General features: G+C 70.4%; 55 protein-coding genes and 3 pseudogenes (2 of these 58 cut by a window edge). 31 read left to right on the forward strand and 27 right to left on the reverse strand.

Annotation, left to right across the window (positions count from 1 at the left end; translation table 11 throughout):
* Window positions 1-240: the final stretch of a MerR family transcriptional regulator gene (locus AB0I79_RS39980; protein ID WP_357884935.1), read on the forward strand. The gene continues 543 nt to the left of window position 1, outside the view; the window shows 240 of its 783 coding nt (coding positions 544-783); its start codon lies beyond the left edge, outside the window; the stop codon is at window positions 238-240.
* A 169-nt stretch (window positions 241-409) separates the two neighbouring features.
* On the opposite strand, the pseudogene AB0I79_RS39985 reads toward AB0I79_RS39980, so the two are convergent.
* Both AB0I79_RS39985 and AB0I79_RS39990 read right to left on the reverse strand, forming a co-directional pair.
* A pseudogene (locus AB0I79_RS39985) lies at window positions 410-1,520 on the reverse strand (transposase); the annotation flags it as partial.
* A 351-nt stretch (window positions 1,521-1,871) separates the two neighbouring features.
* The gene (locus tag AB0I79_RS39990) at window positions 1,872-2,732 is read right to left on the reverse strand and encodes an NAD(P)H-binding protein (RefSeq protein WP_357884937.1); all 861 of its coding nucleotides are present in this window, start codon (window positions 2,730-2,732) and stop codon (window positions 1,872-1,874) included.
* Here AB0I79_RS39990 and AB0I79_RS39995 point away from each other — a divergent pair.
* Window positions 2,731-2,868 (forward strand): hypothetical protein, encoded by a 138-nt coding sequence (locus AB0I79_RS39995; protein WP_357884939.1) that lies wholly within the window; start codon window positions 2,731-2,733, stop codon window positions 2,866-2,868. The two genes, AB0I79_RS39990 and AB0I79_RS39995, sit on opposite strands and share 2 nt — an antisense overlap.
* Here AB0I79_RS39995 and AB0I79_RS40000 read toward each other — a convergent pair.
* From AB0I79_RS40000 to AB0I79_RS40015, 4 genes are all read right to left on the reverse strand, one after another.
* Window positions 2,850-3,332, reverse strand: coding sequence for a DUF1801 domain-containing protein (locus AB0I79_RS40000; protein ID WP_357884941.1), 483 nt, complete (start codon window positions 3,330-3,332; stop codon window positions 2,850-2,852). The genes AB0I79_RS39995 and AB0I79_RS40000 overlap by 19 nt on opposite strands.
* Before the next feature lie 538 nt (window positions 3,333-3,870).
* Window positions 3,871-5,094 carry a hypothetical protein gene (locus tag AB0I79_RS40005; protein WP_357884943.1) on the reverse strand — a complete coding sequence of 408 codons (1,224 nt, stop codon included), beginning with the start codon at window positions 5,092-5,094 and terminating at the stop codon, window positions 3,871-3,873.
* Between the two features lie 733 nt (window positions 5,095-5,827).
* Window positions 5,828-6,742: a MurR/RpiR family transcriptional regulator gene (locus tag AB0I79_RS40010; RefSeq protein WP_357884945.1), complete on the reverse strand. Its 915-nt coding sequence runs from the start codon at window positions 6,740-6,742 to the stop codon at window positions 5,828-5,830.
* The gene (locus AB0I79_RS40015) at window positions 6,729-7,844 is read right to left on the reverse strand and encodes a mandelate racemase/muconate lactonizing enzyme family protein (protein WP_357884947.1); all 1,116 of its coding nucleotides are present in this window, start codon (window positions 7,842-7,844) and stop codon (window positions 6,729-6,731) included. The genes AB0I79_RS40010 and AB0I79_RS40015 overlap by 14 nt, the downstream gene beginning before the upstream one ends.
* Window positions 7,845-8,010: 166 nt before the next feature.
* Between AB0I79_RS40015 and AB0I79_RS40020 the strand changes: the two genes are divergently transcribed.
* Window positions 8,011-8,523, forward strand: coding sequence for a hypothetical protein (locus AB0I79_RS40020; protein WP_357884949.1), 513 nt, complete (start codon window positions 8,011-8,013; stop codon window positions 8,521-8,523).
* A gap of 255 nt (window positions 8,524-8,778) precedes the next feature.
* On the opposite strand, the gene AB0I79_RS40025 is transcribed toward AB0I79_RS40020, so the two are convergent.
* Window positions 8,779-9,711, reverse strand: a complete 933-nt coding sequence (locus AB0I79_RS40025; protein ID WP_357884951.1) for a LysR family transcriptional regulator — start codon at window positions 9,709-9,711, stop codon at window positions 8,779-8,781.
* Between the two features lie 73 nt (window positions 9,712-9,784).
* Between AB0I79_RS40025 and AB0I79_RS40030 the strand changes: the two genes are divergently transcribed.
* The 5 genes from AB0I79_RS40030 to AB0I79_RS40050 all read left to right on the forward strand — a co-directional run bounded on the left by AB0I79_RS40030 (window position 9,785) and on the right by AB0I79_RS40050 (window position 16,682).
* A complete protein-coding gene (locus AB0I79_RS40030; RefSeq protein ID WP_357884953.1) occupies window positions 9,785-10,702 on the forward strand; it encodes a DMT family transporter in 918 nt (305 codons plus the stop codon).
* 250 nt (window positions 10,703-10,952) lie between these two features.
* Complete coding sequence (locus AB0I79_RS40035; RefSeq protein ID WP_357884955.1) at window positions 10,953-13,343, forward strand: pentapeptide repeat-containing protein; 2,391 nt, start codon at window positions 10,953-10,955, stop codon at window positions 13,341-13,343.
* Window positions 13,344-13,924: 581 nt separating this feature from the next.
* A complete protein-coding gene (locus AB0I79_RS40040; protein ID WP_357884957.1) occupies window positions 13,925-14,410 on the forward strand; it encodes a MarR family transcriptional regulator in 486 nt (161 codons plus the stop codon).
* A 306-nt stretch (window positions 14,411-14,716) separates the two neighbouring features.
* Entirely contained in the window at window positions 14,717-15,697 is a 981-nt protein-coding gene (locus AB0I79_RS40045; RefSeq protein ID WP_357884959.1) for a zinc-binding dehydrogenase, read from the forward strand.
* An 85-nt stretch (window positions 15,698-15,782) separates the two neighbouring features.
* Entirely contained in the window at window positions 15,783-16,682 is a 900-nt protein-coding gene (locus AB0I79_RS40050; RefSeq protein WP_357884961.1) for an NmrA family NAD(P)-binding protein, read from the forward strand.
* 114 nt (window positions 16,683-16,796) lie between these two features.
* Here the strand turns inward: AB0I79_RS40050 and AB0I79_RS40055 are convergent, their stop codons facing one another.
* Window positions 16,797-17,594 (reverse strand): endonuclease/exonuclease/phosphatase family protein, encoded by a 798-nt coding sequence (locus AB0I79_RS40055; protein ID WP_357884963.1) that lies wholly within the window; start codon window positions 17,592-17,594, stop codon window positions 16,797-16,799.
* Window positions 17,595-17,709: 115 nt separating this feature from the next.
* Complete coding sequence (locus tag AB0I79_RS40060; RefSeq protein ID WP_357884964.1) at window positions 17,710-18,063, reverse strand: helix-turn-helix domain-containing protein; 354 nt, start codon at window positions 18,061-18,063, stop codon at window positions 17,710-17,712.
* Window positions 18,064-18,197: 134 nt separating this feature from the next.
* Here AB0I79_RS40060 and AB0I79_RS40065 point away from each other — a divergent pair, with 134 nt between their 5' ends.
* Window positions 18,198-19,661, forward strand: coding sequence for an MFS transporter (locus tag AB0I79_RS40065; RefSeq protein ID WP_357884966.1), 1,464 nt, complete (start codon window positions 18,198-18,200; stop codon window positions 19,659-19,661).
* Between the two features lie 188 nt (window positions 19,662-19,849).
* Here AB0I79_RS40065 and AB0I79_RS40070 read toward each other — a convergent pair whose 3' ends face one another.
* Window positions 19,850-21,058 carry an ROK family transcriptional regulator gene (locus tag AB0I79_RS40070; RefSeq protein WP_357884968.1) on the reverse strand — a complete coding sequence of 403 codons (1,209 nt, stop codon included), beginning with the start codon at window positions 21,056-21,058 and terminating at the stop codon, window positions 19,850-19,852.
* A gap of 56 nt (window positions 21,059-21,114) precedes the next feature.
* On the opposite strand from AB0I79_RS40070, the gene AB0I79_RS40075 reads away from it, so the two are divergent.
* A complete protein-coding gene (locus AB0I79_RS40075) occupies window positions 21,115-23,325 on the forward strand; it encodes an HAD-IA family hydrolase (protein WP_357884970.1) in 2,211 nt (736 codons plus the stop codon).
* 67 nt (window positions 23,326-23,392) lie between these two features.
* Window positions 23,393-24,553 (forward strand): epoxide hydrolase family protein, encoded by a 1,161-nt coding sequence (locus AB0I79_RS40080; RefSeq protein WP_357884972.1) that lies wholly within the window; start codon window positions 23,393-23,395, stop codon window positions 24,551-24,553.
* A 157-nt stretch (window positions 24,554-24,710) separates the two neighbouring features.
* On the opposite strand, the gene AB0I79_RS40085 is transcribed toward AB0I79_RS40080, so the two are convergent.
* A complete protein-coding gene (locus AB0I79_RS40085) occupies window positions 24,711-24,905 on the reverse strand; it encodes a hypothetical protein (RefSeq protein WP_357884974.1) in 195 nt (64 codons plus the stop codon).
* 87 nt (window positions 24,906-24,992) lie between these two features.
* Here AB0I79_RS40085 and AB0I79_RS40090 point away from each other — a divergent pair, with 87 nt between their 5' ends.
* Together AB0I79_RS40090 and AB0I79_RS40095 are read left to right on the forward strand one after the other, a co-directional pair.
* A complete protein-coding gene (locus AB0I79_RS40090) occupies window positions 24,993-25,361 on the forward strand; it encodes a helix-turn-helix domain-containing protein (protein WP_357884976.1) in 369 nt (122 codons plus the stop codon).
* A gap of 196 nt (window positions 25,362-25,557) precedes the next feature.
* On the forward strand, window positions 25,558-25,914 hold the full coding sequence (locus AB0I79_RS40095; RefSeq protein ID WP_357885192.1) for a nuclear transport factor 2 family protein: 357 nt from the start codon (window positions 25,558-25,560) through the stop codon (window positions 25,912-25,914).
* Between the two features lie 61 nt (window positions 25,915-25,975).
* Here the strand turns inward: AB0I79_RS40095 and AB0I79_RS40100 are convergent, their stop codons facing one another.
* Window positions 25,976-26,410: a DUF6196 family protein gene (locus AB0I79_RS40100; RefSeq protein WP_357884978.1), complete on the reverse strand. Its 435-nt coding sequence runs from the start codon at window positions 26,408-26,410 to the stop codon at window positions 25,976-25,978.
* A 465-nt stretch (window positions 26,411-26,875) separates the two neighbouring features.
* Between AB0I79_RS40100 and AB0I79_RS40105 the strand changes: the two genes are divergently transcribed.
* The 6 genes from AB0I79_RS40105 to AB0I79_RS40130 all read left to right on the forward strand — a co-directional run bounded on the left by AB0I79_RS40105 (window position 26,876) and on the right by AB0I79_RS40130 (window position 31,498).
* Window positions 26,876-27,196, forward strand: coding sequence for a hypothetical protein (locus AB0I79_RS40105; RefSeq protein WP_357884980.1), 321 nt, complete (start codon window positions 26,876-26,878; stop codon window positions 27,194-27,196).
* Between the two features lie 324 nt (window positions 27,197-27,520).
* A complete protein-coding gene (locus AB0I79_RS40110) occupies window positions 27,521-28,009 on the forward strand; it encodes a MarR family transcriptional regulator (protein ID WP_357884982.1) in 489 nt (162 codons plus the stop codon).
* Window positions 28,006-28,386 (forward strand): hypothetical protein, encoded by a 381-nt coding sequence (locus tag AB0I79_RS40115; protein ID WP_127933246.1) that lies wholly within the window; start codon window positions 28,006-28,008, stop codon window positions 28,384-28,386. Before AB0I79_RS40110 ends, AB0I79_RS40115 begins: the two co-directional genes overlap by 4 nt.
* A gap of 195 nt (window positions 28,387-28,581) precedes the next feature.
* Window positions 28,582-28,995: an SRPBCC family protein gene (locus AB0I79_RS40120; RefSeq protein ID WP_357884985.1), complete on the forward strand. Its 414-nt coding sequence runs from the start codon at window positions 28,582-28,584 to the stop codon at window positions 28,993-28,995.
* A 762-nt stretch (window positions 28,996-29,757) separates the two neighbouring features.
* Entirely contained in the window at window positions 29,758-30,402 is a 645-nt protein-coding gene (locus AB0I79_RS40125) for a carbonic anhydrase (protein WP_357884987.1), read from the forward strand.
* A gap of 103 nt (window positions 30,403-30,505) precedes the next feature.
* Complete coding sequence (locus tag AB0I79_RS40130; RefSeq protein ID WP_357884989.1) at window positions 30,506-31,498, forward strand: L-threonylcarbamoyladenylate synthase; 993 nt, start codon at window positions 30,506-30,508, stop codon at window positions 31,496-31,498.
* Here AB0I79_RS40130 and AB0I79_RS40135 read toward each other — a convergent pair.
* Window positions 31,407-31,946, reverse strand: a complete 540-nt coding sequence (locus AB0I79_RS40135) for a zinc-binding dehydrogenase (protein WP_357884991.1) — start codon at window positions 31,944-31,946, stop codon at window positions 31,407-31,409. The two genes, AB0I79_RS40130 and AB0I79_RS40135, sit on opposite strands and share 92 nt — an antisense overlap.
* Here AB0I79_RS40135 and AB0I79_RS40140 point away from each other — a divergent pair.
* Window positions 31,912-32,085, forward strand: a pseudogene (locus tag AB0I79_RS40140) (IS5/IS1182 family transposase); the annotation flags it as partial. The gene AB0I79_RS40135 and the pseudogene AB0I79_RS40140 overlap by 35 nt on opposite strands.
* Window positions 32,086-32,120: 35 nt before the next feature.
* Here the strand turns inward: AB0I79_RS40140 and AB0I79_RS40145 are convergent.
* From AB0I79_RS40145 to AB0I79_RS40170, 6 genes are all read right to left on the reverse strand, one after another.
* Window positions 32,121-33,116, reverse strand: a complete 996-nt coding sequence (locus AB0I79_RS40145; RefSeq protein ID WP_357884993.1) for a WD40 repeat domain-containing protein — start codon at window positions 33,114-33,116, stop codon at window positions 32,121-32,123.
* A 462-nt stretch (window positions 33,117-33,578) separates the two neighbouring features.
* Window positions 33,579-34,685, reverse strand: coding sequence for an MATE family efflux transporter (locus AB0I79_RS40150; RefSeq protein ID WP_357884995.1), 1,107 nt, complete (start codon window positions 34,683-34,685; stop codon window positions 33,579-33,581).
* Between the two features lie 126 nt (window positions 34,686-34,811).
* Window positions 34,812-34,940, reverse strand: a complete 129-nt coding sequence (locus AB0I79_RS40155; protein ID WP_357884997.1) for a hypothetical protein — start codon at window positions 34,938-34,940, stop codon at window positions 34,812-34,814.
* A gap of 356 nt (window positions 34,941-35,296) precedes the next feature.
* Entirely contained in the window at window positions 35,297-35,968 is a 672-nt protein-coding gene (locus AB0I79_RS40160) for a response regulator transcription factor (protein ID WP_357884999.1), read from the reverse strand.
* Entirely contained in the window at window positions 35,965-37,206 is a 1,242-nt protein-coding gene (locus AB0I79_RS40165) for a histidine kinase (RefSeq protein WP_357885001.1), read from the reverse strand. Before AB0I79_RS40165 ends, AB0I79_RS40160 begins: the two co-directional genes overlap by 4 nt.
* A 2-nt stretch (window positions 37,207-37,208) precedes the next feature.
* On the reverse strand, window positions 37,209-38,822 hold the full coding sequence (locus tag AB0I79_RS40170) for a carboxylesterase family protein (protein ID WP_357885003.1): 1,614 nt from the start codon (window positions 38,820-38,822) through the stop codon (window positions 37,209-37,211).
* A gap of 438 nt (window positions 38,823-39,260) precedes the next feature.
* Between AB0I79_RS40170 and AB0I79_RS40175 the strand changes: the two genes are divergently transcribed.
* Both AB0I79_RS40175 and AB0I79_RS40180 read left to right on the forward strand, forming a co-directional pair.
* A complete protein-coding gene (locus AB0I79_RS40175; protein WP_357885005.1) occupies window positions 39,261-39,428 on the forward strand; it encodes a hypothetical protein in 168 nt (55 codons plus the stop codon).
* A 209-nt stretch (window positions 39,429-39,637) separates the two neighbouring features.
* Entirely contained in the window at window positions 39,638-40,645 is a 1,008-nt protein-coding gene (locus AB0I79_RS40180; protein ID WP_357885007.1) for an RNA polymerase subunit sigma-70, read from the forward strand.
* Between the two features lie 169 nt (window positions 40,646-40,814).
* Here AB0I79_RS40180 and AB0I79_RS40185 read toward each other — a convergent pair whose 3' ends face one another.
* Both AB0I79_RS40185 and AB0I79_RS40190 read right to left on the reverse strand, forming a co-directional pair.
* Window positions 40,815-41,399, reverse strand: a complete 585-nt coding sequence (locus AB0I79_RS40185) for a dihydrofolate reductase family protein (RefSeq protein WP_357885009.1) — start codon at window positions 41,397-41,399, stop codon at window positions 40,815-40,817.
* A 56-nt stretch (window positions 41,400-41,455) separates the two neighbouring features.
* Window positions 41,456-41,626: a hypothetical protein gene (locus tag AB0I79_RS40190; protein ID WP_357885011.1), complete on the reverse strand. Its 171-nt coding sequence runs from the start codon at window positions 41,624-41,626 to the stop codon at window positions 41,456-41,458.
* 91 nt (window positions 41,627-41,717) lie between these two features.
* Between AB0I79_RS40190 and AB0I79_RS40195 the strand changes: the two genes are divergently transcribed.
* On the forward strand, window positions 41,718-41,894 hold the full coding sequence (locus AB0I79_RS40195; RefSeq protein WP_357885013.1) for a hypothetical protein: 177 nt from the start codon (window positions 41,718-41,720) through the stop codon (window positions 41,892-41,894).
* 45 nt (window positions 41,895-41,939) lie between these two features.
* Here the strand turns inward: AB0I79_RS40195 and AB0I79_RS40200 are convergent, their stop codons facing one another.
* Window positions 41,940-42,416, reverse strand: a complete 477-nt coding sequence (locus AB0I79_RS40200; protein ID WP_357885015.1) for a hypothetical protein — start codon at window positions 42,414-42,416, stop codon at window positions 41,940-41,942.
* Window positions 42,417-42,849: 433 nt separating this feature from the next.
* Here AB0I79_RS40200 and kdpF point away from each other — a divergent pair, with 433 nt between their 5' ends.
* Genes kdpF through AB0I79_RS40225 form a run of 5 tightly spaced genes read left to right on the forward strand, consistent with a single transcriptional unit; the run spans window position 42,850 to window position 50,096 of the window.
* On the forward strand, window positions 42,850-42,939 hold the full coding sequence (gene kdpF / locus AB0I79_RS40205) for a K(+)-transporting ATPase subunit F (RefSeq protein ID WP_148433700.1): 90 nt from the start codon (window positions 42,850-42,852) through the stop codon (window positions 42,937-42,939).
* On the forward strand, window positions 42,939-44,600 hold the full coding sequence (gene kdpA / locus AB0I79_RS40210) for a potassium-transporting ATPase subunit KdpA (RefSeq protein WP_357885017.1): 1,662 nt from the start codon (window positions 42,939-42,941) through the stop codon (window positions 44,598-44,600). Before kdpF ends, kdpA begins: the two co-directional genes overlap by 1 nt.
* A gap of 2 nt (window positions 44,601-44,602) precedes the next feature.
* Complete coding sequence (gene kdpB, locus AB0I79_RS40215; RefSeq protein WP_357885020.1) at window positions 44,603-46,705, forward strand: potassium-transporting ATPase subunit KdpB; 2,103 nt, start codon at window positions 44,603-44,605, stop codon at window positions 46,703-46,705.
* Window positions 46,706-47,566, forward strand: coding sequence for a potassium-transporting ATPase subunit C (locus AB0I79_RS40220; protein WP_357885022.1), 861 nt, complete (start codon window positions 46,706-46,708; stop codon window positions 47,564-47,566).
* A 1-nt stretch (window position 47,567) separates the two neighbouring features.
* The gene (locus AB0I79_RS40225; protein WP_357885024.1) at window positions 47,568-50,096 is read left to right on the forward strand and encodes a DUF4118 domain-containing protein; all 2,529 of its coding nucleotides are present in this window, start codon (window positions 47,568-47,570) and stop codon (window positions 50,094-50,096) included.
* 590 nt (window positions 50,097-50,686) lie between these two features.
* On the opposite strand, the gene AB0I79_RS40230 is transcribed toward AB0I79_RS40225, so the two are convergent.
* Window positions 50,687-51,847, reverse strand: a complete 1,161-nt coding sequence (locus AB0I79_RS40230; protein ID WP_357885026.1) for a cytochrome P450 — start codon at window positions 51,845-51,847, stop codon at window positions 50,687-50,689.
* 76 nt (window positions 51,848-51,923) lie between these two features.
* Window positions 51,924-52,460 (reverse strand): hypothetical protein, encoded by a 537-nt coding sequence (locus tag AB0I79_RS40235; RefSeq protein ID WP_357885206.1) that lies wholly within the window; start codon window positions 52,458-52,460, stop codon window positions 51,924-51,926.
* Between the two features lie 4 nt (window positions 52,461-52,464).
* Between AB0I79_RS40235 and AB0I79_RS40240 the strand changes: the two genes are divergently transcribed.
* Window positions 52,465-52,638 (forward strand): hypothetical protein, encoded by a 174-nt coding sequence (locus tag AB0I79_RS40240; RefSeq protein WP_357885208.1) that lies wholly within the window; start codon window positions 52,465-52,467, stop codon window positions 52,636-52,638.
* A 69-nt stretch (window positions 52,639-52,707) separates the two neighbouring features.
* Here the strand turns inward: AB0I79_RS40240 and AB0I79_RS40245 are convergent.
* Both AB0I79_RS40245 and AB0I79_RS40250 read right to left on the reverse strand, forming a co-directional pair.
* Window positions 52,708-52,866: pseudogene (locus AB0I79_RS40245) on the reverse strand (glycosyltransferase); the annotation flags it as partial.
* Complete coding sequence (locus AB0I79_RS40250) at window positions 52,863-53,495, reverse strand: TetR family transcriptional regulator (RefSeq protein ID WP_357885028.1); 633 nt, start codon at window positions 53,493-53,495, stop codon at window positions 52,863-52,865. The gene AB0I79_RS40250 and the pseudogene AB0I79_RS40245, both read right to left, overlap by 4 nt.
* Here AB0I79_RS40250 and AB0I79_RS40255 point away from each other — a divergent pair.
* Both AB0I79_RS40255 and AB0I79_RS40260 read left to right on the forward strand, forming a co-directional pair.
* A complete protein-coding gene (locus AB0I79_RS40255; RefSeq protein WP_357885030.1) occupies window positions 53,494-54,285 on the forward strand; it encodes an ABC transporter permease in 792 nt (263 codons plus the stop codon). The genes AB0I79_RS40250 and AB0I79_RS40255 overlap by 2 nt on opposite strands.
* Complete coding sequence (locus tag AB0I79_RS40260) at window positions 54,282-55,364, forward strand: MFS transporter (RefSeq protein ID WP_357885032.1); 1,083 nt, start codon at window positions 54,282-54,284, stop codon at window positions 55,362-55,364. The genes AB0I79_RS40255 and AB0I79_RS40260 overlap by 4 nt, the downstream gene beginning before the upstream one ends.
* A 190-nt stretch (window positions 55,365-55,554) precedes the next feature.
* Here the strand turns inward: AB0I79_RS40260 and AB0I79_RS40265 are convergent, their stop codons facing one another.
* Window positions 55,555-55,565 carry the end of a hypothetical protein gene (locus tag AB0I79_RS40265; protein WP_357885034.1) on the reverse strand. It continues 160 nt past the right edge of the window, so the window shows 11 of its 171 coding nt (coding positions 161-171); its start codon lies beyond the right edge, outside the window — the gene reads right to left on this strand; it ends in the stop codon at window positions 55,555-55,557.

Here is a 55,565-nt window from a genome sequence, read left to right on the forward strand (position 1 = left end):
GAGCCGGACGACCCGCGCCTGGCCGAGCTCGCCGCTGCCATTGCCGAGCACTTCCTCGCCAACCCCGCACACCTGAAGATCGTGACCGGCCTGCAAGCCCGCACCGACGCCGCGGCCCGGTACCACCTGATCGCCCACCACGGCGAAGAACAGGGATCGGCCGCGGCCCGGGGGGTCGCGCTCGTCGAGGCCAAGCTCCGCGCCGCGGGCATCCATATCCCCAGACCAGACACCCACTGATCGCGCCGCTGGAGCGGCTCGTCGCACGCTGGGTGCATCTCCTCAGGCATCCACGCGTCCTCCGACGGAGCGGCCAAAGGACAGGATCGCGCTGCCAGGTCGGGCACGACGGGGCGATTCGCCGTCCAGCTCAAGGAAAGCCTCAGGACAAGAACGCCGGTCGTGGCCGCTACACCCCCTCCTCGTCCACGCCGCTGTCGCCGTCGGGCACGTCGGGTATCTCGCCGAGCTGCCGCAGCCCTTCGGCCGGGGCGGAGGAGGCGATGACGTAGCGGCCCAGGACGTTGAGGTGGGCGTGACCAAGCGGGCTGAGCCGGGCGGCGTCCTCGTCTTTGACCGGGATGCCGTGGGCGCGCAGCTGGCCGACGGTGGCCGACAGGTACTTCGAGTTCCACAGCGCGACCGCGTTGACGACAAGACCAAGAGCCGCCAGTTGGTCTTCTTGTCCTTCGCGGTAGGCCTGACGGATCTTCCCGCCGTTGCCGTGGCAGATCTTGCGGGCCGGCCGGTGCCAGGATTCCTGGGTGGTGAGCTGCTTGTTCAGTCTGCGCCGGTAGGTGTCGTCGATCGGGTCCAGGATGGACAGCAGGTGCAGGGTCTTGTCGATGCGGCCGTACTCGGCGAACGCTTGCCCCAGCGGGGTCGGGCGCCCGCCTCGGGCGAACATGCGCAGCAGGTCGTAGGCGCGCACCTGGTTGGTCACCAGCGATCCGGCGACCCGGGTCAGGTCCGACCCCTGGGGTGGATCTTCTGCCGGTTGATCTTGTTGCGGGCGATCGCTCCAGCGGCCCGTGTTTGGGTGTCGTGCCGTCGGGCAGGTCGGCGCGCCAGAACCTTTGGTCGCCCAGGCCGGCGAAGCGGGGCGCGAACCGGTAGCCGAGCATGGAGAAGATGCCGAACACCATGTCGCTTTCGCTGGCCTGATCCGTCGTGACCAGCTCGGGTTTCGGCCCGGCGTCGATGTTGATCAGGCAGTCCAGGATGTACAGCGAGTCGCGCGGGGTGCCTGGCACGACCACCTGCCCGATCCCCATCACTTGCTCGTTTACGGCGTTGAGGAGTGTGAGGCCGCGTTTGTAGCCGAAGTACTTCGGTGAGGGGGCGGCGTTGTTCGTTTGGACCGGGACGACGAAGCGCAGCCCATCGACCCGAGACCAGCAGCCCGCCGCCCCACAACTTCACGATCGGCACGCCGCGCTGGGCCTTGATGAGGATCGCGTTGGCCGCGGCGTGGTCTCGGCGCGCACGTAGTTCTGGTCAACGTGGGACAGGCGGTCGCGCCGCTGTAGGCACCGGACGAGGTCCTGGACGTCGTCGCCGCCCAGCTGGGGGTCGATGATCCGTCCTGTGTGAAGCGTTGCACCGAGCGGGACAAGACGCGGCAGAACATACCTGGGAGATCGCCAAGGCGTTCGGGCTGAAGGACTTTGCCTCGGCCGAGTCCGAGCTGGCGGCAAGGTGCGGGCGCACGCCTGGAACACCGGCGACGGCAACACCGCGATGGGCGACATGAGGAGCTCTGACCTGCTTCCAGGTCGCCGGCGGTGACCGGCTTGCGCGGCGGTGGAGATCGGCGGGTGCCGTGGCCGGGACCACCGGAAGCGACCACGCAAGGCGTCCCGGTCCGGCCGCTAGGAGTCCTGGGTGAGGTCGGCGCGGTGGTCGGTGGCCCACTGGGCGAGGGTGCGGCCGGGCTTGCCGAGGACGCGTTCGACGTCGGGCAGGACCGTGGGCGGCTCCTCGGCGTACTCGGCCTGGTAGCCGAGCAGGTATTCGGCGATGTCGTAGGGCATCCCGGCGGTGATGTAGGAGGCGCGTGCCTGGCCGTAGGTGAGCGCTTCGAAGCGCAGGCTTCTGCCCAGTCCCTCGCCGATGGCGGCGGCCTGCTCGCGGTGGCTGAGCGCCTGCGGACCGCTCAGCGAGTAGGCCTTCCCGGCGTGCCCGTCCTGGACGAGGGCGGCGGCGACGACCTCGGCGATGTCGGCCTCGTGGATGGGTACGCCGAGCGCGTCGGGGAAGGCGCTGCGCACCACGCCTTCGGTGCGGATGGACTCACCCCACATGTCCAGCTTGTTGATGGCGAACTCGCCCGGCCGGACATGGGTCCATTGCAGGCCGGAGGCTTCGATGGCCTGTTCGACCTGGTGCAGCATCTCGTAGCTGCCCGGCCGCCGGATGGTGACGGCCACGCTGGTGAGGGTGACGATGCGGGTGAGCCCCGATTTGGCGGCCTGTCCGGCGAAGGCGCGGGCCTGCTCGGCGGCGCGGCCGGGGTCGGGGTCGAGCAGGCCAGCCAGGTAGTAGGCGCGGTCCACGCCGTCGAGCGCGGCGGGCGCGCCACTGATGTCGCCGGCCACCAGTTCTACGCCGTCGGGCAGGGCGGCGGTGGCCGGGTTCCTCGTCAGGGCGCGCACGTGCTGTCCGGCTCGCAGCAGGCGGTCGACCACGATGCGCCCGATCGTGCCGGTCGCGCCGGTCACCAGGATGGTCATGGAGGTTCTCCGTTCATGGATGGCCGACGGCCGCGGGCCGTCGATCGAGCCCGCGTGGCGGCCGGTGACCGACGTGGACATGATGATCGAACCGGACGGGGCGGTGTCGCGTTCGCGTCAGCGCACGGCCTTCTGAACGAGCTTCCTGATCGCCGCCTCGCTGGCCTCGGTCAACTCTGTCAGGGCGTAAGCGGTCGGCCACATGCCATCGTCCTCGTCGAGATTCGCCTCCACGCTGAACCCCAACGAGGAGTAGCGTTCCTTGTCCGCCTGCCCGCTGCGGAAGAAGCACACCACCTTCCCGGCCTTGGCGTAGGCGGGCTGGCCGTACCACAGCCTCGGCGCCAGCTCAGGGGCCGCGGCGGTGACGACGGCGTGTACGCGCTCGGCCAGCGCACGGTCCGGCTCTGCCATCGCGGCGATCGCCGACAGCACCGCCGCCTCATCAGCGGCCGCCTTCTTCGCGCCTCGGCCGCCGCGTGCCGCCGCCCTCAGCTCGGTGGCGCGCGCCTTCATCGCGGCGCGCTCCTGCTCGGAGAATCCCTCCGCCGAGGAATCGTGTCGCCTCTTCTCGCTGCCGGCCTTCGATGTGCCGCTCATGACGTGTTGCTCCTTGTCAGTCGCCGGGAGGGGGATGTCCTCACGCTATCCGCACCGGCACAGGTCAGGGCTTCTCGATTCCTGACCGATCCAACGCCCCGCGACGCCGTACGTGACTGCTGATCCCAGGTCTCTTTTGGTGAACTAGCGGTGCGCCGCAGGCACGCTGACATGGAAGAAGGCCGGCAGGTGCTGCCAGGCGCAGCCGCTGGTGAGCACATGGACGACTGCGGTCAGCACCGTACGCGCATCGGCGGCGGCCCTGCCGCCCTCTGACGTCGCCTACCACCCGACAATCAAACAAGATCGAGATACACCACACACACCCTTCCGTCCGGATGGCGGCTCCGAGCAGGGCGGCGATGGCCGGCCGGTCAGGGAAGCCTCTGCGCAGGCTCTGGACGATCGGGCTGCCTCTGAGCCTGCGTCCATCGGACGGCAGGCGGGCGGCCGCTGCCGTCCGCCTGCTGTGATCCAGCAACCGGGCGGCCGACGCCGCACCCCTGCACCGCCCCCGAGTCGAACGCCTCGTGCAAGATCAGCGATGGAATCGGCACTTGGTGAACTCCAGGCCGTCGAACCGGAACACCGTGACACGGCCGGGGTGGTCGCCGACCGCCAGCAGCCGGCCATCGGCGGAGAACGCAACCGTGCGGTAATAGAGTGATGGCTCGCCAGGTACGACGAAGCGCGGCTCCAGCGGCTGTCCGGTCGCGACGTCATAGACGACGACCGGGCCTTGGACGCGGGCGCAGGCGAGCCTGGTGCCGTCGGGGGACAGCGCGACGTCAGCCAACCTGTCTTCGATCGTCCAGCACGTGGCACCGGATTCCGCCGAGACGCCGTAGCATCCCAACGTCTCACCGCTCGCGACAAGAAGCTGCTCGGTCCGGTCGAACATCAGCTTGCCGAGCCCACGGGCATGATCGGCACTCGCCGGGAAGGGGCACGGGACGCCGAGCACTCGCCGGCCGGAGCCGACATCCCAGATCTCGAGGTCGTACTCCGCATCGCGGTTGTCCGCGTGCCGGATGAGGCCGACGAGCCGGCCCGACGGAGACAGGGTGGCGGTACCGCTCCGTAAGGGCTCGCCCGCCGGAAGCTCGAGGCACGAATGGCCATCCGGGCCCAGCACGCGCAACGTGTGATCGTCGGCCACCAGCATCCGGCCGCCGACGGCGTGCCGCCCCAAGGGGGTGTGCGACAGGCGCTGAACATGACCGGTGGCGAGTGCCACCGTGTGGCTCGCCTCCTCCCCGCTGCTCGTGTTCCGGACTGTGAAGGTCAGGTGCGATCCGTCCGGCTCGAACGCCATGTCATGGACCGCCGAGTGTCGCGACGCGTCGGCGTACACCACCAGGCGGGCACCGGTCCGTAAGTCGATGGTCTGCACCTCGGAGCCGAGCCGCAGCCTGACCCGGTCAGGAATGCCGCGGGCGACCGCGAGGGTGCTGCCGTCCGGGTGCAGGGCGAACGCGACGATCCCGTTGGTCGCCGGCGTCGCGCACTGGACGACGACGTCGCCCGGCTCGGTCGCGGCAACCTCACGCAGCACGGCATACCCGTCACGCATCTTCTCGGTGACGATCTTCTCCAGGGCCTCGCGTGCCGCGTGTCCGCTGCCGAACGACTTCATACGCTCCTGAGGCTTCCCGGCACCGGCCCACCAGCTCCGGCGCAGCTCGGCCCCGTCGGCCCGGAGTTCCAGATATTGGGGCTTCGAGGTGCCGGGATGGGTCAGGAGAATTCGCTCACGATTCATGCGGGGCAGCGTAGAGATCTTCACCGTCAGAATTCATCAGCGCGTAGCGACCTCACCCACGCCATGCCGGGCCGTGTCATCAGCGGCGAGCGTACGTGCAACACCAGATGGGGCCTGGTGAGGGGCACGATGTTCCAAGCCGCCACCGCTGTCCCCGCGTCGGCGTCGACCACCAGCCGCACCCGGTGCGGGGTGGTGATGACGTGGAGATCGGCGACGAACGTGTTGCCCTGCCAGGCGCCGGCCGCGACGACGGGGCGGCCGAGCGGCGAGCCTTCCCGCCATTCGCCATGGCCGGCCTCGACATCGAGAAACGAGCCGAAGCGCAGCAGCCATCCCGCCGTCCACGGGATCGACGATCACCGTGGTTCCGTCAGGCAGAGTCGAGTCCTCGGCGGAGGAGTCGAGTCTCGCCTTGACGGAACGGTCCCGGTCGGCCGAGCCCCGGCACCGGCGCGAGTGACAGCCTCGGTCAGCCGACGGCGTACGCGCGGCTGACCGTCTGTGTGAGACCGGCGCCGTCGGCATCCTTCACCGTGGCGTGCAGGCTCGCGAATCCCGATGTGACGGGATTCGCGATCACGGGCCGGGGGTCGCTTCCGTCCCGGGCGCCTGGGTCGGATGCCCCGAGCGGGTCGGCGCCGAGCGGGGCATCAGGCATCGAGTCTTCGGCGTCAGGAGTGCCCGCCGAACTGCCAGTTGCCTCAGAGCCGGTCTCCGACGCAGGAGGACATCATCGGACGAAGGTTGAGAACCGGGTGAGAAGCCGGTCTCGATCGTTGACGCGGCGCAGCGCGCTGTCTCCGAGCAGAGCGAGCGTTTCGGCGACCAGAGCCTGTGCGAGCACGAAGCCCGAGGTGATCGAGTTGTACATCCAGGGGCTGGCCACGGCGAACGTCAGCGGGACGGCTCCGGGAAGGTCGGACACCGGGGATTCGGCGTGATCAGTGAGTGCGACAACGGTCGTGCCCTGCGCGGCCGCGTGCCGCGCGGTGCTCACGGTGACCGCTGTGTACGGATGGTAGGAGACCACGATGAGAAGGTCTTGCTGGGTGAAATCGCAGATCTGATCGACCAGCGTCCCATGGGCGTCGTCCAGCGGGATCACATTCTCGCGCAGGAAATCGAGCTGGTAAGCCAGATGGACCGCGATGCAGTGCGCCGCCCGCAGGCCGAGAACGTACACCTTCCGGGCCTGCTTGACGTGTCCTGCGGCAATGCGCAGACGGTCCCGGTTGGCTGCTGTGTTCGTCTGGCTGATGTTGGCCGCATCACGCTGGGCAATGCTGTCCAGCAGCGATCTTCCGGCCGGCGGGCCGTGCGCCGCCGCCTTGGCCGCCGTGCTGAAGTAATCGCGGGTTCCGGTCACCCACTCCTGAAAATCTCCTTTGAACACCTCATACGATCGGTAGCCCAGGTCCCTCAGAAGCTTGGCCACGAGTCCCGTACTCACGCCGGCCACCAGCGCGGTCTTGCGCAGCGAGCCGAAGGCGACCTGTTCGGGATGGGCGAGAAAGTACTCCGCGGCCTGCCTCTTCTTACCGGACAGCGCAGGCAGGGCGCTCTCCAGAGCCCGCACCGCCTGCGGAGACCGGGAACCGTCCGCGGAACGCCGGCGGTGGTGATCGTGAGGTTCAGCGGATTTCATAGCGCCCAGCGACCTCTTCGTTCAGCTCGATGCCGAGTCCGGGACCTTCCGGCACATGCACGATGCCGTCACGGGGACGGATCGGCTCGGTGATCAGCTGGGTACGCAACGGCTGCTCCATGGCGTTGTATTCGAGGTAGGGGCAGTCGCTCAACGTGGTGATCAGGTGCATGGTGGCGGCCACGAGGATGTCGGAGCTCCAGCAGTGCGGAATGACCCGGACCCGGTGCAGCTCGGCCAGGGCCGCGATGCGCAGGCATTCGGTGATGCCGCCGGCCCGGGCGACGTCGGGCTGGACGATCCGCAGCCCGCCCCGCTCCATCAGGTCGCGGAACCCGTAGCGGGTGGTCTCCTTCTCCCCGCACGCCACCGGCGTCGGCGACTGGTCGACCAGCCGCCGCCAGCCGTCCAGATCGTCCGGGGACAGCGGCTCCTCCAGGAAGTAGACGCCGTAGTCGGCAAGCGCGCGGCCGAGCCGGATCGCATCGTCGAGGGCGACCGGCATGCCCAGATCGACCATGAGGTCGATGGACGGGCCGACCGCCTCCCTGAGCCGCCGGACCAGCTCGATGTCGGCGGCGATATCGCTGCCGAGCGCCCCCCAGCCCAGCTTGACCGCGCGGAAGCCGGCATCGACGTGCCGGCGGGCGGTCTGGATCGCCTCGTCATGGCCTGGCGGCGTCAGGTCACTGGCATAGGCGGGCACCGACGTTCGCCGAACCGATCCGAGCACCTGATAGACGGGCTTGCCGAGAGCTTTGCCGAGGATGTCCCACAGGGCGATGTCGATGCCGCTGATGGCATGCACGGCAAGGCCCCGCCGCCCATAGGACTGGGTCAGCGCGTACATCCGGTCCCACAAACGGCCGATCTCCCCTGGATCCTCGCCGACGAGGATCTCTCGCAGCCCGCGTGACGAGGTGTGATACCCCGAGCCGTCGATGATCGCGCGAGCGGCGTCCGGGTTGGTGTGCACCTCACCGAGTCCTATGATCCCCTCGTCGGTCAGCACCTCGATGATCAGCAAATCCTGCAGGTTGTCACCGGACACTGCCGGGGAGGGCAGCCTGAGATACCGCGTCCGGATGTCTGTGATCTTCACTCATCCCACCTGTCGCATGGGCTCGGCCCGCTTCCGTCCGCTCGGAGCGGATGCGCGCAGAACACAACTGTGTCAGATCGCAATATAGAACACGAATGTGTTTCCCCACAGGGGGACGGAGAGCTACGTTGAAGGCAAGTCGCGCGGACACCGAGTAGAGGTCCAAGTGCGATCCTGGCGGTTCCTCCGGGGGCCGCAGGGCCAGGAGGGCAACGCCTTCACCATTGATCCCCGTGTGATCGGTCCCCGGCAGACCGCGGTGATCGAACTCAACGTCTCCGATGACGACCGCATCGCCGGTATCTGGGCCCGCGTCTCCAACGCTCCGGTGCGCGCATGCGAGCTCGTGGACAGCACGGAGGCGCCCATCGGCCGTCCTGACCGGCCGCGCGGTCGGGGACGGACCGTTCGTCCGGCTCAACGGTACCGGCCACAGGGCGCGGAGGGCGATCGCCTGGGCGAGGGCTTCGTAGCCGGCGTCGTTGAGGTGGATGCCGTCGCCCGAGTCGCACTCGGGGCGCAGCGAGTCAGGACCGGCGGGCTGCCGGACAGCGGCCTCGACGTCGGCGACCTGGTCGTAGGCGCCGCTGGTGCGGATCCACTCGTTGACCTCATCGCATACGGCCTCCGCGCCGAGGCTCCAGATATTCAGACCCTGAGGATGAAGCATCGCGTTTGACCTTGACGCCCAGGTCAGCCTTTAGCGTCAGGTTCACTTACTTGCGAACAGAGATGCGCGTATTCCCACAGCTGGTGGTCCAGTGCGTGACCGAGCATGCCGCCCAGGCTGCGGCGTTGCAGATGGATCACGGTGATCGCCGGCCGCGCGTCTCTCCGCTCCGAGGTACAGGCGGTCTGGTAGCCAGCCCATATGGGGCAAGTGATCGATTTGTTCCGCCGTACGTCGTCTTGCGACGATCGCACGGAGTGTCCTCTACTCGTCCGTTGTGTCCGTCACGTCCGCTGCGGCGCTGCGGAGTGCCTCCAGTACGAGCCCGACCCGTGGCAGGCGGGCGTCGCCGGTCCGGGTGTAGGCCGCCACCGTGCGGTCGAGGCGTTCCGCCAGCGGGTGCAGGCTGATCCCCTCGGTGTCGCGGGGCAGTGCCATGCGGGGGATGAGCGCCATCCCGGCCTCGGCGGCCACCAGCGCACTCAGCACGGAGAAGTCGTTGGCGGTCACGATCGGACGGGGCACGAAACCGGCCGCCCCACAGGCCCGGCGGGTCATCTCGTGGCAGGAGGTCTCGGTGCCGGGCATCAGCCAGTGCTCGTGTGCGAAGTCGGCCAGGTGGACCGGCTGCCCGGGGCTCAGCCCGCGGCTGGAGGCGAGGGCGGTGGGCAGGGCCAGCAGCACGGGCTCGTCCATGAGGTGGTGCTGGCGGCATCCGGGCGGTAGCTCACGTGGCAGCAGGCTGTAGGCGTGGACGATGGCGATGTCGACCTCCCGGCGGCGCAGCGCCTCGGCCGCCGGGTCGGGCTCGCACTCGGTGATGCGCAACTCCGGCGCGGGTGCGCCGTCAGCCGGCATCCGTCGCCACAGGCGGGGCATCAGCACCCGGGCGGCCGAGGAGAACACCGCCAGCCGGACCAGGCCCTGGCCTCCCTCCTGAAACGCACGCAGGTCGGCCTCGACGGTGGCGAGCTGCCCGAGGATGACCTCGGCGTGCTCGGCCAGGAGGTGGCCCGCCGGGGTGAGCCGCAACCGGCGTCCCTGTTTTTCCAGCAGCGGTAGTCCGGCCTCGCGTTCCAGCGCGGCCAGTTGCTGGGACACCGCCGGTCCGCTGAGGTGCCGGGCCTCGGCCGTTGCTGTCACGGTGCCGTAGATCTGCAGGTCACGCAGGAGGCGCAGGCGACGGAGATCCAACACGTAAGCGATCCTTCTCGATTTGAGAGAAAAGTGTAACTGGACCTTTCTGATCCTAGGCTGAATGCTGCCGAGGGTGAAGCCACCGATCTCACTGCGCCTGACGTCCCTGGTCTCGACGGTTGTGCTCTGGGCGTCGGCCTTTCCCGCCATCCGGGTCGGCGTCGATGGCCTGAGCGTCGGTGGGCTGTCGTTCTGGCGGCTGGCCGTCGCCTCCGTCGCGCTGGCCCTGGTCAGCCCGCTCCTGCGGGTCCGGCTGCCGGACCGGCGCGACCTTCCGCTGATCGCGCTGTGCGCCGTCACCGGGATGAGCGCCTACCAGTTGCTGCTCAACTGGGGCGAGGTGCATGTTCCGGCCGGGACGGCCAGCCTGCTCATCGCCACCGCGCCGGTGTTCAGTGTGCTGCTGGCCTCGATCTTCCTCGGTGAAAGCCTCTCGGCGGCCATCGTGGCCGGCACCGTCACGGCCCTGGCCGGTGTGGCGCTCATCGCCTACGCCGCCGGCTCCGCGCAGGTCACCACCAGCGCGCTGGTGATCCTCGCGGCGGCTGTCGTGCAAGGCGTCTACCATTTCGCCACCAAGCCGCTGCTGAAGCGGTACACCGGCCTGGAGGTCGCCTGCTACGCGATGTGGGCGGGCACGCTGTTCCTGGCCCCGCTGGCGCCCAGTGCCGTGCGCGACCTGCTCGATGCCCCGGCCGATGCCGCCGTGTCCACCCTCTACCTCGGCCTGCTGCCATCCGCGCTCGGCTTCGTCACCTGGGGGTACGCGGTCGCCCGGTACACCATCGCGCAGTCCACGGCAGCCCTGTATCTGGTCCCGCCGATCGCCATCGCGGTGGCGTTCGTGTGGCTGGGAGAGATACCCGGCCCGATCGAACTCGTCGGCGGACTGATCAGCATGGCCGGCGTCATCCTGATCCACCGGCACACGGCACGTCAGGCCGCTGTTCCGGAGCCATCCTCTCCCCTCCTCGACGAGGCCGAGAAGTAATCGGCGGACGGACAACGCCTGCCGCTTCCGTGCGCAACGGCGGTAGCGGATCACATCGTGGCGACATCTTGTCAGGCCGCACATGGCGATGAGTCGTCGCCACCGACAGCCGCCCGGGAAAGGTCACGCCGGAGAGGGCACCATGACGCTTCCGTCCCGGAAGGACAGGGCGGTGCTCAGTCGCCGCCCCCATCCGTCCCGTTCGGATGGTGGCTTGATCGGTCAAATTCGTGATACCTGCTGGAGGACGATGGTGAAGGCAGAAGCAAACCTGAGCCCTGAGGTGCGCCGGCTCGGATCGCCTGGTCTGGTCAGAGAGTCCGACGTGCGGGCCGCGCTGACCATGCTGGCCGGAGGCCCCGCAGGGCTGGTGATCACTGGCGGAGCGGGGATGGGCAAGAGCGCCCTGGCTCGTCAGGTGCTCGGGCGGCTTCGGGCCGATGGCTTCGGAGTGGCCGTCATGGTGGGCAAATGGGCTCCGCGCACGCTGTTCCGAGGTGTCACAGAGGCCTTTCTGAGCTGGGGTGGGGAGCTCTCCCCGGAACAACGGGGACTGATGGGGGCCGTCGGCCTGGCCCCGTCGGACGAGGCGATGTTCGACGTGACGTGCCGGCTGCTGAAGAGCTCCTCCCTCGTCCTGCTCTTCGACGACCTCGGCCAGAATCTCGACGGCACAGGCTTCCTGGACCCGGGCTTCGGTGAGGTGTTCGAGCGGCTTTGCCAGGCCGCCGACCGTGGCCGTGTGCTGGTGACCAGCCGGGTGCCGCTGCCGCCGGCCGTGGCCGACCGGCTCGGGACCTTACGTCTGGGCCCGGCGAACCTCGACGCGGGAACGGAACTGGCGGCCGGACTGCCCTTCCTGTCCACACTGGATCCGTTCACCACGGAGCGGGTGGTCCGCACGGCCGCCGCTCATCCACGGTCCCTGCACCTGCTCGACGCCTGGCTCTCGGCGAACCCGGGGGGCGTAGGGCCCCGGCTGGCGGCCGTGACCCCCGGGGCCGCGCCGCTCGGCCTGGTCATGGCCGACCTGACGGCGCAACAGCGCGAGATCCTGCTCCAGGCCGCGATCTCCATGGTCCCCGTCACCGCACACGATCTGGCCGTCGCCTGCGACACCAGCAGGCCGGACCTGAGACGGCGGCCGAAGCCCAAGCGGGCGGCGATCAACAGTACGCGGGCCGCCGCGAGCCGGCTCGCCGAGCTCGGACTGCTCAACGCGTGGGAGGGTTGGGACGGCGAGACCGTCTACTTCACCGATCGCTGGATCGCGGACCTGCTGGCGCCGCTCCAAGGCCCGGCGGTCGCCGACCGTCACGAACGCGCCATGAACATGCACTACACCCGGACGCACGAAGACGGCGTTTTCGAGGACTTCGTCGCGGTCTGCCGGCATCTGATCGCGGTCCAGGGGTTCAGTGACCTGGTGAAGTTCCCTCTGGACATCGCCGACAGCATGGAGGCGGACACCGAGTACGGGGTGATGGCGCTCCTGGGTGAGGTCGTGCCGTGCGTGCCCGCGCCCTTCCATCGTCACATCCGCGACCGCCTGGTCGCCGCGTTGATCCGGCACGGCTTCCCGCGCGCCGCGCGAGAGGTGGCCGAGCGGTCACTGGCCGCCGTCAAGGAGTGGGCCCCCACCCACCCGCAGCGCGACGAGGCCAGATTCACCCTCGGCGCCGCGTACGACACCTGCGGCCAGGCCCGGTTCGCCGCCGGCGACCTGCCCGCCGCCGAGGCCGTGCTCACGGCCGCCGTGGACGTCTACCACGAGCTCGCGGCCGAGCACCCGACTTTCATGGAGGCAGACCAGCGGCTCGCCGGCTCGCTGCAGCACCTCGGCCAGGTGTACCGGGCGCTCGATCTGCCGGAGCACAAGGAGAAGGAGTACGAGATCTGGCAGGAGTGCTCCATGATTCGTACCCGTCTCTTCCAGGCGAGTCCGACCCCGGAGACGGCCGTGGACGCCTCCCTGGCCCTTCAACGCCTCGCCGGCCTGGCCGGCCGCGACGGCGATCGTGACAACGCCCGCAGACTGCTCGGTACTCGCCTCGCGATGGTGGAGGCGATGCTCGAGGCGTATCCGGGCGATGACAGGCTCGCCGCGGAACTCCCCATCGCACGGGACGACATCGCCGCGCTCGACGTCCACGGCGGCGACGGTCCCCATGCGGAGGTCATCGAGATCCTGCGACAGGGGCCGACCGCCTTCAACCAGTGGCGTGCCGACAACGCGGACGAGGAACTCGATCTTTCCGGCGCCGATCTGCGCGGGCTGAACCTCGACCAGATGGTCTTCGCCGGCGCTGATCTCACCGGCGCGAACCTGTCGTGCGTCTCCGTACGCGGCGCCATCTTCTCCGGAGCCGACCTGACCGGCGCGAACCTGGCCGGCGCTGACCTCACCAGGACGGGGTTCGGCTTCAGCGAGCTGGTCAACGCGACCGTCGCCTTCTCCCGGCTGGGCGCTGCGATGATGCAGCCGGCGACCCTGACCGGTGCCGTCCTCACCGGTGCGACCCTCGACCACACCTCGTTCCGCGAGTGCGACCTGACCGATGTCGACCTGCGCGGATGCGACCTGAGCACGCTGGATCTCAAACGCACCGGCCTGGACGGCGCGATCACCGACCCGCCGTAGCACCGCGTGGTGACTGCCCTCCCGGCACCGGACGCTTCACGAATGGCGTCGCCGGTCGGTGCCGCGCGGCTCGGCGCAGCCTGACAATGACCTTGCTGCGCGGCGTCAGGCCGGGGCCCATGGCGTTGTTCAATTCGGCGGCGCCATGGGGAAGGTCGGTGGTGGTGCGGGCCGATGGCGGCCTGCGCGGTCGGATCCGCCGGGATGCGGGCAAGGGCCTGCTCGGCGTAGGTCACGGGGGTGGAGCTCACCCGAGACGGCGGGCGATGGCGCAGCCGTCGACGGTAGGTGCCAACTGTGCCGGGCGCCGCCGGGGCAGCGAAGGCCGGGATCGCCGAATGAAAGGTGCCCGAACTCGCCGCTGACGCCGGTCGCTCCCGTTGGGGCTCCTGTGGCGACGCCCCGCCGGCCCTCGCCGACAGGCGGATCGTCCAGGCCGAACGCGCCGGCCGCACCCTGCCGCCGCGCACTCGCCGGGGTCGCACAGGCGTCTGGAGGTCGAGGGCCCATGCACTTGCATGGAGTCCCCTCATGCGAGATAGTTGGTTTTATCAAACCAACCTTCTGGGGACGGTGTGAGGATGGAACACGTGTCGGCCGGCAAGGACGGTCTCTCCCGCCCGCAGCGTGAGTCCGTCGACGCAGTGGCGGCAGCGCTGGCGACGGTGGGCAACTGGATGTTCGCTCCGGCCACGCGGCGCAAGATCATGGCATCCTCCGGGCTGGAGCTGTCCTTGGGTGACTACACCCTGCTGGCCCAGGTGTCGCTGCACGCGCCGGTGCGGCTGTCGGTCCTGGCGGAGCTGATGGAGGTGGACAAGTCCACCCTGTCGCCTCCGGCCAAACGCCTGGAGTCGCGCGGCTTCATCGAGCGCCGGCCCGATCCGGCCGATGCCCGGGCACAACTGGTGAGCGTCACGCGGGCGGGGAAGCTCGCCATCAGCAAACTCTGGAAGGCGCGCACGGCCGCCGTCGCCGCCCTGCTGGCGGAGTGGGAGGCGGGTGACATCGAGCAACTGGCCGCGAGCCTCGGCGCGCTCAGCGAAGCGATCAAGAAGGGGCAATGAGCCCAGCACGGTTCCGTCGTCCCGTCCGCGCCGGAACGTAGACCCCCCTGCGGCCGCGTAGAAGTCCGGTGCCGCCGCTGCTCCACGCCCTCTCGGCTCGTGGCGTCGTGCTGCCACACGCCACCTGCCATCCTCGACACGTCGCCGCACCTCCATCCGGGGCGGCCGACTTTCATCGGCCCGGGTCCGGGCTGGCGTGGGCGCCACCGGCCCCGGCTCCTGCGCGTCCGAGCGCGGCGCAGCCATCTGCACGCCCCCGTCGTCGCGCACTCCCCTACTGCCTTTCCATCAAGGATGTGATGTCACATGCGTGCCGTTCTGCTGCACGAATTCGGGCCCCCTGCCCAACTGCGCGTCGCGGACGTCCCCGCACCGAGGCCGACGGCAGGCGAGGTCGCGGTGCGGGTGGCCGCGGTCGGCGTGCAGTTCCTGGAGACGCAGGTCCGGGCGGGGACGATGCGGGGCGCGCTCGGCGGCGCGCCGCTGCCGGTGATCCTCGGCAAGGAGATCGCCGGACTGGTCGCCGAGGTCGGTCCCGGTGGCGATCCCGCCCTGATCGGCGCGCGGGTCCTGGCCAGCACCACGGGCTTGGGCGGGTATGCCGAGACCGCCGTCGTCCCCGCCGGCACCCTCATCCCGATCAGGGACGGCATCGGCCTGCCCGAGGCCGTCGCCCTCTACCGGTACGGCGCCACGGCCCAGGGCCTGATCAGCGCAGCCCGCGTGGCCGCCGGTGACCGGGTCCTGGTGCTGGCGGCCGCGGGTGCCGTCGGCACGGTCCTGGTGCAGTTGCTCAAGCGGGCCGGGGCGACGGTCGTCGCGGCGGCGCGGGGGGAGCACAAGCTCGCGCTGCTCAGCAGGCTGCGTGCCGACCACGTGGTGGACTACACGCTCCCCGGCTGGACGGGCCGGGCTCGTGACGCCGCGGGCGGCTCGATGGACGTGGTCTTCGACCCTGTCGGCGGAGCGCTCGGACGAGAATCGTTCGAGCTGCTCGCCCCGGGCGCCGGACGCCAGATCGCGTTCGGCCTCTCCAGCGGCACGCCACTGGAGGTCCGGCCCATGGAACTCATCGGCCGGGGCCTGACCCTGACCGGATTCAGCGCGGGTCTCATCTGGAGCAGGCCCGCCCTGGCCCGTGACCTGGTGACCGAGGTCCTGGAACTGGCCGCGGCGGGACATCTCACGCCGGTGATCGGCCAAAGCTTCCCTCTGGAGCGGGCAGCCGACGCGCATGCCGCCATCGAGGCGCGCGGCACCGTCGGCAAGACCCTGCTCATCCCCTGACCGAATCCCTGAAACGCCCTCTCCGGCCCGTCATGGGCCTGAGGGCGAACGTTCAAGTTAGTTACTAGCAAGGAGTTCACCTCTCATGTCCTCTTTCCCCAAGATCTTTGTGGCCGGCGCCACCGGGCTGCTCGGCGGCCAGATCGTCCAAGCCCTTCTCGACCAGGGCACCCCTGTGAGGGCCCTGGTGCGGCCCGGCACCGGCGAGGAGAAGAAGGCCGCCCTGCGAGGCGGCGGCGTGGAGCTGGTCGAGGGCGACATCACCGATCCGGCCGGGCAACTCGCCGAGGCCGTCGGCGACGCCACGACCGTGGTCTCGGCCGTCCAGGGCGGTCCCGAGGTGATCGTGGACGGGCAGGCCAACCTCGTGCGCGCCGCGGAGAAGGCCGGCGCCCGGCGGTTCATCCCGTCCGACTTCGCCTTCGACCTGACCAAGCTGGACGACGGCGACAACTTCATGATCGACTGGCGTCGGCAGGCCGCCGCCGCGTACGCCGGCACCAGCCTTGACGTGGTCTCCGTGCTCAACGGAGCCTTCTACGAGGTGATGACCGGCTTCATGGGGCTCATCGACTGGGAGCAGGGCACACTGTCCCATTGGGGAGACCCCGACCAGCCGCTCGACCTGACCTCGGTGGCCGACACCGCCGCCTACACCGCCGCCGTCGCCCTCGACCCGGCCGCCACCGGCACGTTGCGCTTCGCCGGTGAGGTCATGTCGATGCGTCAGTTCCACGAAGCGGTCCAGCGCGGCTCCGGCCGTACGCTGCGGCTGCGCCACCTCGGCACCGCCGACGACCTGCGCGCGGAGATCACCCGTCAGGCGGCACAAACGCGGAACCCGTTCGACTACGTGGCGCTGCAGTACCAGTGGTGCATGGTGAGCGGCAAGGCCAAGTTCGACAGCCTGGACAACGCGAGGTACCCGCAGGTCACGCCCCTGCCGCTGACCGACTTCGTACGCGTCACCGCACCCGCGCTCTGACGCGACGCAGGCCGGTACTCGGTCACAACCGGTGGACCGCGTACCGGCCTGCCATCGGCCGACACCATGCCAGGCCCGCCGCAGAAGCCCGAACGCGACGGCGCGCGACGCGTGCTACACCTCGAGCATCAGGGCCCGGTGGTCCGACACTTCGGGCGCGGTCGCGATCTCGAAGCGCCGGACGGCGTCGAGGTCGGAGACGAGCAGGTAGCTCGCATGACGTACCGGCTTGGGGTAGCGCGAGGTCCTGGTGTCAGCGTCGCGCACCAGGTCGGTCAGGCCGAGCTTGGCGAGGATGCCGAACGTCTCGCTGTCGGGCAGCACGTTGAAGTCACCGCACACCACCGTCAGATCGCCGTCCTCGCGGACGCCGGTGACGAGGTCGGCGAGCCGTTCGGCCTGGGCGCGGCGGGCCGGGGTGTCGGTCTTCCCCCGGGCGTCCCGCAGGCCGTGGAGGTTGACGACGGTGACGAACCGTCGCGCCCGGCGGTCGAAGACGCGTACGGCCAGAGCGGCGCGGGGCCGCCCGTCGGCAGGCCATCCGTCGTGGTGCTCGGCGTAGCGGCCGTGCACGAACGCCGATCGCATGCCGACGATCGGGAACGTCTCGGCGACGAAGGTGGCGAGGCCGAAGTCCTGGCGGCGCGAACCGCGTTCCCGGTCCAGGACCGATCCTGAGTCGCTCGCCGTGAACAGGCCGAGGTGGCGGGGAAGGCGCGAGCGCACGTCGGCGAGCAGGTCCGCTCGCTGCGGCAGCGACCGCTCGGGGTCGTCGAAGCGCGTCCAGCCGCCGGCACCCGGGGTGCGCGTCACCTCCTGCAGGCACAGGATGTCGGCGTCGCAGTTGTCGAGCCAGGGGGCGAGCCGGTCGAACATCGCGCCTCCCCAGGCGTTGAGAGAGATGATTCGCACGGCTACGAACCCTAGATCAAGGCCGGCCCCCGGCAGCCGAGGGCGGCCGGTGTGGGCGCCCTGGAGCAGGTGGGCTCGACGCCGGGCGCGCGAAGAGGAGGGGGCGGCAGGCCGGTCAGGCGGCCGATCCGGTGCGGTCGCCGCGATCGAGGGCGGCGTCGGTGCGGGCGCCGGACAGGATGGCGTCGAGCAACCCGGGATAGCGGGCGTCCAGGTCCTCGCGCCGCAGGACGAGCAGGTTCTCCCGGCCCGAGGGCTGCTGCCAGATGACGCCGCTGTCGCGCAGCACCCGCCAGTGATGGGTCATGGTGGACTTCGCGGTGATCCCCAGCGTGTTCAGCACGCTGGTGCAGTTGTGCTCGCCGCCGGCGGCGAGCAGGCGGACGGCGGCCAGGCGCACGGGGTTCCCCAGTGCCGACAGCACGTCTTCGATCCGGATCTGGTCGCGGTCGGGATGACGGAAGGTCATGGTCCAATTGTACCGGGATTATCGAACAATCGACCGCGCTGTGGCATAGTTCGACTGTACGTATATCTACGTACAGTCGTTTCGTGGGGCGGGCCGCCGCATGCCCGCCACCGGTTCCCTCCGAAGGGCGATCCATGTCCACACCCACCGCGCCGCCCGCACCATCCCCGGGCGTCGCCAAGCCGCGACTCGGCTGGACCCTGGCGCTGCTCGCCCTGGCCCAGCTCATCTACGCGCTCGACCTGAACATCGTGTTCGTCGCGCTCCCCCAGATCGGCGCCGACCTCGGCTTCCCCGGCCAGACCCAGCAACTCGTGGTCAGCGCCTACGTCGTCTTCGCCGGCGGCTTCCTGCTGCTCGGCGGCCGGGCGGCCGACCTGCTCGGCCGCCGCCGCATCTTCGTGCTGGCCCTGACCCTGTACGCGGTGTCCTCGCTGGCCGGCGGGCTGGCCACAAGCCCGGCCGTCATCATCGCCGCCCGCGCGATCCAGGGCATCGGCGGAGCGCTGCTGCTGCCCTCCACGCTGGCACTGCTCAACAGCCTGTTCGCCGAGGGCCCGCAGCGCAACCGGGCGCTGGCGGTCTGGGGCGGCGCCGGCGCCAGCGGCCTGACCATCGGCGCGCTGCTCGGCGGCCTGCTCACCCAGCACTTCGGCTGGCCCGCCGTCTTCTTCGTCAACGTGCCCCTGGCCGGGCTGGTCGCGCTGGCCGCCCTTGCCGTCATCCCCCGCGACCCGGCCCGAACAGAGCGACGCAGATTCGACATCCCCGGCGCGCTCAGCGTCACCGGCGGATCGACCCTGCTGGTCTTCGCCCTGGTCGAGGGGCCCGAGCTGGGCTGGGGCAGCCCCCTGGTGGTCGGCGCCTTCGTGCTGGCCGCCGCCCTGCTGGTGATCTTCGCGCTGGTCGAGGCGCGCAGCGCCGACCCGCTCATGCCCTTCCGGCTGTTCCGCAACCGCAGCCTGACCGTCGGCATGCTGGTGACCTTCATCTACATGGCCACCTTCGGCGTCCTGCCGTACTTCCTGACCGTGCTGATGCAGAGCATCCACGGCTACAGCGCCCTGCAGACCGGGCTGGCCTTCCTCATTCCCTCGCTGGCCATCGCCGCCGGCACCCAGGCCGGCGAGCGGCTGGCCACCCGGATCGGCACCCGCGCCACCCTGCTGATCGGCTTCGCCATCGGCGTGCCAGGCACCGCCGTCCTCGCCCGCGGCTTCGACACCGAGGCCTCCTACGGCCTGCTGGTTCCCGGCCTCATCGTCTCCGGCGTCGGCCAGGGCATCGTCTGGACCGCCATGTGGATCGCCGCCGCCACCGGCACCCCCGCCCGCGAGCAGGGCGTGGCCAACGGCATCGCCTCCACGGCGCTCAACATCGGCAACGCCATCGGCCTGGCCGTCTTCACCGTCATCGCCGACCTCGGCACCGAGGGCAAGACCGGCCAGGCTCTGCTCGCCGCCACGGCCGACGGCGCGTTCCTCGTCGTCCTGTTCACCGCGGCCGGGATGATCGCCGGCCTGCTCATCACGCTCACCTTGTCACGCCCCAGCCGCGACACCGCGCCGAGCGACGGATCCCCCATGATCACCGGTTGACCGCCACGAACACGGCCAACGACGACGACGTCCGGAGCACCCGGCACTGCCCGCAGGTGCTCCGGACGCCTGCCGATCCACCGCATCGGCGGTCGCCCGCTCTCGGCATACTCCAGGAGAACGTTGTTGAGCCCAGGACGTCGTGGAAGCCGCACCAGAAAAGATCATGGCCCAAGGTGGCTGATGTGCTATGCCGGGGAGCGGGAGGAGTGCAGAGCCGCCCAGGCGGCCAGGCCGTCTTCGGTGAGGACATGGTCGAGTGCGGTCACCACCGCCCCGTGCAGTGCCCCGTCGCGGCCGAGGGCGGCGGCGAGCACGGGAGGCGGGTGCGGGCGGCGGAAGCGCATGAGGCCGTCGGCCAGGGCAGCGGTGAACTGCGGCTCGGTCGCAGCCCGGAGTGACTCCGCCAGGCCGCCCAACGTGACGACGGCGGGATCCAGGGCGTTGATCAACCCGGCGAGGCCATGGGCCAGTCCGGTGGTGGTGCGGCCGATGGCGGCCCGGACGGCCGGGTCCGCCGGGGTGCGGGCAAGGACCTGCTCGGCGTACGTGCGGGGATCGCGGGGCGGGGGCTCGCCGAGATGGCGCGCGATCGCGCGGCCGTCGACCGCCAGGTCCCAGCAGCCCCGGGCACCGCAGGGGCAGCGCAGATCGGGATCGCCGAACGGAAGGTGACCGAACTCCCCGCCGGCGCCTGTCGCTCCGTGCATGGGCCGGCCGTCGATGACCAGGGTGCCGCCGACGCCCACTTCCACGGTGATGTGCAGGACGCTCGCCGCTCCCGCCGCGGCGCCCTGCCGGGCCTCGGCGAGTCCTGCGAGGGTGGCGTCGTTGCCGATGAGCAGCGGCGTGCGCGGATCGCTCGTCAGCGCCGCCAGGTCCACCGCGTCCCAGCCGAGCACGGCGGACTGGACGACCTTGCCGTGTTGCACCGTCGCGGCGATCGCCACGGAGATCGCCCGGACGCGTTGGCCGTAACGGTGGTGCAGGCGTCGCACCGCCTGGGCGACCGTGTCGATCACCTGCTCGGGGGCGCGGCTGCGGTGCGTCCCGCTCTCCGCGATGCCGGGCCTTCCGTCGAGCGACGCGACCGCGCATCGCCAGTCCTCCTGCCGCAGGTCCACGGCGATGACGAGGGGCCCGTCCGGGTGGGGGGTGAGCACGCTCGTCGGACGGCCGCGAGATGTCGTGGCGGCAGGGGTCTCGGCGAGAAGGGCGAGGTCGCGCAGCCGGGAGGTGATCTCCGTGGCCGAGCCGGTGCTGAGACCGAGTCGCCGCGCGACGGCCGCCCTGGTCACTCCCGGCGCGCGGCGCATCTCGTCCAGCACGGCCAGCGCGCCGCGCCAGCGGAGATCCGCGGCCCGCACGGACCCGGCCCGGTTGCGTGGGGTTGCCATGTGTCGTTCCCCTTCGTTTATGCTCGATCCACGAGTTTAATCGAAGGGGGGACACTGTGCCACGAACGGATCTCGGGCGGATCGAAGCGGTCCTGCTGGACATGGACGGCACTCTCGTGGACTCGGACGCCGCGGTCGAGCGTGCCTGGTCGATCTGGGCCGAGGAGTACGGCGTCGACCCCGGCGCGGTGCTCGCCGTCGCCCATGGGAGCCCGGCCGCGCGTACGGTCCGGCGGTTGCTTCCCGCCCTGGACGACGAGGCGGTCCTGGCGGCGGCGCAGCGGCAGCACGCCCTGCAGTACGAGGACCTGGCGGACGTCACGGCAGCGCCCGGCGCGCGCTTCCTGCTCGCCACGCTGGACCGGCTCGAACTGCCGTGGGCCGTGGTGACCAGCGCCGACGGGCGGCTGGCCAAGGCGCGCCTGCACGCGGCGGGGATCGATCCGCCGGTTCTGCTGACGATCGACGACGTAGGCGCGGGCAAGCCCGACCCGGAGGGCTACCTGGAGGCCGCGCGCCGCCTCGGGATCGCACCGTCCGCCTGCCTGGTGGTGGAGGACTCCGAGCCGGGGCTGGCCGCGGGCCGGGCGGCGGGCATGCCGACCGCGGCGCTGCGGGGACTGGACGGCGACCTGTCCCTGCCCGGCCTTGGCCGGCTGGCCCACCTGCTGCAGCGCTCGCGGGTCCGGCCGTGGTGGCGCGACGCCGTGGGCTACCAGGTGTACCTTCCGTCGTTCGCGGACAGCACCGGTGACGGTTGGGGAGACCTGGCCGGGGCGAGCGCGCGTCTGGACCACCTGGAACGGCTCGGGGTGGAGGTGGTGTGGCTGACCCCCTTCTACCGCTCGCCGATGCGCGACCACGGCTACGACGTCGCCGACTACCGGAGCGTCGATCCGTCGTTCGGCGGGCAGGCGGCCCTCGACGGGCTGGTGGCGCAGGCGCACCGGCGCGGGATGCGGGTGATCGGCGACCTGGTCGTCAACCACACCAGCGACGCCCACCCGTGGTTCGTCGCCGCCTCCTCCTCTGTGGCCGACCCGCACCGCGACTACTACATCTGGCGCGACCCGGCACCGGACGGCGGCCCGCCCAACAACTGGCTGTCCCATTTCGGCGGGCCCGCCTGGACGTTCAGCCCGGCGACCGGCCAGTACTACCTGCACCTGTTCCGTCCCGAACAGCCCGACCTGAACTGGCGCAACCCGGCGCTGGCCGCCGAGATCGACGCGATCGCCGAGTACTGGCTGAGCCGCGGACTGGACGGTTTCCGCATCGACACCGCCGGCTACCTCGTCAAGGACGCTGACCTGCGGGACAACCCGCAACTGCCCGCCGGCCGGATGCTGCCGGTGCGAGGAGTGACGACGGACTGGCGCCGCCAGGAGCATCGCCACGACATCCACCAGCCCGGCGTGCACGCCGTCCATGAGCGGTGGCGGCGGATCGCCGACCGGCACGACGCCTTCCTCGTCGGCGAGGTCTACGAGCTCGACCCCCGGGCGCTGGCACGCTTCGTGCAGGGCGAGCGGCTGCACTCGTCGTTCTGGTTCGGGCTGGTGGAGACCGCCTGGGACGCCGACCGCATCGACACCATGATCGAGGCCGCTGTGATGGCGTCGCCGCGGCTGTCCTGGGTGCAGGGCAACCATGATCGTTCCCGCGCCGTCACCCGGTTCGGCGGTGGGCTCCGGGGACGGCGCCGCTCGCTCGCGCTGCACGTGCTGATGGCGTTGCTGCCGGGAACGTTCTGGCTCTACCAGGGCGAGGAGCTCGGCCTGAGTGACGGGCGGGTGCCTCTCGGCCACGGCGCCGACCCGCTCGGCGCGGCCCAGCCGGAGGAAAGCCGCGACGCCGCGCGCACCCCCATGCCATGGCGGCCCGGCCCGGGCCTGGGGTTCACCACAGGGCAACCGTGGCTTCCCGACGGCGCGCGCGGCGACGACGAGACCGTGGCGGCACAGCAGGACGACCCCGCATCCCACCTGAACACCCTCGCCCGGCTGCTGGCCACCAGACGCCGGCTGACGCACGTGCTGGCCGCCACCGACGACGTGAGCAGAGCCGTGCTCGCCGCACCGGTGACCGCCCACCGCCGGGGAACGCTCTGGGCGGTGGCGAACCTCCGGGACGCCCCGGCCGCCGATCTGCACCTGCCGGCCCCGGCGGTGTTCGACACCGACGATCCCACCGTCACCCCCGACCGGCCGAGGACCGGCTACGTCCGCCTCGCTCCGCAGCAGGCGCTCCTCCTGGCCGAAGGATGACCGCCGCGAGCGGACGCCAGAGGCCGCTCCCCTGCTCGCCACCGAATGATCCGACGAGGAAGGCAGCATGTCCGACCACGTGACCCCGTTCCGTCTTGACATCCCCGAGCCCGTACTGGCCGACCTGCGCGAGCGGCTGCGGCGCACGCGGTGGCCCGAGAAGGAGACGGTCGGCGACTGGTCGCAGGGCGTCCCGCTGGGCTACCTGCGCGAGTTGTGCCGGTACTGGGCCGATGAGTACGACTGGCGGGCCACCGAGCGGCGTCTGAACGCGTTTCCGCAGTTCCGGACCTCCCTTGACGGCCTCGGGATCCACTTCGTGCACGTCCGCTCGCCGCACGAGGACGCGTTGCCGATCGTCTTGACCCACGGATGGCCGGGCTCGGTCGTGGAGTTCCTCAAGGTGATCGGGCCGCTCACCGACCCGACGGCCCACGGTGGCGACGCCCGCGACGCCTTCCACGTCGTCTGCCCGTCCCTGCCCGGCTACGGCTTCAGCGACAAACCGGACCACCGCGGCTGGGGCGTCGAACGGATCGCCGACGCCTGGATCGAGCTGATGGCCCGCCTCGGCTACGACCGATACGGCGCGCAGGGCTCCGATTGGGGCACCACCATCACCACGCTCATCGGCCTGCGGGATCCCGCCCACGTGGCGGGCATCCATCTCGTCCCGCCGCTGGCGGCCCCGGATCCGGCCACGTTCGACGACCTCACCCCCGCCGAACAGGCCGCGATCGCCGACCTGGAACGAGGCCGGGAGGACGAGGACGGGTACTCCCTGGAGCAGTCCACCCGGCCGCAGACCATCGGCTACGGGCTCGTCGACTCGCCGGCACTGCTGGCCGCCTGGATCATCGAGAAGTTCCGGTCCTGGACCGACGGTGACGGCCACCCCGAGACCGCCCTCACCCGCGACGAGCTCCTCGACAACCTCATGTTCTACTGGCTGCCCGGAACCGGCGCGTCCGCCGCCCGGCTGTACTGGGAGAGCTTCAAGGCCGTCCAGCGGCTCTTCACCGCCGGGACGACGGACGTGGTGACCGTCCCGGCAGGATGCTCGATCTTCCCCAGGGAGAACCCCCGGCCGTCCCGGCGGTGGGCCGAGAAGCGCTTCACCAACATCCTGCACTGGAACGAACCGGACAAGGGCGGTCACTTCGCCGCGTTCGAGCAACCCGACCTGTTCGTCGAGGAACTGCGCACCTTCTTCCGCATGCTCCGCTGACCGCACAACAGCTGCCGCGGCGAGCAGGCCGTCCCGCCGTGAGGGCATCCCGGCCCTGCGCCGAAGCACTGCGGCGACGCAGGGCCGGGCCTGTCTTGCGCTCGGCGCCCCAGATGACCGGCCTTCGGCGGCCGGGCGTGGACGCGAGCCGGGCGGGTCACGACGTCGTCGTGCCCGCCCGCGGGTCGATGGGTTGTGTCCGCCGTTCGGGCAGCGCCGCGCCGACGATCGTGCTGTCGAGCAGCACCATGAACTGGCCCAGGCACGCCACTGTGAGCAATGCTGCCCGGTGTGGTCGGGCGCTCGCGACCCCGGACGGACCGTCCTTCGCGGCGTCTTCGTGTGCGGTCAACGCTGTTCCTCTCCTGAGGCGTCAGATGCCGCCGCACGAGTTAGTTCGATATTTCCGAAATGTCGAACTATTCGGTAGCGTAGAACCATGCGACCGCTGCCCGAACCCGCACGCGAGACGTTGACGCTCGCGCCCGTGCTTCACGCGCTCGGCGATCCGGTGCGCCTGGAGCTGGTGCGGCGCGCCTGGGCTGACCCCGGGTCGACCTGCTCCGCTCTCGCCGACGGCTTGGATGTGCCGATGTCGACGCTGTCCAACCACTGGCGGATCATGCGCGAGGCCGGGGTGATCAGCATGGCCGTCGACGGGAGGCACCGCCGCATCCGGCTGCGTGGCGACGATCTGAGCAGGCGCTTCCCTGGTTTGCTCGATCCGATCCTGCGCCTCGCCGAGGCCGAGCCGCAGCACGGCGCTCCGTCGCCAGGCCGTCCCTCGATTTCGGAGAATGTGCGCTGATCAGGCGGGGTGATCCTCTTGGGTGGTCCCGCACCGATGCTGACGGGCGACGGGCACCATTCTCGGCCGGGGCGCCGTGACTCGGCAGCCGGGCCCGGGCATGCGCGAAGCCGTCGCGGCCGTCCTTGCCCGTTCTACCCCGTCCAGCAACTGGCCCCGTCGGGTCACGCAGGCACCCGTAGGAGAAAAAGTGGATATGGATCCTCGACCCCATGCCGACGCTTGGCTGGCAGCGTGGAAGCGACGCGATCTCGATGCGATCTTGGCCTGCTACGCGGAGGACGTTGTCTTCGTCGCCCCTACCGTGGTGCGCCGCTGGGGACGTCCTGATGGCCGGCTGCAGGGCAAGGCAGAGCTGCGCAGGCACTTCGAGCTCGGACTGGAACTGGCACCGGACCTGACCTTCGCCGAGGAAGCGCTGCTGACCAGCCCGGGCGGCTATGCACTGCTCTACCGGCGTGAGAACGGCAACCGTGTTCTCGACGTCGTCGAGCTGGACGAGCACGGTCACGCCGCCCGCGTCCATGCCTTCTATGAAGGCCCACAGCACTGACGCAACTCGTCATGCGAGACGAGGGCCAGGGCTGCCTGGCGCGAGTGCACGAAGGATCAGGTCAGTCGGCACGTAGTTCCTCGATGACTGCGAGGGCGTCGTCCACCAGGTCGATGGGGCAGCCCCAGTAGTCGTAGATTCCTCCGCTGGCACGGTTACTGCCGCAGATGACGAACACGCCTGTTCCCAGCTGAACTTTGAGACGGGTGGCCAGCCAGCCGACGAAGCCACTGTTGTCCAGATCGGCGGGGAAGTGGAAGGAGAAGACTCCGAATCGTTCGGCACCGTCGTGCTCCTGGGTGAACGGGACCAGGGCGCTCCAGCTCTCGTTGTCCCGGACCACCGCCAGCGTGTCACCGGTAAGGGCCGGCGGGCGGTCGGCCGGAGACTCCTCGAAACACCAGACGCCGTTGTGCACGACGAGCCCGGCCGCCGCGATCACACGTCGCAGGCGTGCTTCCGTCTGCTCCGCGGTCTCCAGACTGACGCTGACCATGGGTGAGCCTCCTCGATTCATGTGGCTGATCCACTCTGACATCCTGGCAGTGGCGCCCGGACAGGCTCGGCCGAGCACCCTTCGTGGAGTGATGCCGGCGCGATCCGGCCGGGCGGGCGAGGCGGCCGGGCGGGCGAGGCGGCCGAGCCGAGGCCGGAGGACAGCGTGCCGCCGGATTACTTCGCGGGCCGGGACGCCACGCCAGGTGGCACCATCGTCGGCTGACATCTCCAGCCGGATCGAGGTCACCCCCGCCTTCGGGGAGCGCGGGTTGCGCTCCGTCCATACGGGCATGCGCGTTGTTCGGCCCGGCCCCGCGCGGTTGGAGTCGCCCAGGCCCTCGGAGCTGGCCAAGATGGTGGCCGCCGCCCGGACCAGCGCCACCGCGCTGACCTGGGAGAAGGTGGCACACCTGCTGACCGGCGAACGGCGCGAGGATCTGGACCGGCTCTCCATCTGCGCATCATGGACGCGCACACCCTGGATACATCGGTCCTGGCGGCCGAGCGACGCCGACGGCGCGGTCGGCTGTCCTACCCGCGCGCCGAGTACCTGCAAGACGCCTCGGCCACACTTGACCCACACCGGCAAGGCTGGACCCTGCACCAGTTGCGGCACTCGGCGCTCCGACATCTCGCCCAGGCCGGGCGCAGCACGCCCGAACGGCAAGCCAAGAGCTTCCACCAGCACTTGGCCAGCCTCGGCCACGACGTGCGACTCGGCGAAGAGACCTCCGCCCGCATCACCGCCGAAGCCGACCCCGTCCAGCGCCGGCGTACCCGCTGACCCCCACGCCACCCGGTAGACCACCGAGTCACGAGCCGTCCCGCACTCGACGGCGAACCCGTCATGGCGCTCGCTGGAACTCCCGCCGTCCCGCCTTGCGCAGCACTGTACGGATGACGTCAGCATCCCCGATCCCGCACGGTCTACAGCGGCCGACTTCGCTTGACAACTGAAGATGAGCATCGATCCGCAGGAGCGTGTGTGCTGAGCAGGGATTGGAAAGTATAGAAGTACGTACTATTCTCTTCCTTCATAATGAAGTACGTAGATATCTATGAGAGCGACTCTGACGGCCTCCTCTACGACCCTCGGGTCAGGGCCGCGATGACCCAGTTCGCCGACAGCGACGAAGACCTGCTCACCTTCGAAGCGGGCGCCGCCGTCCGCACCGCCAACCATGCCGTCGAGCGCATGCGCGCCCACGGCGCTCAGGGACGAGGGGTCAGCGCGGGCGCGCTCGACCTGCTCATCCGCCTCAACAACAGCGAGCACGGCATCAGCATCGGCGAACTGGCCCGCACCGCAGGGGTCAGCTCCCGCAACGCCACCGGCTTGGTCGACACGCTGGAGCACAACGGGTTGGTCCGCCGGGTCCCCGACCCGACGGATCGACGTTCGGTTCTGGCCGAGATCACACCCGCCGGGCGAGCGTGGATGGAGGCGTTCCGCAAACCGTCGCAACTTGCCATGCGGGCGATGTTCCACGGGTTCACACCTGAAGAACTGGTCGTTCTGCGCGACCTGTGCCTGCGGCTGGCCGCCAACCAGCATCGCCTCGCCGACCACCTGCGCCAGATCGAACAACAGCCATGAACACGACGGCTCAGGAACAGACCCGTCGCACCGTGCGCGGCTATCACGAGGCGCGCTTCCGCGGCGAGGTGTCCGCAGCGGCAGCGCACCTGGGAGAGCCGTTCCGCTTCCAGAGCCCGTTCATCACCTCCGACGATCGGACGGGCCATCTGGCGACCTTGCCGGGGTTCGTATCCATCGTGACCGGCGTCGAGCTGATCAGCGAGCTGTACGGCGAAGCGGAGGCCACGCTCGTGTACGACGTGCACACCGCGACGCCGGTCGGGACTCAGCGCACGGCCGAGCACTTCCGGCTGGACGGCGACAAGATCGTGTCGATCATGCTGTTGTTCGACGCCTCGCCCTGGCAGCCGATGAAGGCCCAGATCGAGCTCTGAAACGACACGCCCCAGGGCCCATGGCAAAGCGCGAACGACGTCGGCGAATTTGGCGTGGGTGCACCCGCGACAGCGGCTCGCGGGTGGCGGGGTGTCGGTGTGCCCCAGGGCAGCCGAAGAAGATGCCACCCACGGGTCGCGGTCCCTGCCTGCCGGCGAGGAGCTGCCCCATCCCGAGAAGGAGTTCCCGGCGTCATGGCCTCCATCCGCCACGAGATCGTCATCGATGCGTCCCCCGAGCACATCTGGGATGTGCTGCGCGACGTCGGAGCCGTGCACGAGCGCCTGCTGCCGGGCCGTGTCATCGACACCCGGCTGGAGGGCGACCAGCGGTTCCTGACCTTTCCCGACGGGCACGTCATCCGCGAGCTGATTGTCGCGATCGATGACGATTCCCGCTGCTTGGCCTATTCCGTTGTCGAAGGCGCGCGGCCCCCACTCGAGCACCACCACGCCTCGTTCGAAGTTCGCCCGGAGGGCGACGAAGCGGGCCGGCTGATCTGGACCACCAACGTGCTGCCACACACGCGAGCCGCCGAGATCCGCATTCGCATCGAACACGGCGCATGGGAGATGAAGCAGGCGATCGAGGCCGCAGCACGCAGCTGAGCCACCCACTCATGCGAACCCCTGGAAAGGGTAAGGTTCGCCATGCTCGACGACGTCCAAACCACATCGCCGTGGGCACGACGGGCGTGCCGGCCACTGATGTGTTCAGTGCCATCGCCGCAACCCCGCGCTGTCGCGACCCTCAGGATGCGCAACGGCTCATGACGGGCGGGTGGGGGCGGTTCACGCTGCATGGGCGTCCTCGCCGAGATCGAGGTTGACCTCCATGTCGTCCAGCGGCGCGTTGAGGTCGTAGATGGGGCCAGACCAAGTACGAGAGAAAGGACGGTGGAGTGCTGAGGCACTGCTCAGAGGGTTCGTTCGCCGGGCGATGCAACTCTCCGAATAGGTATGGTTGCGGTTCGATGAACACGATCGTTCGGCAGGGTTGATCGCCGCTCCGGTTTCGGCGTCTGGACGCCGGGATCGAGGCGAGGGACGGCCTTGGGATGACGTGGATCGAGCGGACCGCCTACCCGCAGTTCAAGCGGCTGACGTCGGCGCGGGTGCTGCACGTGTTCTTCACGCCGGCGCCGGAGGCGGTGGCCTGGGCCGAACAGCGCACCGGCAGCCCGGAGTCGGGTTTCGCGCTGGTGCTGGCGTTACAACGACCCCGAAGAGCCGTTCGAATCGCTGCTCAAAGAGGTCGACTTCACCGATGTCGAGCTGGCCGCGTGATCTGCGAGGCGTTGGTGCCGTTGGCGAACGTGCTGGCGGGGCGTCTGCGCGGAGCCGGTTCAGCAGTCCCGGTAGCATGCGGTCATGACCGAGATGCTGACGCTGACGCCCGATGATGCGTTGGCGATGCTGCTGGAGGGCAACCAGCGGTTCGTCGCCGGCGCGCCGGAGCATCCCAACCAGGACGCCGCCCGCCGCGCCGAGACCGCGCCGGCGCAGCGCCCGTTCGCAGTGCTGTTCGGGTGCTCCGATTCCCGGCTGGCCGCCGAGATCATCTTCGATCGGGGGCTGGGTGATCTGTTCGTGGTCCGCACGGCCGGGCACGTGGCCGGCACCGAGGTGCTGGGCAGCATCGAGTTCGGGGTGAGCGTGCTGGGCTGCCCGCTGGTGGTGGTCTTGGGCCATGAGTCGTGCGGGGCGATCGCGGCGGCGTGCGCCGCCGCCGACGGCGGCAGCACTCCGGCCGGGTTCGTGCGTGACGTGGTCGAGCGGGTGATGCCGAGCGTGCTGGCGGCCCGCGCCGCCGGACACGATCAGGGCGAGCAGATCCTGGCCGAGCACATCCGGCACAGCGCCGAATTGCTGCTGGAGCGCTCCCGGGTCCTGGCGGAGCGGGTGGCCGATGGCCGCCTGGCGGTGGTGGGCCTGTCGTATCGGCTGGCCGACGGCAGCGCCCGGCTGGTGGCCGCGCATGGCCTGAGCGGGGCTGCCGTCCCAGCACACGCCTGAAGACGGTGCATACCCGCCGCTGGGCCGCCTGCCTCGCCGTAGGGGGCGACCTCGTCCTGCGCGGGAGGGGGCGGCAGAGAGAAACAGTGGGAGGATTTCGAGGGTGACAGCAAGACCTGGTGACATCGACAGCGCGGCCATCCACAACGCGGCCGGGGTGCTGCGCGGTGGAGGCCTGGTGGCGTTTCCGACCGAGACCGTCTACGGCCTGGGCGCCAACGCCGCCGACGGCGCCGCCGTCACGCGCGTCTTCCAGGCCAAGGGGCGCCCGCCCTCCCACCCGCTGATCGTCCACCTCGCCGACGCGGAGCAACTGGACGACTGGGCCGAGGACGTGCCCGCCACCGCGCGTCTGCTGGCCGAGCGCTTCTGGCCCGGGCCGCTGACGCTGGTGCTGCGGCGCGGCCGCCGGGTGCCGCTGGAGACGACCGGCGGCCTGCAGACGGTGGCCGTGCGCGTGCCCGCCCATCCCGTCGCGCTCGCGCTGCTGTCGGCCTTCGGCGGCGGCATCGCGGCCCCGTCGGCCAACCGCTTCGGCTCGGTCAGCCCCACCACGGCCGGCCACGTCCGCGCCGAACTCGGTGACGCCGTCGACGTCGTGCTGGACGGCGGCCCGTGCCAGGTCGGCGTCGAGTCCACCATTGTCGATGCCACGGGCGAGGCGCTGAGCATCCTGCGGCCCGGCGGAGTGACGCGCGAAGACCTTCAAGCGGCGCTGGGCCGCACGCTGGCGGTCCCCGCCACGAGTACGGTCCGGGTGCCCGGCCAGCATCCCTCGCACTACGCGCCGCGAGCCCGGGTCGTCCTGATCGATCCCGAGCAGGTGATCGCCGAAGCGCAACGCGCGCAGGAGTCCGGCCACCAGGTGGGCGTCCTGCTTCCTGCCGGCTTCGCCGACGCCGAGGTGAAGGCGCACGCCGTGGTGGCGGTCCCGGCGTCGATGCCCGCCTACGCGCGCGAGCTGTATGCCTTCCTGCGCGAGCTCGACGAGCGAGGCTGCGACCTCATCGTGGCGTCTCTGCCGCAGGAGGTAGGGCTGGGCCTGGCGATCGCCAACCGGCTGCGCCGCGCCGCAGGACCACGGCCCGCCGCCTGATCGGCCCAGGGCCAGGGGGCAGTTCCCGGTCCCGCGTCTCGCCGGAGCACGCTCGGCCCAGGACACGTCCACCGCCTGCGCCGGAGCCATCCCGCCTCAGCGCATGGTGATGACCAGCTTGCCCATGGTGCGGCCCGTCTCCCCAGAACATGGGCCCGGGCGCCTTCGGCGAGGGGAAGGTGGCGGAGACGTGGGCGCGGAGCCTGCCCCGGTCGACGAGGTCGGCGATGGCACGCATCCCGGCCTGGTCGTGCTGAACGATCAGGGTAACGGCGCGGACCTGTGCCTTCTCGGCCGCGGCTCGGGTGTCCTCGGCGCCCGGCACCAGGGAGATGAGGACGCCGCCGGGGCGGAGCACGCCCACGGAACGGGTGGCGGTCTCCCCGCCGAGGGCGTCGAGGACGACGTCGTAGCGGACCCACGCCTGGCAGCACACCCTCCACCGCATCGCCCGCTGCTACGAGCGCCGCGCCATGGTGATCGACGCCTTCTTCGACCTCGCCGACGCGATCATCACCGTGCGCAGCCTGATACGACGGGCATGGACAACCCACCGCTGGGACGATCGCCCGACCCACCGACCATGACCGCACGCGCATCCTCTCGACTTCTTGAATGACCTCTACGACGGAAACTCCCAGAGGTGGACTGAGTCGCAGTGGGCGCTGCTGATGATCACGGGGCGGCTGTCGAGATCGGCCACCCGCAGCCCGAGCACTTCGCTGTTGTGCCCCTGGAGCGGCTGGCCCAGCAACCGGCGCTCGGCCAGGTCCCACACGCAGATGGTGCCGTCCCGCGCTCCGGTGACGGCGAACGGACGACCGTGCACGGTGCCCCCGGTCAAGCAGCTGATCTCGTCGCCGGGCACGGTGAGGGGTTCGCCCCACTCGTTGGATTCGAGGTCCCCCAGCACGAGGCTCTGCCCGCCCGCTGCGATGACCCGTATGCGGCCGTCCACCGGGGCCAGGGCGAACTCGGTGGGCGTCTGGTCAAGGTCGTCGAATCGGGCGAGGTGCCGCTCTTCCTCGATGTCCCACACGAGCACGCCACCGTGCCGACCACCGGACACCACGACCGGCCGACCCGCCAACAGTCCCGCCGCGGCGGCGCTGCTGGCGCGCGACCGGCATTCCAGCTCCTCAATCTGCACGAGAGAGTCGTAAGGCGAGGGCTGCTCCGGCTCTGTCACCGAATCGTCCACGTCGTCAAGGCCGCCATCGTCGTCATGCCAGTCCTCCGGCTCGGCAACGGACGGGTCCCACAACTGCACGCCCCACCTGCCCGTGAACCCCACGAGCAATCTCGAGCGATCACCGAAGTCGGCTCTGACAACCGAGCCCGGGCCGCCCTCCTGTGCGCTCAGCCGCACCTTGCCCGTCTCCAGGTCCCACATGGCGAAGTCCTGGTGGTCACCTCCGCCGCCAATCACGATCCGGCCGTCCACCACCGCGGCACCGAGCGAAGTTAGCTCCGTGTAGGGGAAGTCCTCGTCCGGGACGTCGAGCTCGTACTGTGTCCAGCGGTCGCCGGCCGGATCCCAGGTGCACGCAAGCCGGTCTCGGTCGGGGCTGCCGACGAGGATCAGCCGACCATCGAGGCTGACCAGGTCGAAATCCACAATGTGGCCGCAGGACGGAGCCGAACTGGAGATCAAGCGAGAGTGAACTGTCATACCGACACCTTGCCAGCCCCCCAGACACTCGGTGAACCGACGGTCTGCTGCTCAGCACACCGGTCCGGGCGCCGGCCAGCCGCCTGTTCGCGCAATCTCCTAGCCGCCCCCCAGAGCCCCGCTTGGCGCGATGGCTGTTCCGATGCGGTTGACATGCGGAATCGTGCTGCTCAGAGGCTCGTCGAAGCCGTTCGGCCGCAACAGTTCGATCTTGAGCCTGGCCCGCGCTGAAGGGTGAGTTCTACTTTCTGGGCCCATGCCCGGCGCTGCCCCCGGCTGACAGTTTTCGTATGTGTCGTACGGCGATGAGCGGCACCGTCACGCCGATCAGGTTGCAGTACGCCACCGCGGCGTAGAAGCCGTCCGCGCTGCCGACGGCGTGTGCCGCCGCCGCGCTGACCGCGACGATCAGGCCGAAGTAGATCGCGTTGAGATGGCCTGGAAGCCGCCGCCGGTCTCCTCCATGACGGTCAGCGAGGCGAGCACGGGCCCCTGGACGGCGTAGGTGAGGGCCACGGCGCCGAGGTAACTACCGGTGGCCGCGGCCACCCCGGCGTCGCCGCCCATCAGCGGCGCCAGCGGCTCATGCAGTGACCACACCAGCGCCGCGATCACCACGTAGGTCACGACGGTGACCTCGATGCCACCGCGCATCGATGCACGCATCCGCCGCCATTCGCCCGCGCCGCGTTGCTGGTTGATGATGATCGCCGTGGCTGTACCCAGGACCATGCCCGGCAGCAGCACGACGTTCTGCAGGGTGGAAGCGACCGTGAACCCGGCCACGGCGTTCTCCCCGTAGTTCCCGAGGACGCCGATGACCGCGAGGTTGTACGCCGAGAGCACGAAAAAGGACATGGCGATGGGCACACCGATGCGGCGCAGGTCGGTGAACACCTCGCGCCGCCAAATCCGGACGGCCGGCGGATGCCACAGCTCGGTGCGGCGCAGCAGCACCAGGCCCATGGTCAGGCCGGTCAGACCCGCTGCCGCCTCGGCGATGGGCACCGCCGCGATCCCGAGGTCCGCACCGAGCCCGAGGCCGGCCACGAGGCCGATCCTCACGCTCGCCGCACAGATGACCAGGACGGTGGCCTGCCGCACGTACCCATAGCCGCGCAGGCTGGACGCGCACAGCTCCTCCCCGACGGCCAGCAGACTGGCGGCGCTGGTCCAGCGCAGGAAGGAGCCGAACGTGTCCCGCAGCCCGGCGTCCACATGAAGGAGGCCAGGAAGAAGGGGAGCCGCGACCGCGAGGACCAGGAACAGGGCCGCGCCGAGCCCGAGCCATACCCTGGCCAGGCTCGCGGCGTTCGACATGATGTCCTGGGGGCGCCCGGCCCCCTTGCTGATCGCGGCGGCGACCTGGTTGCAGACCGCGAAGCCCACACTCAGGGCGAGGACGATGAGGCTGACAGGCTGATACAGGGCACGCACATAAATGGCCTCTCCCCCCATCCGCCCCAGAATAGCGATGATTCCGAGCTGGGCGGCGAAATTGAGGGACCCGGCCACGAGAAGAGGGACTGCGAGGCCGGAGATGCTCCGCCATACCCTCTTCCTTTTGTGCGCGGCCAAGGAAATTATGCGAGCCTCCGGGGACGCATCGGCTTGGGCGCGAATTGGCCTGGGGGAAGGTGGCTACAACCCATCGCGCCCGGCACTGTACCTCTCGACCAGCACCTGCCCGTCCCGCATCACCGCGAGCCCGTGCAGGTTCGGCGCCTTACCCGAACGCAGGACCTCATCGACCCGCTCTGCCATTCCCACGATGCACCTCCTGAAGTCGGCACCTCCTGAATACGACCTCACACCGTGTGAGACACAAGCCGCCCCAAGAAAGTCGTGCACTCTCGTCGCACGGCGTAAATTCTCCTGGCGATTTCGCAAGGGCGCCGCCGAGCTGTCGCCGGGCGAGCCGCAAGCGCAAGCGCGCTGCGATCGCCTCCTTCGCCAAGTGGGCCGTCCGCCACGATCTCCTGGACGCCAACCCGATGGACCGCATCGACGCCGCCAAAGAGCCCAAGAGCCTGCCCCGCCCGGCGGCGGCCGCCGATGTGGCCAACGTGCTGGTGGTGATCAGCCGGTGGTGCTCCCGGCGGTCTTCAGGAGGTTTCGCCAGGCCCTCACGACGTTTCGTCCTGCTCGTTCTCGGGGACGAGGCGAGCGTGGTGGGCGAGCAGGCCCGCCTGGGTGCGGTTGGCCAGGCCGAGTTTGTCGAGCATCCGGGAGACATAGCTCTTGACCGTGGTCTCCGAGAGGAACAACCGCGCCGCGATCTCACTGTTGGTCAGCCCTTCGCCGAGGCAGCCGAGCACGTCGCGCTCGCGTTCGCTCAGCGTGTCAGCCTTCTCCTGCGCGGCTCTGGTGTGATCGTCGGTCCTGGCAGAGCGTGAGACGAGGTGGCGGGCGGCGGCCGGGGACAGCACGGTGTGCCCCTGGGCCGCCACCTTGACGAGGTCGAGCAGGTCCTCCGGCGGGGTCGACTTGACCAGGAAGCCGCTTGCCCCGGCCGCCAGCGCCCGCAGTACGTGGGTGTCGGAGTCGAACGTGGTCAGGGCGACCACCGCCGGCGGCGTGTTCATCCTGGCGATCTCGGCCGTTGCGGTGATCCCGTCCACGCCAGGCATCCTGATGTCCATAAGCACCACGTCAGGAGAGGTACGCAGGACGGCTTCCACCGCCTCGGCGCCGTCCTCGGCCTCCGCGACGACCTCCACCTCCCCGCCTGCGGCCAGAATCGTGCGCAGATGACGGCGGACCATGGGGTCGTCGTCGGCCACGAGCACTCTGATCATCCGGTCTCCCGCAGTTCGTTGTGCTGAGGGGCCCCGCCAGTGGGGACGCAGGCGGGCAGGGCAGCCGACACTCGGAAGCCGCCGCAGGGCGCCGGGCTCGCCTCGAAGGAGCCGCCGAGCAGGGAGACACGTCGCCGCAGCCCGTCCAGACCCATCCCGGAGCCGCTCGCCGCCAGGGCGGTGTCGCCGGGCAGCGAGGGCGGGGCGTTGGTCACGGTCACCGTCATGGCGCCGTGGTCGTAGGCCAGCTCGACGTCCACGCGGGCTCCCGGCGCGTGTTTCATGGCGTTGGTGAGCGCCTCCTGGAGCACTCGGTACGCGGCCCGGGCAATGGCCGGGGTCACCGCTCTCGGCTCGCCGGTGACGTGCAGGGTGGTCGGGTTGCCCGCCGAGACGGCCGCGTTCACCAGGGAGCTCATGTCGGCCGGGGGGAGCATGGCGGGCGGCGGCTCGCTCGGCTCGTGGTCGTCGCCGCGGCGCAGGATGCCGATCAGGTCGCGCAGTTCGGTCAGGGCATGCGAGCCGGCGCTGCGGATCTGCTCGGCGGCGGCCTGGGCGGCCCGGTCTGTCGTGGACACCTTCAGCGCGCCGGCGGCCAGCACGATCTCGGTGATGTGGTGGGTGACGATGTCGTGCATTTCGCCGGCCAGCCGCTGCCGCTCCGCCGCCTTGGCCCGCTCGGCCAGCAGGTGCCGCTCGCGTTCGGCGCTCTCGGCCCGTTCGTGGAGGGATCTCACCAGCTCGCGGCGTGCTCGCACGTACAGGCCGAGCACGGCGGGCAGGACGACGGCGGTGATCCCTGCATACACGGTCTCCCAGGACGGGATCCACGGGCGGGTGACGGCCGCCGCCAGGACCGCCACGTACCCCAGCACCTCGCGGCGCGGCAGCTTGTGGGCCAGGCTCCACATGATCACTGGCGTGCACAAGGGCGCGGTGACCGGCGTCACCGGATCCACCGGGGTGAACATCCCCGCAACCAGCGTGTCGCCCACAGCCGCCACGACCGTCGCGGCGGTCGTGACCACGGCGACCGCTCGGGGGAAGCGGCCGAGAGCCGGCAGGCAGGCGTCCACGACCAGGCTCAGCACCAGCCCGGCGGCCGGGCCGAGCGGGCCGCCGGTGCGCTGCACGTTGAGGTAGATCGCGACGTCGAGGAGCACGAAGGCGGCCATGGCGACGGCCAGGAAGACAAACGTCCTCCTGGCCTCGCTTTGCTGCGGTGTCGTGGTGGTCACGGTCAGTTGAAGTGGTCGCAGGCGGGCGCCGGCGTCGTGGCGGTGCTGCCCGGCCGCTCGGTGACCAGGCGAGCCACCCGCCCGCTGCCCGCCTTCGGAGCCCAGCGCGGCCACGGCTTGCCGCCCACCGACGGCGTGCCGCTCCGCGCGAACGACGTCCAGGCGGCCACCATATCCCGGGCCACGGACTGCTGGAGCGCGGTGAGCGGGACGCGCTTGCCGTCCAGGCTGATCGGCTTGTCCTTCACGTCGAACAGATACAGCAGTTCAGAGGCGTGCCCGGCGCCGGCGGGGAATCCGGGCAAGGAGGGGATGAACGGCGGGACGGTGTCGTCGCCGAACACGTAGGCGTACACGGGCACGCGGCGGGCCAGGGCGTCGCGGTCCTCGGCATGGGGGCATGCGAAGACGGCATCGGTGTAGGGGGCGGCCCAGGCCTCGCTCGCGGTCGCGTAGTCCTCGCGGGAGTAGCGGCGGGCGATGTCGTCGGCCCTGCTCCCGAAACCCTCGCGCACAAGAGCGGGCAGGTTCTCGTCGGTGATCGGGCTGCCGGCCAGGCCGAGCGTCGCAGCGAACAGCAGAGCCTCCTTGCTCGTGTGCCCGGACAACACCGGCACCCGGGCGAAGTCACCCGCGCGCAGTGCCCGCTCGGGGGAGGCGGGCAGGGCACGGCCGCCGTACGCCGCCGCCTGGAACAGCCCGGTCTGCGACAGCAGTTCCTTGACCGGCTTGCCGCGCAGACACGCGAGGGTCTGAGCGGTGTCCCGCCCGGCAGGGCAGCCGAGTCGCGTCGCGGCAGTCCGCGTGGCGGCGCGGCTCTCCTTCATCGAGCGCCAGAACGGCAACCGCGGCGCTCCACCCATCGGCAGCAGGACCGTCCCGCAACTGCCGCTCTGAATGATCGCCTTGGCGAACAGGCCCCTGCTGCCCGGAGCGGTGAGATGACCGCAGGTGGCGATGCCGCCGCCCGACTCGCCGAACAGCGTCACGTTGCCCGCGTCGCCGCCGAACGCCGCCGCGTTGCGCTGTACCCAGCGCAACGCCGCCTGCTGGTCCTGCAACCCGAACGTGCCCCCGCCGGCCATCCCCGGCAGTGCCAAGTATCCGAGGACGCCCAGCCGGAATTCCACCGTGACCACCACGACGTCCCCCTGCGCGGCCAGGCGGCGCGGATCGTAGTCGGCGCCCCTGCCCGCGACGAACCCGCCGCCGTGCAGCCACACCATCACCGGCTTGCGCTTCGCGCCCTCCTTCGGGACCGTGACGTCGAGCGTCAGGCAGTCCTCGGCGTCGCTGCGCTCCTTCGGATTGCCGTTGTCCTGCGGGCAGGCCGGGCCGGAGGCCGTCGCGGGCACGACGCCCCGCCACCTCGCCATCGGCTGCGGTGGCCGCCAGCGCAACTGGCCGACCGGCGGGCGCGCGTAGCGGATGCCGCGATACCTCAGCACATCTCCGTCGTCCACCCCTCGGACCATCCCGCTGTCCAGCGCGACCTCCGGGCCCGGAACCGTCGCCGGCTCCTGCCGGGCCTGCGCCGCGCCGCATCCCTGGACGAGCAGCGCCATCGCGCTCAGGCAGGCCGTACGTCTGGCGATCACGTGTCGTAGCGAACTCATGTCTGGCACGTTAGGTACGGCCCTCCCTCTGCCGGTACGGCCGGAGGTTGCGGTTCACCGACCGATGGTTGTCTCCCGCACGACTGGTGTGACGTAACCCCCGGCCGGGGCTAACGGAATCCCATGTACCACGTCCAGCCGTCCCACCCATACCTCGATGCCGAAGGCCCTCGACGGCGACCCTGCCCCGCACCATCTCTGGGCGTGGGCCGCGGCGCGCCATAACGGGCGCTCAGCTGGCGCATCCAGCCTTGCACGTCTGCATGTACATGCCTATGTACGTTTGGCTGTACGCCGACACCGGCCCCCGCGCCTCCGTGGCATGACCTCGACCGGTTACCGCGATCACGTTTCTTGACGGGAGAGCAGGGCGTTCGTTGGATTGCCGTTGCGAGTCGCCGTTGTCTGCGTGAGGGCCAAGGCTGAGGGGCCATGAGCGTGGACGAGGCAGACGGGTTGGCCGAGCGGTTCACCGCCTCGATCGGGCTGGACGAGGACTTCATCGTCGCCCGCGTCGTCGGCGAGCTCGACTACACCTCCGCCGGGCTGCTGCACCAGCACGATCGCTGCGAGCCTCAGCCTGCCGTACTCGACGCCGCAGCATAACCCCGAAGGATTTACGGCGGCGACCACTTGGCCGTGCGGGCTCCACCTCGACATCGAGGGTGTGCCCGGCCCGGAGCACGTACCCTGGATCGACCCCGACCCATCCGGCCTGGCGAACGGCCCGGTGTCAGCGGCGTCACCGATCAGAAATCCTCCGCCACGCCGTCAGTTCTGTTAGCCCTCTCGCACCGGTGGAAGGATTGATGACCATGACCGACGCCAGACTGCTGGGCGCCGACGAGGCCACGTTCATCGCGGCGGTCCGCTCAGGCGACACGGCGCGGTTCGCATTCATCACGGAGCGCCACCGGCGTGAGCTGCAGGTGCACTGCTACCGGATGCTCGCCAACTACGAGGACGCCCAGGACATGACGCAGGAGACGTTCCTGCGGGCGTGGAACAAGCGGGAGTCGTTCAAGGGGCACGCTGCGCTGCGGACCTGGCTGTACCGGATCGCGACGAACGCCTGCCTCGACTTCCTGGAGAAGCGCAACGACCGCACACCCGTGCCTGCCGGGCTGCCGGGCGGGGGCTCGGAAGTGCACTACCTGCAGCCCTACCCGGACCGGATGCTCCCGGAGGATCCGCAGGAATCGGTGGTGGCGCGGGAGACGATCGAGCTGGCGTTCATCGTCGCCGTGCAGCATCTGCCGCCGCGACAGCGGGCGGTGTTCATCCTGCGCGACGTCCTCGGCTGGCCGGCGTCGAAGGTCGCCAGCGCCCTCGAACTGACCGTCGCGTCGGTGACCAGCGCGCTGCAGCGGGCGCGCGTGACGATGCGCGAGCAGCTGCCCGACCGCCGCCTCGACTGGCGGAGCCCTGCCACGCACGAGCTGTCGGATGACGAGCGCGGCGTGGTGAGGTCGTACATGGACGCCCATGAGCGCAACGACCTGGACGGGCTGATGGCCCTGCTGCGCGACGACCTGCGTTTCACGATGCTGCCCGAGCCGGGGACCTTGACCATGACGGCCAAGGACGCGGTGGACGGCTGGGTCTCCGGTGGGCTCTTCCAGCGCGGCCGCGACGACTGGCGCTGCATCGCCACGACGGTCAACCGCATGCCTGCCGCCGCGCTGTACCTCCGCGGCCCCGGCGACCCGGAATACCGTTTGTTCACCATCGCGGTCCTGCACATCGTCGACGGGAAGATCACCGAGCTCACCGGATTCGACGCCACCGACAAACCATGGCTGAGCCTGCCCGCGAAGCTGTGATCAGACAAGTCCGCATCGTCGACGAGTCCAGCGCACGGGCAGGCGTCACCGTTGGTTTCATCCTCAGCGAGTCAGTCAACAGCTCACTCGAAACGCTCGCCGAGGGTCACGGTGAGCACGCCAGGAAGGATTTCGACCTGGCGTGACGAGCCGAGCATGTGGCCCGTGCTCATCGCCTCCTCTCGTATCGGGTCATCATCACGCCGCCGGGAAAGGTCCGCGTCTCGACCAGGTTCAGGTTCACCCAGCTGTCCAGCGCGGTGAAGAACGGCGTGCCGCCGCCCACCAGGACCGGATGGGTGACGATCGCGTACTCGTCGATCAGCCCGGCCCGCATGGCCGCCCCGGCGAGCGTCGCGCCGCCGATGTCCATCGGGCCGCCGTCCTCGGCCTTGAGCCGGGTGATCTCGGCGACCGCGTCGCCGGTGATCAGGCGGGTGTTCCAGTCGACCTTGTCGATCGTCGATGAGAACACCACCTTCGGCATGTCCCGCCACAGGCGCGCGAACTCGATCTCCGCCTGGGTAGCGTTGGGCTGCTGGTCGCCGGTCGGCCAGTGGGAACTCATCGCTTCCCACAGCTTGCGCCCGTACAGCGACAGCTCGCTCGCCCGCATCTGTTCGTACCACCACTGGAACAGCTCGGCGCTCGACGATGAGTCCGGTCCGTCCCCTCCGCTCCAGCCGAGGTCGTCGCCGGGCGCGGCGATGTAGCCGTCCAGGGTCATGTTCATGCCGAAGATCAGTTTCCGCATCGTGCCAGCCTCCTGTGAGTCGATCTCACTCGTACAGACGGTCGCGGCGCGGCAACCTAATCGGTGCGCGATCTGCGTCCGCAGAGCGCTGCCGACTGTGCCGCGGCGCCCGCCATCACCGAGACCGGATCGCCGGGCAGGTAGTCGAGGATGAAGAACGCGATCGTGTATGCCGCCCACAACACGCCGGCGGCCTGCGCCAGGCGGGTGATCAGGTACTTGCGCATCAGCTCTTCCAGGCGTCGTGGAGCTGGATGTCAAGCCGCTGGAGGGCCAGGCGTCCGCCTGGGAATGCGGCCGGCACGGCGGCCGTCCCATATGTTCGACGACGACATGATCGCCTACGCCCGGTCGCTGCGTGCCCGGGGCGTGGCGGTGCCCGACATCGCCCGCAAGCTCGTCATCCCCAAGGGCAAGAACAAGGGTCTGTATCCCTCGGTGGCCAGCGTTTACCGGGTCCTGGCCGACGACGGCGGAGTTGCCGCGGCTACCTGAGCGCGACGCGGGCGCGGGACCTCGCGTGCTCGCCACGCCCACTTCTCACGCCGCGTCTCCCTCAGGGCCGGGGACGGTGCGGGTGAGCCGGACCATGGCCCGATACAGGGCGGTGGGCGCGGGGGCCGGTGCCATCGGGGGCAGGTCGGTGCCGGGGGTGGCCCAGGCGCGCAGCATCTGGCCGACCAGGCGGCGCCAGGTATCAGGTGCGGCGTCGGTGGTGGCGGCGATGACGCCGGCGTTGGCCATGAGCAGGATGACCATGTCCTGGTCGGTGAAGTCGTCGCGCAGGTGGCCGGTGGCTTTGGCGCGGGCGATGAGGTCGAGGAAGCCCTTGTAAGCCTCGTCCCGGCGGGCCTCCAGGGCTTTGGCGGCGGGGAAGGTCATGGCCAGCACGTCGGCGAAGGCTCGGTCGGCGGCCTGCATGGCACACACGGCCTGGACGTAGCCGACGAAGCCGTGCCAAGGGTCGGGGTCGGCCAGGGCCTGGGCGGTGGCGGCGGCGCGGGCGACGCAGGCCATGGAGACGCCGAGGCCGTGGCTGGCGAACAGGCGGCGGGCAGCGGCCAGGATGCGTTCGCGGTTGCGTTCGGCGTCGGCGCGCAGCCCCGGTCCGGGCTGCTCGCCCGAAGGCTCGGGGGCGTCGGCGGGAAGCGGCCGGCCAGACTTCCCGGCTCGGACAAGCCGGCATGTGCCCCTGACACGTCGCAGATGGAGGTGCTTGCGGGGCCGAGCGTAGAAGGGGCGTCAATATTCGGGCATCAGCCGTATGAATGCCGTCAAGAACGGCCAAACCGTCCAAATCTCACGGTTCGCTGGTTCCGGGGCCGCCCAGTAGGGGCGGCAGAACACCCTGTCCAGATTGAGGAGTGGGGATGACCGACGTCATCTTCGTCGCCCTGACGATCGCGATCTTCGTCGTCCTGGGGCTGGTCGTGAAGGCGGTGGAGCGGCTGTGAGTGCCGTGAACGCCGTGGGTCTTGTCGTGGTCGTAGGCCTGGTGATCTTCGTGGTCGCGGCCCTGCTGTTCCCGGAGCGTTTCTGATGCCATCGACCATGGCGGGGATCCTGTTCATCGGGTCCCTCCTTCTCGCCCTGGCCATCTGTTACAAGCCGCTGGGCGACTACATGTTCCGCGTCTACACCGGAACCAGGCACAACTCCGTGGAGCGGGTTACCTACCGGTTGCTCGGCGTCAACGCCGACAGCGAGCAGCGCTGGGGCGTCTACGCGCGCGGCGTGCTGGCGTTCTCGATGCTGTCGATCCTGTTCCTGTACGGACTGCAGCGGCTGCAGGACCATCTGTTCCTGTCGCTGGGGATGGAGCCCGTGGAGCCGTCGCTGGCCTGGAACACCGCGGTCAGCTTCGTCACCAACACCAACTGGCAGGCCTACTCGGGTGAGGCCACGATGGGCCACGTGGTGCAGACCGCGGGTCTGGCGGTGCAGAACTTCGTCTCGGCCGCGGTCGGTATGGCGGTCGCCATAGCCCTGGTACGCGGCTTCGCCCGAAGCAAGACCGACACGCTCGGCAACTTCTGGGTGGACCTGGTCCGCGGCACCCTGCGCATCCTGCTGCCGATCGCGTTCGTGGCGGCGCTGCTGCTGGTGGCCGGGGGCGCGATCCAGACGTTCGCCGACCACAGCACGTGGACGACCCTGACCGGCGGCGGGCAGACGTTCACCCCGGCCGCGGCAGCCTCCCAGGAGGCGATCAAGGACCTGGGCACGAACGGCGGTGGCATCTTCAACGTCAACTCGGCCCATCCGTTCGAGAACCCCACGTCGTGGACGAACTGGCTGACGATCTTCCTGCTGACGGTGATCGCGTCCTGCCTGCCGCGTACGTTCGGCCGGATGGTCGGTGACAACCGGCAGGGCTACGCGATCGTCAGCGTGATGGCCATCATCGCGATCATCAGCGTCGGCGTCACCCAGTGGGCGGAGCTGGGCACGAGCGGCACGGTGCCGCAGGCGATCGGGCAGGCGATGGAGGGCCGGGAGAGCCGCTTCGGCGTCTCGAACTCGGGCGTGTTCGCCACCGCCACCACGCTGACCAGCACGGGCTCGGTGAACTCCTTCCACGACTCCTACACCGCGATCGGCGGCGGCATGCTGATCTTCAACATGCTGCTCGGCGAGGTCGCCCCCGGCGGCGTAGGCGCGGGCCTGTACGGCATGCTCGTCCTCGCCGTGATCACGGTGTTCGTGGCGGGCCTGATGGTCGGCCGCACCCCGGAGTACCTGGGCAAGAAGATCGGCGCCCGCGAGATCAAGCTCGCCTCGCTGTACTTCCTCATCACCCCGACGCTGGTGCTGCTCGGCACGGCGGTGGCGATGGCCACCGAGACCGGCCGCTCGGCGATGCTGAACTCCGGCCCGCACGGCCTGTCGGAGATCCTGTACGCCTACACCAGCGCCTCCAACAACAACGGCTCCGCGTTCGCCGGCGTGAGCGTGAACACCACCTTCCACAACACCACGCTCGGCCTGTGCATGGCCCTGGGCCGGTTCCTGCCGATCGTGCTGGTGCTGGCCCTGGCCGGGTCGCTGGCCCGGCAGGCGCCGGTGCCCGCCTCGGCCGGCACGCTGCCGACGTACCGGCCGCAGTTCGTCGGCATGGTCGTCGGCGTGACGATCATCCTGGTCGCTCTGACGTTCCTCCCCGCCCTGGCGCTCGGCCCGCTCGCAGAAGGACTGCTGTAGACATGTCGACCCCTGTGCTCGAGAAGCCGGCACCCAAGCAGAACGGCCGGGTCGGCGGCGGCCTGCTCGACCCGAAGCAGATGATCAGGTCGCTGCCGGACGCGCTGCGCAAGCTCGACCCGCGCGCCATGTGGCGCAATCCGGTGATGTTCATCGTCGAGATCGGCGCCGTCTTCACCACCGTGCTGGCCGTCTTCCAGCCGTCGTTCTTCGCCTGGGCCATCGTGGTGTGGCTGTGGCTCACCACGATCTTCGCCAACCTGGCCGAGGCCGTCGCCGAAGGACGCGGCAAGGCGCAGGCCGCCACGCTGCGGGCCGCCAAGCGCGACACGACCGCCCGCCGCCTCAAGAGCCGCGAAGCGACGGAGTGGGACGTGGTCGGGGCGCCCGAGCTGAAGCAGGGCGACCTGGTGATCGTCGAGGCCGGGGAGATCATCCCCGGCGACGGCGACGTCATCGAGGGCATCGCCAGCGTGGACGAGTCCGCCATCACCGGCGAGTCCGCCCCGGTCATCCGGGAATCGGGTGGCGACCGCTCCGCCGTCACCGGCGGCACCAAGGTGCTGTCGGACAAGATCATCGTGCAGATCACCCAGAAGCCGGGCGAGAGTTTCGTGGACCGGATGATCGCCCTGGTGGAGGGTGCGAACCGGCAGAAGACGCCGAACGAGATCGCGCTGAACATCCTGCTCGCCGCGCTGACCATCATCTTCCTGGTGGCCACGGCGACGATGCAGCCGCTGGCGATCTTCTCCAAGTCGGTCAACCCTGGCGTGCCGGACTCGCCGGCGCTGACCTCCGACGGCGTCACCGGGATCGTGCTGGTGTCGCTGATCGTCTGCCTGATCCCCACCACGATCGGCGCGCTGCTGTCGGCCATCGGCATCGCCGGCATGGACCGCCTGGTGCAGCGCAACGTCCTGGCCATGTCCGGCCGCGCCGTGGAGGCGGCGGGCGATGTCTCGACGCTGCTGCTGGACAAGACCGGCACCATCACGTTGGGCAACCGGCAGGCCGGCGAGTTCGTCCCGGTGAAGGGGGTGAGCGAGCAGGAGCTCGCGGAGGCGGCGCAGCTGTCCAGCCTGGCCGACGAGACCCCCGAGGGCCGCTCGATCGTGGTCTTCGCCAAGCAGCGCTACGGGCTGCGCGAGCGGGAGATCCACGGCGCGCAATGGGTGCCGTTCACCGCGCAGACCCGCATGTCCGGCGTGAACTTCGAGGGCCGGGAGGTCCGCAAGGGTGCCGCCACTGCGGTCATGAAGTGGGTGCGCGACGCGGGCGGCCACCCCACCGACGACATCGGCCACCTCGTGGACGGCATCTCCGCCTCCGGCGGCACCCCGCTGGTCGTCGCCGAACGCGGCCGGGTCCTCGGCGTGATCCACCTCAAGGACGTGGTCAAGGAGGGCATGCGCGAGCGCTTCGACGAGATGCGCCGCATGGGCATCCGCACCGTCATGATCACCGGCGACAACCCGCTGACCGCCAAGGCCATCGCGGACGAGGCCGGCGTGGACGACTTCCTGGCCGAGGCCACCCCCGAGGACAAGCTCGCCCTGATCAGGAAGGAGCAGGCGGGCGGCCGGCTGGTCGCGATGACCGGCGACGGCACCAACGACGCCCCCGCCCTGGCCCAGTCGGACGTCGGCGTCGCCATGAACACCGGCACCTCCGCCGCCAAGGAGGCCGGGAACATGGTCGACCTCGACTCCAACCCGACCAAGCTCATCGAGATCGTCGAGATCGGCAAGCAGCTCCTCATCACCCGGGGCGCGCTGACCACGTTCTCCATCGCCAACGACATCGCCAAGTACTTCGCGATCATCCCGGCCATGTTCGCCGCGGTCTACCCGGGCCTGGACGCGCTCAACATCATGCGCCTGTCCAGCCCCCAGTCCGCGATCCTCGCCGCGGTCATCTTCAACGCGCTGGTCATCATCGCGCTGATCCCGCTGGCGCTCAGAGGGGTCAGGTACCGCCCGTCCAGCGCCTCCAAGCTGCTGTCGCGCAACCTGTACGTCTACGGCCTGGGCGGGATCATCGTCCCGTTCATCGGCATCAAGATCATCGATCTGCTGATTCAATTCCTTCCGGGGATGTCATAAATGGACCGCATGCCCAGCTGGATCCGCCAGCACCTCGCCGCGCTCCGCGCGCTGCTCGTGCTCACGGTGGTCACCGGCGTCATCTACCCGCTGGCCGCCACCGGCGTGGCCCAGGCCCTGTTCAACGACCACGCCAACGGCTCGATCATCGAGCAGGACGGCAAGGCCGTCGGCAGCTCATTGATCGGCCAGTCCTTCACCGACGCCGGCGGCAATCCCGTCCGCAAGTACTTCCAGTCCCGCCCGTCCGCGGCCGGCGACGGCTACGACCCGACCTCCACCTCGGCGAGCAACCTCGGCCCGGAGGACGTCATCGACACCCTGCCGGTGCCGGGCGCCAAGGACGAGGAGGGCAACCCGGACGAGGGCAAGCAGTCGCTGCTCACCCAGGTGTGCGCCCGCTCCAAGACGGCCGGCGAGCTGGAGGGCGTCAGCGGCGCCCGCCCGTACTGCACCGCCGACGGGGTCGGCGCGGTGCTGAAGGTCTTCCCCGGCCGCGCCGTCAGCGTCAACCAGGCCTGCCCCGCCACCCCGTTCATCCCCACCTACCAGGGCCTGAAGGTCGAGTGCGCGCAGCCGGGCGAGGACTACGCGGCCGGCCGCACCGTCCCCGTCCGCGGCGACGTGAGAACCGTGCAGGTGCCCGCCGACGCGGTGACGGCCAGCGGCTCCGGCCTGGACCCGCACATCTCCGTCGCCTACGCCGAGCTCCAGGCCCCCCGCGTCGCCAAGGAGCGCGGCCTGCCCCTTGACCGGGTACGGACGCTGATCGGCGAGCACACCACCGGCCGGGCGCTGGGCTTCATGGGCGAGCCCGCGGTCAACGTGCTCGAACTCAACCTCGCCCTCGACCGGGGCTGACGTGCGGGGGCGGCTACGCGTCTACCTCGGGGCGGCCCCCGGGGTCGGCAAGACCTACGCGATGCTCGGCGAGGGCCGCAGGGCCGTCGAGCGCGGCCGGGACGTGGTCGTGGGCTTCGTCGAGACCCACGGCCGCCCCCGCACCGCCGCCCTCCTGGAGGGCCTGGAGATCATCCCCCGCAAGACGATCGTCTACCGTGGCGCCACCTTCACCGAGCTCGACGTGGATGCGCTCATCGAGCGCGCGCCGAAGGTCGCACTGATCGACGAGCTGGCCCACACCAACGTGCCCGGCTCGAAGAACGCCAAGCGGTGGCAGGACATCGACGAGATCCTGGACGCCGGCATCGACGTCATCTCCACGGTCAACATCCAGCACCTGGAGTCCGTCAACGACGTCGTCGAACAGATCACCGGCATCCCGCAGCGCGAGACCGTCCCGGACGAGGTGGTGCGGCGGGCCACCCAGATCGAGCTGGTGGACATGTCTCCGGAGGCGCTGCGCCGCCGCATGGCCCACGGAAATGTCTACGCGCCGGAGAAGGTGGACGCGGCGCTGTCGAACTACTTCCGCGTCGGCAACCTGACCGCGCTGCGCGAGCTCGCGCTCCTGTGGGTGGCGGGCAAGGTGGACGAGCAGCTCGACCGCTACCGCAGCGACCACGGCATCGCGGGCACCTGGGAGGCGCGCGAACGCGTGGTCGTCGCGCTGACCGGCGGCCCGGAGGGCGACACGCTCGTCCGGCGGGCCGCCCGGATCGCTGCCCGCACCAAGGGCGCCGACCTCCTGGCCGTCCACGTGACCAGCGCCGACGGGCTGGCCGGCGGAGATCCGGCCAGCCTGGCCCGCCAGCGCACCCTGGTCGAGAGCATGGGCGGCACCTACCACCAGGTCGTCGGCGACGACATCCCCCGCGCGCTGCTCGACTTCGCCCGCGGCGTCAACGGCACCCAGCTCGTCCTCGGCGCCTCCCGGCGCGGCCGGTTCGCCCAGGTTCTCTCCCGTGGTGTCGGAGTGGAGACCACTGCCCGGTCCGGCCCCATCGACGTGCACCTGGTCACCCATGAGGAGGCCAAGCAGGGGCGCAGGCGGCCCGAACGCGCCCGGGCCGCGCTGAACAGGAAGCGCCGGCTGTCCGGCTGGGCGGTCGCGGTGGCGGGCATGCCGTTGCTGACCGTCGCTCTGCTGCCGTTCCGCGAGGTGATCTCGCTGCCCAGCGAGATCCTGCTGTTCCTCTGCCTGGTCGTCGGGGTCGCGCTGATCGGCGGCATGTGGCCGGCGATCTTCGCGGCGGTGGGTGGCTCGCTCCTGCTCAACTGGTTCTTCACCCCGCCCGTCGGCCGGCTCACCATCGCCGACCCGGAGAATTTCCTCGCGCTGGTGGTGTTCGTGCTCGTCGCGGCCGCGGTCAGCACGATCGTCGACCTGGCCGCCCGGCGTACCAGAGAGGCAGCGCGAGCCCGTGCCGAGGCCGAGGCGCTGTCCACGCTGGCCGGGCACGTGCTGCGCGGCGAGGCCGCCCTGCCCTCCCTGCTGGGACGGCTGCGCGAGACGTTCGGCCTGGACTCGGTCACCCTGCTCGAACGCATCGCCGAGCCCACCCCGGACGACCAGGCCGAACCCGGAGCCTGGCGCATCATCGCCACCTCCGGCGCCGCGCCCTGCACCGCCCCCGCGGTGGCCGACACCGACGTCCAGATCAACGACCGTCTCGTGCTGGCCGCCCGCGGCCGGCTGCTGGACGCCGGCGACCGGCGCGTACTGGAGGCCTTCGCCGCCGAGGCCGCCGTCGCCCTGCGCCAGGAACGGCTGCAGCAGGAGGCGGAACAGGCCAGGCCGCTGGCCGAAGCCGACAAGATGCGCACCGCGCTGCTCGCCGCCGTCAGCCACGACCTGCGCACCCCGCTGTCGGCCGCCAAGGCCGCCGTCGAGAGCCTGCGCAGCCACGACGTCGACTGGACGCCGGAGGATCGCGACGAACTGCTGGCCACCGCTGACGAGTCGCTCGACCGGCTGGACCGGCTGGTGGAGAACCTGCTCGACATGAGCCGCCTGCAGGCCGGCGTGCTCGGCCTCTCCCTGCAACCCGTCGCCCTGGAGGACGTCATCCCCCGTGCCGTCGACGACCTCGGCCCGATGCGCGACCGCGTCGAAGGCAACGTGCCCTTCGGCCTCCCCGAGATCCAGGCCGACCCGGCCCTTCTGGAACGCGTGCTGGTCAATCTCATGGCCAACGCCGTGCGCCACAGCCCGCCCGGCCACGATGTGCTGATCACCGGCAGCCGGCACGACGACGAGGTGGAGATTCGCATCATCGACCGCGGCCCCGGCATCCCGCCTGAGGAGCACGAGCGGGTCTTCCTGCCCTTCCAGCGGCTCGGCGACCGCGACAACGGCACTGGCGTCGGGCTCGGCCTCGCGCTGTCGCGCGGGCTGACCGAAGCCATGGGCGGCACGCTGGAACCCGAAGAGACTCCCGGAGGAGGCCTCACCATGACCATCCGGATGCCGATCTCTTCCAAGAGGTGACCTCATGACCAAGAACCTCGTCGTCGACGACGAGCCGTAGATCCTGCGCGCCCTGCGCATCAACCTGTCCGCCCGCCAGTACGAGGTCGCCGTGGCCGCTGATGGCTCCTCGGCGTGGAGCAGATCGCCCACGCCCCCACGGCCCTGGGCGCGCTCATGGCCACCGCAGCCGCCGGCACGGTGTACGGCAGATGCACCCGATGAACGACGAACAAGGGGTGTCCGCCCTGGCCCAGATCTCCCGGATCTGGAGCTCGACGAGCAGGGGCGCAACGCCTCCAGATCGGTCGTGTCCGCCGCCGCGAGCCCGTCGATCCGCTACTCCCACGTCGGCGTCGGCCTGGGGTTGGCACTGTCGCGCGGCCTCGCCGAAGCCATGGGAGGAGCCCCGATCCCGACACGAGACCGCGCCCCAGGCGGCGGTCCGCAGGGTGAGCTGGTCCTGATCGGTAAGGGTGATGGCCATGATGGGGTGTGCTCCCTCGAATCTGAGATCCAAGTGAACGCACCAGCTGACCCGTTCATGCATCCACCATCGCCGACCGCCCTCTCAATTCGTACGCGTCATTGAGACCGGCGGCAGGCCATCGTCAGCGGTGCGGCGACGTGCGGACGGGCAGCCCGGTCAGCGCCCGCTTGAGACCCGGCTGCCAGCCGACCTCCCCTGCCAGGGTGAGCTTCGGGAACCGATCGAGAAGGCTGGTGAGCGCGATCTGCGTCTCGGCGCGGGCCAGCGCGGCGCCCAGGCAGTAGTGGATGCCGTGCCCGAAGCCGAGGTGCGCGTTGTCGGGACGGTGCAGGTCGAGCAGGTCGGGCCGGTCGAAGCGGCGCGGGTCGCGGTTCGCCGCCGCGTACACGACCTGGACGGCGTCCCCCGCCGGGATGCTGACACCGCCGAGCTCCACCGGTGCCAGGGTGTAGCGCAGGACGGCGATCTCGGCGGGCCCGCTGTAGCGCAGGAGCTCCTCCACCGCCGCCGCGATGTCGACGAGATCGAGGGAACGGGTGAGCAGCAGCCAGACGCTCTGGCTGATGAGGCCGACGGTGGTCTCGTGTCCGGCGATCAGGATGCTGATGGACATCGAGATCAGCTCCTCGTCGCTGAGCCGGTCCCCGTCGTCCTCCCGCACCTTGGCCAGCCCGGACAGCAGGTCGTCGCCCGGGGTGGCCCGCTTGACGGCGATCAGGTCGCGCATGTAGCCGACCAGCCCTCTGGCTCCGGCGGCGAGCCGGTCCAGATCGGGTGCGCCGAGGTCGGCAGCCCAGCCGCGCCAGGTGTCCCGATCCTGTGCGGGGACGCCGAGCAGCTCGCAGATGACCTGGATCGGCAGCGGGTAGGCGTACCGCTCGATCAGGTCGAACTCCTCGGGCAGGCCGGACAGCAGCTCATCGGCGATCTCCTGGATGCGCGGGCGCAGCCCCTCGACCCTGCGGGCGGTGAACTCGCGGGAGACGAGCCGGCGCAACCGGGTGTGGTCCGGCGGGTCATAGGCGCCGAGCGTGCGCATCAGGTAGGGCACCACGTCCTCGGGCAGTCCGGCCGCCGCCGCCACGTCGATCTTGGCCTGCTTGGTGACGTCGCTGCTGAAGCGCGGATCGGTCAGCACCGTGACGCTCTCCGGATAGCCGGTGACCAGCCAGATGGGGGTGCCGTCCACATAGGTGCCACGACTGACCGGGCCCTGCTTGGCCAGGCCGGCGAGGAAGGCGTCACGGTCGGGGGCGGTCAGCAGGCCGGCGATGTTGGTCATGTTCACTCCGATGTGGGAAGGACGACGGCCGGGGGGCCGTACGGGGTCGTGGTGGACGAGACGTGTCCGGCGATGCTCATGCCAGCGCCTCCAGGATCTTGACGGCGCGGCGTGCTCCGTCCTCGGCCCGGATGAGATGCCCCAGGCGTCCGGCGCTCTCCTCCAGGTCCAGGGCCTGGCGGAGAGCGGCGGCGAGCCCTTCGGCGGTGAGACGCCGCTGGGGTTGCGGCGGCGGGGCGGCGCCGGCCGCGTGCATGCGGGCGGCCCAGAACGGCTGGTCGGCCTCGGCCACCACCCGCCCCACCCGCTCGGGGTCGTTGCCCGCCATGCTGCCGAACCCGATGTAGACCGGCCTGTCCCCCGCCGCCAGGAACGAGGCCAGCTCCGGCGAGGGCGTCCACCCGGGCGGGGCGGGCAGGGACCAGAAGCCGGTGGTGTGCACCCACGGCGGGTAGTCGAGCCCGTCCGGCAGCACGTGCGCGCTGAAGCCCTGCAGTACGGTGGCCGGGCCGCCGTCCGGGCGGCGCAGGAAGTCGTGCCGCCCGCGCCGCCGGGGCAGTTTCAGCCGCTCGGCGCGCAGCCGGTCGGCGATGCCGCCGAAGGAGCGCAGCATCAGCTTGATCGCCAGGTACGAGGCCCAGCCACTCGGCGAAGTGGTGCGCGGGGATGCCGGGCGCGTGCACCACGAGATCCGCGCCCGCCTGCGCCACACCCGCCATGTCGTCGAAGACCTTGGCCATGAGCGGCTTGCTGCGGCGCATCTCCTCCAGGGCGACCTTCTTGCCGCGTAACCCCCGATAGTTGCTCTCGATCGCCTCACGGATCTCGGGGTCGTCGATCAGCTTGTTCGTCCCGTCGTCCACGGGGGCGAACGTGATCCCGTGCGGCTCGGCGAGGGCGGCCATCGCCGCCGGAGCGACCAGCACCGCCTCGTGCCCGGCCTGCTTCAGCGCGAGCGCCAGCCCGGCATAGGGTTGAACGTCGCCGCGCGTTCCGTGGGTGAGGATGAGGACCTTCATCGTGGCCTGCGTTCCTTCTTGACCGCGTCCCACGCCGCCAGGGCGCGGTCGTCGGCGAACACGCCGTGGGTGAAGATCTCGAGGGCGGCCCTGGAGTACTGCAGGGTGGCGTCGGTGTCGTGCAGGTCGGGCACGCCCAGCACCCTGGACAGGTGCTCACCGAAGGCCAGCGGCGCCAGCAGCCAGGTCACGTAGATCGCCGCCCGCGCACGCGGATCCTCGCTGGACTGGGCCCACCCCTCCTGTACGCCCTGCTCCAGCCACCGCCCGGTGGTCTCGACGATCTCGTCGAACAGGGCGGCGGCCTCCGGGGTGCCGTCGAGGAAGGCCCGCGCCAGGTAGCGGCGCACTCCGGCGCCCGCCTCCAGCAGGGCGCCCAGCCCGGCCGCGTCGTCGAGCGCGTCGATGCCGGGCCCGCCTCGCACCAGCGAGATCACGTACGCGTCGCACTCCTTGCGCAGCCCCTCCTTGCTGCCGAAATGGTGCAGCACCAGAGCATGGGAGACCCCGGCACGGGTGGCGACCGCCCGCAGGCTGACCCTGCCCACACCCTCGGCGCCGAACAGCTCCAGGGCCGCGTTCCTGATCCGGGCACGTGCCGTGAGATCGGCGTCATCGCTTGACCGCATGCTCAGGATGCTAACCATTTGGTCAGCCCTGTGGCAAGAACAGAGCCGTAGTGAACACGGGCCGCATCAGGACAGGCTGCCGGTCGGGCCGGAGATCGCGGCCCGGCTGGTGGTCACGGTGCCGCTGACGCTGCTGTCGTTCACACTCGCCGTGGTGGTGGCCGTGCCCGTCGGGTTCGTGGCCGCGTGGCGGTCCGGCCGATGGTACGGGTCGGCGCTGAACGGGCTGTCCCAGCTCGGCATCGCGGTCCCGGTGTTCTGGATCGGGCTGCTGCTGGTGACCGTGTTCGCGCTGCGGCTGCGGGTGCTGCCGGCGGGCGGGTTCCCGCGTGACGACTGGGCCGACCCGGCCAGGGCGCTGACCTCGCTGACGCTGCCGGTGGTGACGGTCGCGCTGGTCATGTCGGCCTCGCTCATCCGGTACGTGCGCTCGGCCACACTGGACGTGCTGGGCAGCGACTACCTGCGGACCGCGCGGGCCCTCGGCTCGTCGTTCGCCGGGGCCATGTGGCGGCACGGGCTGCGCAACGCCGCCGTTCCGGTCATCTCGATCCTCGGCGTCGAACTGGCCACGACGTTCCTGGGCGCGGTGGTGGTGGAGAGCGTGTTCACCTTGCCGGGGCTCGGCACGATGCTGGTCGAGGGCATCGCCGAGCACGACTATCCGGTCATCCAGGGCGTGCTGGTGGTCAGCACGTTCACGGTGCTGGTGATCGGGTTCGCGGCGGACCTCGTGCAGCGGCTGGTCGATCCGCGCCTGCGGGCGCACGTCGGCGGGGGGCGGCCGTGAAGGGACGGCTCACGTTCGTGATCGGCTGCGTGCTGGTGGGGGCGGTGCTCGTGGTGGCCGCCGTGTCGCTGGTGTGGCCGCCGTACGATCCGGCCGACACCACGGGCGGCCGGCTCGTACCCCCGGGCGGCGCGCACCTGCTGGGCACTGACAAGCTGGGCCGCGGACTGGACAGGCGCTCCGCACTGCTCATCGCGTTGAGCGTCTTCGTGGCCGGCAACGCCATCACGGCCCTGGGCACCAGCTACGAGGTCGTGATGATCGCCCGCATCGTCACCGCGATCGGGGCCGGGATCATCACCTCCGCCGCATCCAGCACCGCGGCGGCCATCGCACCCCCAGACCGCCGGGGCAGGGCACTCGCCTTCGTCCTGGGCGGCCTCACGTTGGCGACGGCGTTGGGCCTTCCCCTCGGCACCCTGATCGGCCGCACCGACTGGCACATCACTCTGTGGGCCGTCGCCGGGATCGGTCTCGCGGCGGCCCTCGGAATCGTCATCGGCCTACCCAGCGTGAAGCTCCCCGCCGCCTCGTTGAACGACCGGCTGCGCCCGCTCAAGCAGGGCCGGGTCCTCGGGCTTCTGGCTGTCACCACGCTGGTCTTCCTCGGGGTCTACATCCTCTACACCTACATCGGCCCGGCCCTCCAGGGGGCGACCGGCGGCTCCGAGTCGCTGCTCACGGTCATTCTGCTGGCCTGGGGAATCGGCACGCTGGCAGGAAATATTATCGCCGGACGGCTGGTCGACCTGCACAACCCCGCGCATGTGCTGACCGGGACCCTCCTCATCGCCGCCGTTACCCTGGCCCTCACCCCCGCGGCGACCGCCGCCCTGGTGTGGGCAGCGATCTGGGGTGCGACCGTGGGCGTCATCGCCGTACCCCAGCAGCACCGGCTCATCGCCCTCAGCCCGGCAGCGGCCCCGTTCTGCTCGGCCTCAACTCCTCGGCCATCTACCTCGGTGTCGCCCTCGGCGGCGGGCTCGGTGGACTGGCGCAGGAGTGGCTCGCCCTCGCGCCCGCCATGCTGGGGCTGCCCGCCGCCGGCATCACCATCCTGGCCCTGCTCTACCACCTGACCACCGCACGCCGCCACACACCCGCGGCGCCCCTGCCGACCCCGTCCACCCCGGACAGAGCCAGGACATAACGCCCTGCGGAGTGGCCGCATGCGCGCCCGGAGTGGCTGTCAGCTCCGGGGCGCCAACGGCAACGGCCAAGCATGGTTCACGGGACGGGATGCAAAACGGTGTCCAGTCCAATCGGCCATCACCGACGCC

The organism is Nonomuraea sp. NPDC050202 (assembly GCF_040656115.1).
In the GTDB taxonomy this organism is placed as follows: Bacteria; Actinomycetota; Actinomycetes; order Streptosporangiales; family Streptosporangiaceae; genus Nonomuraea.

Coding starts and splice junctions, on each gene's coding strand:
- AB0I79_RS39995 (WP_357884939.1), top strand. CDS start 2,731: ATGGAGGTTCTCCGTTCATGGATGGCCGACGGCCGCGGGCCGTCGATC.
- AB0I79_RS39990 (WP_357884937.1), bottom strand. CDS start 2,732: ATGACCATCCTGGTGACCGGCGCGACCGGCACGATCGGGCGCATCGTG.
- AB0I79_RS40000 (WP_357884941.1), bottom strand. CDS start 3,332: ATGAGCGGCACATCGAAGGCCGGCAGCGAGAAGAGGCGACACGATTCC.
- AB0I79_RS40005 (WP_357884943.1), bottom strand. CDS start 5,094: ATGAATCGTGAGCGAATTCTCCTGACCCATCCCGGCACCTCGAAGCCC.
- AB0I79_RS40010 (WP_357884945.1), bottom strand. CDS start 6,742: ATGAAATCCGCTGAACCTCACGATCACCACCGCCGGCGTTCCGCGGAC.
- AB0I79_RS40035 (WP_357884955.1), top strand. CDS start 10,953: ATGGTGAAGGCAGAAGCAAACCTGAGCCCTGAGGTGCGCCGGCTCGGA.
- AB0I79_RS40040 (WP_357884957.1), top strand. CDS start 13,925: ATGGAACACGTGTCGGCCGGCAAGGACGGTCTCTCCCGCCCGCAGCGT.
- AB0I79_RS40045 (WP_357884959.1), top strand. CDS start 14,717: ATGCGTGCCGTTCTGCTGCACGAATTCGGGCCCCCTGCCCAACTGCGC.
- AB0I79_RS40050 (WP_357884961.1), top strand. CDS start 15,783: ATGTCCTCTTTCCCCAAGATCTTTGTGGCCGGCGCCACCGGGCTGCTC.
- AB0I79_RS40060 (WP_357884964.1), bottom strand. CDS start 18,063: ATGACCTTCCGTCATCCCGACCGCGACCAGATCCGGATCGAAGACGTG.
- AB0I79_RS40065 (WP_357884966.1), top strand. CDS start 18,198: ATGTCCACACCCACCGCGCCGCCCGCACCATCCCCGGGCGTCGCCAAG.
- AB0I79_RS40070 (WP_357884968.1), bottom strand. CDS start 21,058: ATGGCAACCCCACGCAACCGGGCCGGGTCCGTGCGGGCCGCGGATCTC.
- AB0I79_RS40080 (WP_357884972.1), top strand. CDS start 23,393: ATGTCCGACCACGTGACCCCGTTCCGTCTTGACATCCCCGAGCCCGTA.
- AB0I79_RS40090 (WP_357884976.1), top strand. CDS start 24,993: ATGCGACCGCTGCCCGAACCCGCACGCGAGACGTTGACGCTCGCGCCC.
- AB0I79_RS40095 (WP_357885192.1), top strand. CDS start 25,558: ATGGATCCTCGACCCCATGCCGACGCTTGGCTGGCAGCGTGGAAGCGA.
- AB0I79_RS40100 (WP_357884978.1), bottom strand. CDS start 26,410: ATGGTCAGCGTCAGTCTGGAGACCGCGGAGCAGACGGAAGCACGCCTG.
- AB0I79_RS40105 (WP_357884980.1), top strand. CDS start 26,876: ATGGACGCGCACACCCTGGATACATCGGTCCTGGCGGCCGAGCGACGC.
- AB0I79_RS40110 (WP_357884982.1), top strand. CDS start 27,521: ATGACCCAGTTCGCCGACAGCGACGAAGACCTGCTCACCTTCGAAGCG.
- AB0I79_RS40115 (WP_127933246.1), top strand. CDS start 28,006: ATGAACACGACGGCTCAGGAACAGACCCGTCGCACCGTGCGCGGCTAT.
- AB0I79_RS40120 (WP_357884985.1), top strand. CDS start 28,582: ATGGCCTCCATCCGCCACGAGATCGTCATCGATGCGTCCCCCGAGCAC.
- AB0I79_RS40125 (WP_357884987.1), top strand. CDS start 29,758: ATGACCGAGATGCTGACGCTGACGCCCGATGATGCGTTGGCGATGCTG.
- AB0I79_RS40135 (WP_357884991.1), bottom strand. CDS start 31,946: ATGCGGTGGAGGGTGTGCTGCCAGGCGTGGGTCCGCTACGACGTCGTC.
- AB0I79_RS40160 (WP_357884999.1), bottom strand. CDS start 35,968: ATGATCAGAGTGCTCGTGGCCGACGACGACCCCATGGTCCGCCGTCAT.
- AB0I79_RS40170 (WP_357885003.1), bottom strand. CDS start 38,822: ATGAGTTCGCTACGACACGTGATCGCCAGACGTACGGCCTGCCTGAGC.
- AB0I79_RS40180 (WP_357885007.1), top strand. CDS start 39,638: ATGACCGACGCCAGACTGCTGGGCGCCGACGAGGCCACGTTCATCGCG.
- AB0I79_RS40185 (WP_357885009.1), bottom strand. CDS start 41,399: ATGCGGAAACTGATCTTCGGCATGAACATGACCCTGGACGGCTACATC.
- AB0I79_RS40190 (WP_357885011.1), bottom strand. CDS start 41,626: ATGCGCAAGTACCTGATCACCCGCCTGGCGCAGGCCGCCGGCGTGTTG.
- AB0I79_RS40195 (WP_357885013.1), top strand. CDS start 41,718: ATGTTCGACGACGACATGATCGCCTACGCCCGGTCGCTGCGTGCCCGG.
- AB0I79_RS40200 (WP_357885015.1), bottom strand. CDS start 42,416: ATGGCCTGCGTCGCCCGCGCCGCCGCCACCGCCCAGGCCCTGGCCGAC.
- kdpA (WP_357885017.1), top strand. CDS start 42,939: ATGCCATCGACCATGGCGGGGATCCTGTTCATCGGGTCCCTCCTTCTC.
- kdpB (WP_357885020.1), top strand. CDS start 44,603: ATGTCGACCCCTGTGCTCGAGAAGCCGGCACCCAAGCAGAACGGCCGG.
- AB0I79_RS40220 (WP_357885022.1), top strand. CDS start 46,706: ATGGACCGCATGCCCAGCTGGATCCGCCAGCACCTCGCCGCGCTCCGC.
- AB0I79_RS40230 (WP_357885026.1), bottom strand. CDS start 51,847: ATGACCAACATCGCCGGCCTGCTGACCGCCCCCGACCGTGACGCCTTC.
- AB0I79_RS40235 (WP_357885206.1), bottom strand. CDS start 52,460: ATGCTGCGCTCCTTCGGCGGCATCGCCGACCGGCTGCGCGCCGAGCGG.
- AB0I79_RS40255 (WP_357885030.1), top strand. CDS start 53,494: ATGCTCAGGATGCTAACCATTTGGTCAGCCCTGTGGCAAGAACAGAGC.
- AB0I79_RS40250 (WP_357885028.1), bottom strand. CDS start 53,495: ATGCGGTCAAGCGATGACGCCGATCTCACGGCACGTGCCCGGATCAGG.